46 protein-coding genes (1 of these 46 running past the window's edge) are annotated in these 57,671 nt (G+C 71.9%); 27 read left to right on the forward strand and 19 right to left on the reverse strand.

Annotation, left to right across the window (positions count from 1 at the left end; genetic code table 11):
* Positions 1-170 precede the first annotated feature (170 nt).
* From K8556_RS26415 to K8556_RS26425, 3 genes are all read left to right on the forward strand, one after another.
* Entirely contained in the window at positions 171-947 is a 777-nt protein-coding gene (locus K8556_RS26415; RefSeq protein WP_223742870.1) for an IS5 family transposase, read from the forward strand.
* A gap of 22 nt (positions 948-969) precedes the next feature.
* Complete coding sequence (locus K8556_RS26420; RefSeq protein WP_223742871.1) at positions 970-2,274, forward strand: glycoside hydrolase family 2 TIM barrel-domain containing protein; 1,305 nt, start codon at positions 970-972, stop codon at positions 2,272-2,274.
* 129 nt (positions 2,275-2,403) lie between these two features.
* Positions 2,404-3,423, forward strand: coding sequence for a hypothetical protein (locus K8556_RS26425; protein WP_223742872.1), 1,020 nt, complete (start codon positions 2,404-2,406; stop codon positions 3,421-3,423).
* A 10-nt stretch (positions 3,424-3,433) separates the two neighbouring features.
* Here K8556_RS26425 and K8556_RS26430 read toward each other — a convergent pair whose 3' ends face one another.
* From K8556_RS26430 to K8556_RS26455, 5 genes are all read right to left on the reverse strand, one after another.
* Entirely contained in the window at positions 3,434-5,983 is a 2,550-nt protein-coding gene (locus K8556_RS26430; RefSeq protein WP_223742873.1) for a hypothetical protein, read from the reverse strand.
* Between the two features lie 96 nt (positions 5,984-6,079).
* Positions 6,080-8,596, reverse strand: a complete 2,517-nt coding sequence (locus K8556_RS26435) for a hypothetical protein (RefSeq protein WP_223742874.1) — start codon at positions 8,594-8,596, stop codon at positions 6,080-6,082.
* Positions 8,597-8,961: 365 nt separating this feature from the next.
* A complete protein-coding gene (locus K8556_RS39535; protein ID WP_304504003.1) occupies positions 8,962-11,100 on the reverse strand; it encodes an FUSC family protein in 2,139 nt (712 codons plus the stop codon).
* A gap of 157 nt (positions 11,101-11,257) precedes the next feature.
* Positions 11,258-12,334, reverse strand: coding sequence for a hypothetical protein (locus K8556_RS26450; protein ID WP_223742875.1), 1,077 nt, complete (start codon positions 12,332-12,334; stop codon positions 11,258-11,260).
* A gap of 135 nt (positions 12,335-12,469) precedes the next feature.
* Entirely contained in the window at positions 12,470-13,030 is a 561-nt protein-coding gene (locus K8556_RS26455; RefSeq protein ID WP_223742876.1) for a DUF2378 family protein, read from the reverse strand.
* Between the two features lie 228 nt (positions 13,031-13,258).
* Between K8556_RS26455 and K8556_RS26460 the strand changes: the two genes are divergently transcribed.
* The 3 genes from K8556_RS26460 (at position 13,259) to K8556_RS26470 (ending at position 16,585) form a co-directional block, all read left to right on the forward strand.
* Positions 13,259-14,701 carry a hypothetical protein gene (locus tag K8556_RS26460; protein WP_223742877.1) on the forward strand — a complete coding sequence of 481 codons (1,443 nt, stop codon included), beginning with the start codon at positions 13,259-13,261 and terminating at the stop codon, positions 14,699-14,701.
* Between the two features lie 94 nt (positions 14,702-14,795).
* The gene (locus K8556_RS26465) at positions 14,796-15,659 is read left to right on the forward strand and encodes an ATP adenylyltransferase (RefSeq protein WP_223742878.1); all 864 of its coding nucleotides are present in this window, start codon (positions 14,796-14,798) and stop codon (positions 15,657-15,659) included.
* 113 nt (positions 15,660-15,772) lie between these two features.
* Entirely contained in the window at positions 15,773-16,585 is an 813-nt protein-coding gene (locus tag K8556_RS26470) for an SAM-dependent methyltransferase (RefSeq protein ID WP_223742879.1), read from the forward strand.
* On the opposite strand, the gene K8556_RS26475 is transcribed toward K8556_RS26470, so the two are convergent.
* Positions 16,566-17,783 (reverse strand): MFS transporter, encoded by a 1,218-nt coding sequence (locus K8556_RS26475; protein ID WP_223742880.1) that lies wholly within the window; start codon positions 17,781-17,783, stop codon positions 16,566-16,568. The two genes, K8556_RS26470 and K8556_RS26475, sit on opposite strands and share 20 nt — an antisense overlap.
* Positions 17,784-17,796: 13 nt before the next feature.
* Positions 17,797-18,312, reverse strand: a complete 516-nt coding sequence (locus tag K8556_RS26480; protein WP_223742881.1) for a hypothetical protein — start codon at positions 18,310-18,312, stop codon at positions 17,797-17,799.
* A 145-nt stretch (positions 18,313-18,457) separates the two neighbouring features.
* On the opposite strand from K8556_RS26480, the gene K8556_RS26485 reads away from it, so the two are divergent.
* From K8556_RS26485 to K8556_RS26500, 4 genes are all read left to right on the forward strand, one after another.
* A complete protein-coding gene (locus K8556_RS26485) occupies positions 18,458-18,970 on the forward strand; it encodes a sigma-70 family RNA polymerase sigma factor (protein WP_223742882.1) in 513 nt (170 codons plus the stop codon).
* Complete coding sequence (locus K8556_RS26490) at positions 18,963-19,682, forward strand: hypothetical protein (protein WP_223742883.1); 720 nt, start codon at positions 18,963-18,965, stop codon at positions 19,680-19,682. Before K8556_RS26485 ends, K8556_RS26490 begins: the two co-directional genes overlap by 8 nt.
* Positions 19,679-21,388 (forward strand): caspase family protein, encoded by a 1,710-nt coding sequence (locus K8556_RS26495; RefSeq protein ID WP_223742884.1) that lies wholly within the window; start codon positions 19,679-19,681, stop codon positions 21,386-21,388. Before K8556_RS26490 ends, K8556_RS26495 begins: the two co-directional genes overlap by 4 nt.
* A gap of 85 nt (positions 21,389-21,473) precedes the next feature.
* Positions 21,474-21,971 carry an FmdE family protein gene (locus K8556_RS26500; RefSeq protein ID WP_223742885.1) on the forward strand — a complete coding sequence of 166 codons (498 nt, stop codon included), beginning with the start codon at positions 21,474-21,476 and terminating at the stop codon, positions 21,969-21,971.
* A gap of 12 nt (positions 21,972-21,983) precedes the next feature.
* Here K8556_RS26500 and K8556_RS26505 read toward each other — a convergent pair whose 3' ends face one another.
* Positions 21,984-22,361, reverse strand: a complete 378-nt coding sequence (locus tag K8556_RS26505; protein ID WP_223742886.1) for a DUF1304 domain-containing protein — start codon at positions 22,359-22,361, stop codon at positions 21,984-21,986.
* Between the two features lie 91 nt (positions 22,362-22,452).
* On the opposite strand from K8556_RS26505, the gene K8556_RS26510 reads away from it, so the two are divergent.
* The 4 genes from K8556_RS26510 (at position 22,453) to K8556_RS26525 (ending at position 26,324) form a co-directional block, all read left to right on the forward strand.
* Positions 22,453-23,046 (forward strand): TetR/AcrR family transcriptional regulator, encoded by a 594-nt coding sequence (locus K8556_RS26510; RefSeq protein WP_223742887.1) that lies wholly within the window; start codon positions 22,453-22,455, stop codon positions 23,044-23,046.
* A gap of 87 nt (positions 23,047-23,133) precedes the next feature.
* Positions 23,134-24,519 carry an ATP-dependent RNA helicase DbpA gene (gene dbpA, locus K8556_RS26515; RefSeq protein ID WP_223742888.1) on the forward strand — a complete coding sequence of 462 codons (1,386 nt, stop codon included), beginning with the start codon at positions 23,134-23,136 and terminating at the stop codon, positions 24,517-24,519.
* 44 nt (positions 24,520-24,563) lie between these two features.
* Positions 24,564-25,196: a DUF4433 domain-containing protein gene (locus tag K8556_RS26520; protein WP_223742889.1), complete on the forward strand. Its 633-nt coding sequence runs from the start codon at positions 24,564-24,566 to the stop codon at positions 25,194-25,196.
* Between the two features lie 54 nt (positions 25,197-25,250).
* On the forward strand, positions 25,251-26,324 hold the full coding sequence (locus tag K8556_RS26525) for a macro domain-containing protein (RefSeq protein WP_223742890.1): 1,074 nt from the start codon (positions 25,251-25,253) through the stop codon (positions 26,322-26,324).
* A 47-nt stretch (positions 26,325-26,371) separates the two neighbouring features.
* Here K8556_RS26525 and K8556_RS26530 read toward each other — a convergent pair whose 3' ends face one another.
* From K8556_RS26530 to K8556_RS26540, 3 genes are all read right to left on the reverse strand, one after another.
* The gene (locus tag K8556_RS26530) at positions 26,372-27,058 is read right to left on the reverse strand and encodes an abortive infection system antitoxin AbiGi family protein (protein ID WP_223742891.1); all 687 of its coding nucleotides are present in this window, start codon (positions 27,056-27,058) and stop codon (positions 26,372-26,374) included.
* A gap of 128 nt (positions 27,059-27,186) precedes the next feature.
* On the reverse strand, positions 27,187-28,440 hold the full coding sequence (locus K8556_RS26535; protein WP_370639973.1) for an APC family permease: 1,254 nt from the start codon (positions 28,438-28,440) through the stop codon (positions 27,187-27,189).
* A gap of 84 nt (positions 28,441-28,524) precedes the next feature.
* Positions 28,525-29,058: a hypothetical protein gene (locus tag K8556_RS26540; RefSeq protein WP_223742893.1), complete on the reverse strand. Its 534-nt coding sequence runs from the start codon at positions 29,056-29,058 to the stop codon at positions 28,525-28,527.
* Positions 29,059-29,147: 89 nt separating this feature from the next.
* Between K8556_RS26540 and K8556_RS26545 the strand changes: the two genes are divergently transcribed.
* Positions 29,148-30,272: a hypothetical protein gene (locus K8556_RS26545; protein ID WP_223742894.1), complete on the forward strand. Its 1,125-nt coding sequence runs from the start codon at positions 29,148-29,150 to the stop codon at positions 30,270-30,272.
* On the opposite strand, the gene K8556_RS26550 is transcribed toward K8556_RS26545, so the two are convergent.
* Together K8556_RS26550 and K8556_RS26555 are read right to left on the reverse strand one after the other, a co-directional pair.
* Positions 30,256-31,305, reverse strand: a complete 1,050-nt coding sequence (locus K8556_RS26550; RefSeq protein WP_223742895.1) for a GNAT family N-acetyltransferase — start codon at positions 31,303-31,305, stop codon at positions 30,256-30,258. The genes K8556_RS26545 and K8556_RS26550 overlap by 17 nt on opposite strands.
* Positions 31,306-31,543: 238 nt before the next feature.
* A complete protein-coding gene (locus K8556_RS26555) occupies positions 31,544-32,545 on the reverse strand; it encodes an endonuclease/exonuclease/phosphatase family protein (RefSeq protein WP_223742896.1) in 1,002 nt (333 codons plus the stop codon).
* 369 nt (positions 32,546-32,914) lie between these two features.
* On the opposite strand from K8556_RS26555, the gene K8556_RS26560 reads away from it, so the two are divergent.
* Entirely contained in the window at positions 32,915-34,468 is a 1,554-nt protein-coding gene (locus K8556_RS26560) for a DUF4153 domain-containing protein (RefSeq protein ID WP_223742897.1), read from the forward strand.
* A 25-nt stretch (positions 34,469-34,493) separates the two neighbouring features.
* Entirely contained in the window at positions 34,494-35,378 is an 885-nt protein-coding gene (locus K8556_RS26565) for a DMT family transporter (protein ID WP_223742898.1), read from the forward strand.
* Positions 35,379-35,397: 19 nt separating this feature from the next.
* On the opposite strand, the gene K8556_RS26570 is transcribed toward K8556_RS26565, so the two are convergent.
* The gene (locus tag K8556_RS26570) at positions 35,398-36,588 is read right to left on the reverse strand and encodes a cysteine desulfurase-like protein (RefSeq protein ID WP_223742899.1); all 1,191 of its coding nucleotides are present in this window, start codon (positions 36,586-36,588) and stop codon (positions 35,398-35,400) included.
* A 36-nt stretch (positions 36,589-36,624) separates the two neighbouring features.
* Positions 36,625-37,239, reverse strand: a complete 615-nt coding sequence (locus tag K8556_RS26575; protein WP_223742900.1) for a CAP domain-containing protein — start codon at positions 37,237-37,239, stop codon at positions 36,625-36,627.
* Between the two features lie 182 nt (positions 37,240-37,421).
* Here K8556_RS26575 and K8556_RS26580 point away from each other — a divergent pair, with 182 nt between their 5' ends.
* The 4 genes from K8556_RS26580 to K8556_RS26595 all read left to right on the forward strand — a co-directional run bounded on the left by K8556_RS26580 (position 37,422) and on the right by K8556_RS26595 (position 40,992).
* The gene (locus tag K8556_RS26580) at positions 37,422-37,874 is read left to right on the forward strand and encodes a putative toxin-antitoxin system toxin component, PIN family (protein ID WP_223742901.1); all 453 of its coding nucleotides are present in this window, start codon (positions 37,422-37,424) and stop codon (positions 37,872-37,874) included.
* Between the two features lie 85 nt (positions 37,875-37,959).
* Positions 37,960-39,360 (forward strand): LysM peptidoglycan-binding domain-containing protein, encoded by a 1,401-nt coding sequence (locus K8556_RS26585; RefSeq protein ID WP_223742902.1) that lies wholly within the window; start codon positions 37,960-37,962, stop codon positions 39,358-39,360.
* A gap of 15 nt (positions 39,361-39,375) precedes the next feature.
* Positions 39,376-40,089, forward strand: coding sequence for a purine-nucleoside phosphorylase (gene deoD, locus K8556_RS26590; RefSeq protein WP_223742903.1), 714 nt, complete (start codon positions 39,376-39,378; stop codon positions 40,087-40,089).
* A gap of 12 nt (positions 40,090-40,101) precedes the next feature.
* Positions 40,102-40,992 carry an alpha-ketoglutarate-dependent dioxygenase AlkB gene (locus tag K8556_RS26595; RefSeq protein WP_223742904.1) on the forward strand — a complete coding sequence of 297 codons (891 nt, stop codon included), beginning with the start codon at positions 40,102-40,104 and terminating at the stop codon, positions 40,990-40,992.
* 95 nt (positions 40,993-41,087) lie between these two features.
* Here the strand turns inward: K8556_RS26595 and K8556_RS26600 are convergent, their stop codons facing one another.
* Positions 41,088-43,454, reverse strand: coding sequence for an RIO1 family regulatory kinase/ATPase (locus K8556_RS26600; protein WP_223742905.1), 2,367 nt, complete (start codon positions 43,452-43,454; stop codon positions 41,088-41,090).
* A gap of 296 nt (positions 43,455-43,750) precedes the next feature.
* Between K8556_RS26600 and K8556_RS26605 the strand changes: the two genes are divergently transcribed.
* A complete protein-coding gene (locus K8556_RS26605) occupies positions 43,751-44,488 on the forward strand; it encodes a murein L,D-transpeptidase family protein (protein WP_223742906.1) in 738 nt (245 codons plus the stop codon).
* Positions 44,489-44,557: 69 nt separating this feature from the next.
* Entirely contained in the window at positions 44,558-46,057 is a 1,500-nt protein-coding gene (locus K8556_RS26610; RefSeq protein WP_223742907.1) for an amidase, read from the forward strand.
* Position 46,058: 1 nt separating this feature from the next.
* Here K8556_RS26610 and K8556_RS26615 read toward each other — a convergent pair whose 3' ends face one another.
* Positions 46,059-47,420: a hypothetical protein gene (locus K8556_RS26615; RefSeq protein ID WP_223742908.1), complete on the reverse strand. Its 1,362-nt coding sequence runs from the start codon at positions 47,418-47,420 to the stop codon at positions 46,059-46,061.
* Between the two features lie 216 nt (positions 47,421-47,636).
* On the opposite strand from K8556_RS26615, the gene K8556_RS26620 reads away from it, so the two are divergent.
* The 4 genes from K8556_RS26620 to K8556_RS26635 all read left to right on the forward strand — a co-directional run bounded on the left by K8556_RS26620 (position 47,637) and on the right by K8556_RS26635 (position 55,426).
* The gene (locus tag K8556_RS26620) at positions 47,637-50,765 is read left to right on the forward strand and encodes a tetratricopeptide repeat protein (RefSeq protein ID WP_223742909.1); all 3,129 of its coding nucleotides are present in this window, start codon (positions 47,637-47,639) and stop codon (positions 50,763-50,765) included.
* 67 nt (positions 50,766-50,832) lie between these two features.
* Positions 50,833-51,699 carry an NAD-dependent protein deacetylase gene (locus tag K8556_RS26625; protein WP_223742910.1) on the forward strand — a complete coding sequence of 289 codons (867 nt, stop codon included), beginning with the start codon at positions 50,833-50,835 and terminating at the stop codon, positions 51,697-51,699.
* Between the two features lie 152 nt (positions 51,700-51,851).
* Positions 51,852-53,870 (forward strand): protein kinase, encoded by a 2,019-nt coding sequence (locus K8556_RS26630; protein ID WP_223742911.1) that lies wholly within the window; start codon positions 51,852-51,854, stop codon positions 53,868-53,870.
* A 14-nt stretch (positions 53,871-53,884) separates the two neighbouring features.
* Positions 53,885-55,426, forward strand: a complete 1,542-nt coding sequence (locus K8556_RS26635) for an adenylate/guanylate cyclase domain-containing protein (protein ID WP_223742912.1) — start codon at positions 53,885-53,887, stop codon at positions 55,424-55,426.
* Between the two features lie 3 nt (positions 55,427-55,429).
* Here K8556_RS26635 and K8556_RS26640 read toward each other — a convergent pair whose 3' ends face one another.
* On the reverse strand, positions 55,430-56,110 hold the full coding sequence (locus tag K8556_RS26640) for a Crp/Fnr family transcriptional regulator (RefSeq protein WP_223742913.1): 681 nt from the start codon (positions 56,108-56,110) through the stop codon (positions 55,430-55,432).
* Between the two features lie 418 nt (positions 56,111-56,528).
* On the reverse strand, positions 56,529-57,671 hold the end of the coding sequence (locus tag K8556_RS26645; RefSeq protein ID WP_223742914.1) for a penicillin acylase family protein. Its footprint extends 1,293 nt past the window's final position; only the last 1,143 of its 2,436 coding nucleotides appear in the window; its start codon lies beyond the right edge, outside the window; the stop codon is at positions 56,529-56,531.

Genomic DNA, 57,671 nt, shown 5'->3' on the forward strand with positions numbered 1-57,671 from the left:
GTCTGCCCCCTCTGCCGCAGGCTCGTCGACGACTCGAACCTGCCGCGCGGCCCCTCACGAATCTGATCAGGTGGTACTAGAGCCGATCTCAGAATTGAGCGGGCAGGCTTGAGGGCGCAGGCCGGGCCGCTGATCGACATGGTGGGGATGGCCATGTTCGAAGCTGACGGGTGGACCTGACGAATGAACAGTGGAGCCTGATTGAGCCGCTCCTCCCCGCGCGGAGGTTGAAGCGGGAGGACCGGCCCGGGCGAACGCCTACGCCCTCGCGGGCGCTGTGGGACGGCATCCTGTGGATTCTGCGGACCGGTGCGCAGTGGAGCGAACTGCCGAGGGGGAAGTACCCGCCCTACAAGACGGTCCACCGCTGGCTTCAGGGATGGGGGAAGGACGGCACCTTCCGGGCGGTCCTGCGTGCCTTGGCCCTGGACCTCAAGGATCGCGGAGGCTTTGACCTGGAGGAAGGCTTCGTCGATGCGTTCTTCGCCTCGGCGAAAAAGGGGGGCCCCTGCGTCGGGAAGACGAAGCGGGGCAAGGGGGCGAAGGTCATGGCAGATGCAGACGGCGCTGGTCTTCCTCTCGCCATTGGCGCGGCAAGCGCTTCTCCCCCTGAAACCAAACTCCTCGAGGCCACCCTCGACGAAAGCCTCCTCGACGAGCTTCCCGAGAGGCTCATCGGAGACAAGGCCTACGACGCCGACAAGCTCGACGAGCGACTGTGGCGCGAGCGCGGAGTGAAGCTGATTGCCCCGCACCGCCGCGGGCGCAAGACGAAGACGCAGGACGGGCGTGAGCTCCGCCGGTACCGACCGCGTTGGAAGGTGGAGCGACTCTTCGCCTGGCTCCAGAACTTCCGTCGCCTCGTGACTCGCTACGAGGTGAGGCTGGAGAACTTCCTCGGCTTCCTCCATCTCGGCTGCATCCTCATCCTCTTGAGGCAATTCTGAGATCACTTCTAGACTCCCTGTCATGGCTACTGCCCGCCCCGTCGCCGCTGGTGTGCTGCTGTTGATCGCGCTCCTCCTGCCCACGTGGGACGTGGAGGCTCGCACCGCCATCGTGAAGGCAGGGGAGGGCTGGAAGTTGGAGGTGGATGGACAGCCCTATGTGGCGAAGGGCGTTACCTTCAGTGGCACGGGCGGGCCCGCGAACTTCGACAGGGATTGCGAGCAGCTCAAGGCCCTGGGCGTCAACACGCTGCGCACCTGGGGCACCGGGGATGAGACGGCCGCGCTGCTCGATGCCGCGCAGAAGCATGGCCTGCGCGTGCTCGTCGGGCTTTGGCTGCGGCCGGGCCGTCCGGGTATGGAGAATGACGACGCCTTTGACTACGTGCGCGACGCCAAGGGTCGTGAGGCGCAACTCCAGGCCACGGTCGCGCAGGTGCGCCGCTTCAAGGACCACCCGGCGGTGCTCGCCTGGGGCGTGGGCAACGAGGTCATCCTCAACTCGCCGGATGAGCCGTCGAAGGTCGCCTACGCGCGCTTCCTGGAGAAGGTCGTCCGCGCCGTGAAGAGGGCGGACACCGGGCACCCGGTGCTGTCCGTGGATGCATGGACGCTGGGCATCCCGCTCTGGGAGAAGTACGTCCCCTCGCTGGATGCGTATGGCCTGAATGTCTACGGCCGGGGCATCCACGCGCTGGCGGACGCGGTGAAGCAGGCCGGTGGGCGCAAGCCCTGGTTCATCACCGAGTTCGGTGCCCAGGGCGAATGGGAGGTCCCGAAGGACGCTCGCGGTGTGCCCCAGGAGCCGGGTGATGGGGAGAAGTACGACGTCATCGTGGACGGCTGGCGCAACGCGCTGGCGCCGCATGTCCAGGCAGGGCGGTGTCTGGGATTGTTCGTCTTCAACTACAGCGCGGCGCTGGACCACGGAGGCCTGTGGCTGGGGATGCTGTCCGGTACGTCCAGACGGCCGGCGTGGCACGCGGTGCGAGAGGCATACACGGGCGTGAAGCCGGCGCCCGCGTTGCCTGTTCCGGTGCGCCTGGAGGTCCTGGGCCTGGAGAAAGGCTGGGCGACCGTGGCCTTCGACGTCACGTCCTCCACGCCGCTGGAGGTCTCCTTCGCCTACAACTTCCGGGGCGCGCCAACCCGGGCGGAGCGCGACCGCGTGACGGTGCTGGAGTCCCGGAAGGGGAGCACTCCTGGTGCGTGGCGGGTGCGCCTGCCCGTCGTGACAGGCGCCATCAAGCTGTATGGGCTGGCCAGGGACGGCACGGGGAACCTGGTCGCGGCCACGACGTCCGTGGCGGCTCCCGCGACTCCCTGAGGCATTGCGCTACAGTGCGCCGCCATGTCCTGGCGTCTGCTGGTCCTTTTCCTGCTTTGCCTTTCAACGGGTTGTGGCCATTCCGGTCTTCCCCCACCCACGGCGAGTCATGGTCATTTGTCATTGGCCATGCATGCCTACCTGGACGACCCCAGCTCTTATGAACGCCGTGTCGCCCAGGCCACGAACCTCGGGTACTTCACCCCCAAGGCGTCTTCCTTGGAGGGTGCTTCCCTGGAGCTGGAGCCGGATCAGGCTCCTCGTGTCTTCGAAGAGGTCCTCCAGGTCCTGAAAGGGAATCCCTCCGACGACGTGCTTCGCCGCGCATTGGAGGACCTGCGGGCCGCGTGCGATGCCGACTACGAGAAGGCCTGCGTGTTCTTGAAGGAGGAGGTGCGGGGGCCGGTCAAGGTGGCGGGCGAGGTGGTGCACCCCCTGGAGGGCGGTGTGAGGCGCCGCGGTGCCCAGTTCGCGGTGATCGTCCTCGATTGCCGGCTGGAGGTGGATGGGCGCCTGCATGCCTGTCAGGTCATCGAGGATGGGCCGAACCAATATGCGGCGCGCCTCATCGCGCAGCTCTCCGTGCACCGGTACACGCCGTGGATGCTGGCGGGACATCCGATGAGCAGTCCGTACTCCGTCAACTTCAACCTCCAGTACGGCAGCAGCCGCGCACTGGAGTTGTCCACGGAGCAGAAGCTGCAGTGGGCCCGGCTGCGGGTGGCCTGGTCTCCCCGGAGTCCGTCGGCCTGGACCAACCTGGCCGCGCAGCTCGCCGTCCATGCACCGGCGGATCTGGATTATCCCGGCGCGCTGGAGCGGGCCTACGCGCTGTCGCCTGGATTCTGGTGGACCGCCACGGAGATGGCCTGGCAGCGCATCCAGGCGGGCCAGCACGCCGCCGCGCTGATGGCGCTGCGTCCCGTCATCCGCCGCTCCTCGCTGGGCGAGCACCCCAACCCCTACGTGCTGGAGACCGCCGCCGCCGCGCACTTCGGGCTGAAGCAGTGCACCGAGGCGCTGGCGGAGCAGCGCAAGGCCGTGGAGCTGATGCCCGCGGAGTGGCCCGCGCCCGAGAAGATGCGTTTCCAGGCCAGGCTCCAGGACTACCAGGCCGCCTGCACGCCTTCCGCGCCAGCGGCTCCCTGAACTCCCGCGCTCAAGGCGCCTTGGGCTGGTCCTCCGGGAACTGACGCAGCCATCCAGGCGCGAGGTTGGCATTGGCCTTCAGCGCGGCGTCCCGGTCCGCGCGGGCCTGGGCCGAGCCCGGGTCCTTCGTGCGCAGGAGCGCCGCGCGCAGCAGCAGGGCCTCCGGCCAGTTCGGGCGCTCCTTGAGCAACGCGTCCACCAGCGTGAGGCCCTTTGCCAGCAAGGACTCCGCGTCCTGTCCGGCGGCCTTCCTCGCCACGGCCCGGTACCGGTTCAACTCGCCCAGGGCCAGACGGACCTCCTGACTCCGGGGCGCGTGCTCCAGGGCCTTGGTGAGGTTCGCCTCCGCGGCGTCGAAGTGCTTCTGCGCCTCATGTGGATCCGTCCGGGCCGTCCACCGGGCCATCAAGAGAGAGTCCTCGCCCGCGATTCGCAGGTATTGGGGGCGCCTGAACAAGGCAAGCCGGGCGAGCAGGTCGATGGACTTCGCCGCGCGGTCGAAGGTGGGCTGCGGATCCCGCCCCTGCTCCAGCAGGAAGCGCGCCTGGAGTTGAAGCGCCCGCATGAGGCCCATGATGGCCTCCGCGTTCGTGGGGCCCTCGGGCATGGCTTGGAGATAGAAGGCCTCGGCCCTGTCCACGTGGCTGGAAGGATCCTCCCCTCGCCACAAGGCGTACTCCGCTCGGAGCGCATGGATGTCCGCCTGCGCCCGCTTCCCCGGGCCATGCCCGGAGTCCAGCGTCGTGGCTTCTGCCTGTGCCGCCTCCGCGGCATCGAGCAACCGGGTGGGATCGCCTCCGCGCGCCCATCGCTCCTTCGCCTGCTCCAGGAAGACCTGGCCCAGAACGTGATGCAGGGACGATTCACGCGGATGCGCGGTGAGGCCGTCGCGAAGGCGGGCCTCGGCGGTCTTCCATGCGCTACCGGCGTCCTCGCCCCGGGCGCGGTGGCGCAGCGCCTTCGCCATCTGGACATGGGCTCCCAAGAGCCACACCCCATGCGCCTTCGTTTCGAGGGAACGCGCCTTGGTCCAGGCCTGCTCCGCCAGGTCCAGGTCCGCTGCCCCGTCCACCGTCAACGGGTCCATGCCCCGCTCCACGAGGAGCTCCCCGAACCGGAGCCAGTACGTGGAGACACGGGGTTCGCGCGCGAGGACGGTCCGCCAGACGTCGAGCGCCTGGTCCCGGTGCGCGCCGTGCCGGTCCCCGACCCGGGGGCCTCCCCATCCGTTTTCGACCGCCGCCCAGTGCTCCAGGAGCCGGGCGTGCAGCAGGTGGAACGCGAGGTCCCGTTCGGCCGGGGGAACGGCCTTCAACAGGTCCTCCTCCGCGGGCTCCAATGAGCCGGAACGGGCCTGCCTCGCCTTCTCCTGCTGGAACACCAGGGTCCGGATCCGTTCCATACCGACGCAGCGGTTCGTGGAGTCCCGGGCCAGCATCACGTCCGCGATTTCCTGCGGGTGCTGGGTCAGGTAGCCGCTGAAGGCCTCCTGGAGCAGGGGATGCTCCACCAGGGCATTCAGCAGTCGCAGCCGCTCACAGGCAGGGCCGGAGGCGGCGGGGTTGATCCGGGACGCCGCGTCCAGTGCGCTGAAGGCACGGCCCGCGGGCCCCAGGCCCTCGGGGCCGCTGAAGGACATGATGCCGGGCACCCGCTCCTCGCGGTCGTAGGAGGGCATGGTGCCGGGCGGATCCGTAGGGATGAAGGCGATGACGGCGGATTCGAACCGGACCTGCGCCAGGTGGGCCTGCATCCGGCTCTCCGCCGTGCTCCTGGCGGCATCCAGGGACTTGCGGCCGTGCTCCAGTCGCGCCCGGGCCGCGCCCTCCTGGCCTTCCTCCCACAACTGGGCGGCGCGGAGCAGCAGCACGTCCGCGCGCAGCAGCGGCGCCTCGACGAACCAGGGATGCGAGGCGGCCAGGGGCTCCAGCAGGGCCGCCGCCGCGTCCAGCCTGCCCTCATGAAAGGCGACGAGCGCCGCGAGGAGGTTCGCCGACGGAGCCTCCTTCTCCCGGGCCTGACGAAGCAGGGCGAGCACCGGCTCTCGGTACTGACGTTCCGTGTCCTGCTCGCGCACCCGCCGCTCATCCGGATCCAGCACCGTCAACGCCGTGATGCGCTGCTCGCGGTAGCGCTGGCTGAGCGCCAGGGCCCGGACCCACGCCACGGAGGGCTCACGGAAGCCCGCGCTCCACGCGGTCTCCAGGTGCTTGATGGCCGCGTCCAGGTCGCCCAGGGCCAGTGCCCCCCGCCCGAGCGCGGCGTGTCCGGGCCCCTGGGCCCCGGCACCTCCGAGGGCCATCTCCTTGGACAGCTTCATCATCCAGCCGCGCAGCTCCGCCTGCTCCGCGCGCGCGTCGTGCACCCGGGTCAGGTCCACCGCGCGGGCCCGCGCCTCGATGCGCTCGGCCTCGAAGGTGAAGTGCGAGGCCCAGGCGGTGTCTTGCTGGGAGCGGTGGGTCGACGCGCAGGCCGAGGCCGCGACGAGCAGCAGGACCTGTGAGGCCAACACCGCGCGCCTGGACCAGCCCGAGGTCGCGTCGTTCTGGGAGTCTTTCAAGCGGACGGCTCCAGGTGTTCCGGAACAGGTTTCATTCCAGGGGATGCAGTTTGACGACGACACGGGTTTTGCCCCGGAGCCATTCCAGCCTCGCGCTCACGGCTTGAGTGGCGGGTCCTCCGGGAACAGACGCAGCCACCCGGGCGCGAGGTTGGCATTGGCCTTCAGCGCGGCGTCCCGGTCCGCGCGGGCCTGGACCGAGCCCGGGTCCTTCGTGCGCAGGAGCGCCGCGCGCAGCAAGAGGGCGTCGGGCCAGTTCGGACGCTCCTCGAGCAACGCGTCCGCCAGCGCGAGTCCCTTCGACAGGAGGGGCCCTGGATCCTGCTTCGCCGCCTTGCGCGCGACTGCCCACTCCCGGAACAGGTGGCCCTCCTCCAACCGGATCTCCTGATTCGAGGGCTCCAGCTTGAGGGCCTCCGCGTAGTTCTGCTCCGCGCCGCTGAACTGCTCCTCCGCCTTCCGCGGATTCGTGCGTGCCGAATGGCGGGCCCGTAGACCCAAGGACTCGCCGATGGCCCGATGATGCACGACGCGGTCACGGCCGAGCCACGATATCCCGTCGTTCTCGCCGTGCGGGCGCATGAGGAGGGGCTCCGGATCACGGCCCTGCTCCAGCAGGTGGCGCGCCTGGAGGTGGACCGTCTTCCCGAGGCCCACGAATCGCTCATCTTTCTGCGCCTGGAAGGAGGGACGTGTCTGGAGGTAGAGCGCTTCCGCCCGGGCCGCCTCCCCGGTGGGATCCGCTCCCCGGCGCCAGGCGTACTCCGCTCGCGTCACGATGACCTCCGCCTGCCCGAACCTTCCCAGGTTCAGGTAGGGCGCCAGCGCCGTCGCCTGGGCCTGGACCGCCTCCGCCTTGTCGAGCAGCGCGCTGGGATCGCCTCCGTGCTCCCAGGCCTCCTTCGCCTGTTCCAGCAGGAGCCGTCCCAGCTCATGTTGCAGGGAGGGATTGCGTTTCTGCCGGAAGTACTCGGAGTCGAGGTAGGCCACGGCCTTCTCCAGGTTCGGTCCGGCCTCTTGCCCCCGGGCCCGGTGCCGCTGGGCCTGCGCCACGCGGATGCGCGCCTCCAGGAGCCACACCTCGGGGGCTCGCGTGTTGACCCTGACGGACTTCTCCCAGGCCGCTTCCGCCTGCGCCAGGTCCGCGAGGGCGTCCTTCGTCGCCGGATCCATCCCCCGGGCCAGGAGCAGTTCCCCCAGCCGGACCCAGTACGTGGGGATGCGCGCCTCGAGCGCCAGCGCGCTCCGGTAGGCTTCGATGGCCTGCTCCCTGCGCTCCCAGCCAGGAGATGCGTCGTTGATCCTCCCCACCAGGAGGAGGGTGTCCATCCAGGCACGCAGGAGCCGGGCTCGCAGGAGGTGGTACGCGAAATCCCGTGCGGGAGGCGGCGTGGTCTCCAGCAACTCCAGGGCCTCCTTGAGCTGCTTGCCCCCAGCGGTGTTCTTCCTCAGGGCCTCCTCTGCCTCCTGCACCAACGCCCGGCTCCACTCCGCGCGGCCACACGTGCTCGCCGGCTCCAGCTCCAGGACGTGTTTCGCGGCCTGGATGGCATGCTGGAGCAGGGCTCCTGGGAAGGGCTCGTCGCGGTCCGGGCGCTCCGCCACCGTGTTGAGGAAGCGCGCCTTCTCGCAGGCGAACCCGGCGTTGCCGGGATCCACCCGGGCCGCCAGGTCCAGTGCCTCGACCCCCCACTTCGCCGGGCCGGGGTCTCCACCGGTCAAGAGCAGCACGGTGCCGGAGAAGTCGGGACGGGTGAGGTTCATCGCGGCGGTCTCGAAGCGCGCCCGCGCCAGGTGGGCCGGGGCGAAGCTCTCCGCGGTGGACGCGGCCTCCTGGAGCGTCTGGCGTCCGGCCATCAGGTCCTCGCGGGCATGGACCTTGTCGTCCTTGTGCCAGCGTTGGGCGGAGCGCAGCAGGAACACGTCCGCGCGCAGCAGCCGCGCTTCCACGAACCACGGGTGCCGGGTGCCCACGGACTCCAGGAGCGCGAGCGCCGCGTCCAGGCGGCCCTCGTGCAACGCGATGAGCGCCGCGCCGAAGTCCGCCGACGGAACCTCCGCCCCCGCCGCCTGTCGCAGCAGCGTGAGCACCGGCTCCCGGTACTGGCGATCGGCGTCCTCTTCCCGCACCTTGCGCTCATCCGCGTCCGGCGTGGCAATCGCAGCCAGCCGCAGCACGCGGTAGTGCTCGCTCAGGGCCAGGGCCCGGGCCCACGCCACGTGAGGCTCGCGGAAGCCCGCGTTCCAGGCGGCCTCCAGGTGCGTCCGTGCCTCCGCGTCCCGGCCCAGCGCGCGCGCCCCGCACCCGAGCGCGTAGTGCCCGGGCCCCTGCGCCTCGGGGCCGCCCAGCGCCATCTCCTTCGACAGCGCCTCCATCCAGGCACGCAGCTCCGCCTGCTCCGCGCGCACGTCGTGCAGCCGGGTCAGGCCCACCACGCGGGCCCGCGCCTCGATGCGCTCGGCCGCTTCGGTGAAGTGCGACGCCCAGGAGGTATCCCGCCGGGAGGGAGCACGGGTCGCGCAGGCCGATGCGGCGACGAGCAGCAGGACCCACGACGCCCACGCCGCGAGCCTGGGCCATCCTGGGGTCGAGTTGTTTGGGATGTCTTTCAAGGCGACGGCTCCAGGTGCGTTCCGGATGATGTCTCTTCCCAGATGACGCACCCTCGCGTCATCACGGTTTGCGCATGGAGGCCTCATTCGTCCGGCACAGGGGCGTCCCGACCCTGCCCGCGAGTCATGGCCATCTGCTGTCCGCGATGGAGGACGTCCAATCGAAGGGGGCCTCCCTTCGACGGGGCTCTGGGACCTTGCGCTGGGGGACGAGGTCGCGCCGCGATCTCCGCTCAAAATCGAGCAGAACCTCGCGGCGCTGAAGGCCGTGGAGCTGCTGCCCGGGGAATGGCCCGCGCAGGAACGGGAGCGTTTCCAGCGGAAGCTCCAGGACTACCAGTCCGCCTGCGCCGCGCCCAAGGCCGTCAGCGCAGCGACGGATCCTCGCTGATCCGCGCCACCGCGCCGTGCAGGATGCCCAGTTGCCGGGGCACGCGCTCCAGGAGCGCGCCCAGCACCGGGTCATCGCTCGTGCGCGGCAGCGCCAGGGCCGGCAGGGGCGGGGGCTCGCGCCGCTCCTGCAACGCGCGGGCGAGCAGCTCCAGGCTGTCGCTGGCCCGCTGCGCCAGTTGCTGCGGCAGGACGGACGTCGTCCTTCCCTCGAAGCGCCCCGTGCCCAGCGCCGTCACCGCCAGCGCGAACCTGCGCGCGTAGGTGAGCAGCGCCATGCCCGGCTCCAGGTGGCCGGGCGGGCCCCGGTACTCCGTCATCAACCGCTGGAAGGACGACTCCGCCTCCAGCAGCGCCTGGTCCAGGCGGCGGCGCTCCTCGTTCACCGCGGGCTCCGTGCCGCTGCGGTGCGTGGCCAGTTGTTGCAGGTACTTCCCGTCCGCGCGCAGGGCGGAGGCCGCCGCGTCCGGGAAGCGGCGGCGCTCCGGGCTGGGCCACAGCGTCCAGGCGCCCACCAGCGCCAGCGCCCCCGCGATGAGCACGCCCAGCGAGCGCTGCGACGCCACCGTCCAGTCCCCGGAGCTGAGCGTGGCCATCAAGAGGTAGTCCGGCGTGAGCAGGACCTGGAACGCGCCGAAGTTCAGCGGCAGCAGCGCCACGGAGATGGCCGTCAGCGCGCTGATGACGGCCACCATCATGGGCGGCGTGTGCACCAGGGTCGCGATGAGCGCCGCCAGGCTCGCGCCCATCAGCGTCCCCAGCGTGCGCTGGAGCACGCGCTCCTCCGTGCTGCCCGCGTAGGGCTGGAGGATGGAGATGACCACCAGGCTCACCCAGTGCGCGTCGCCCACCTGCAAGGCCCGCGTCAGCCCCAGCGCCGCCGTGGCCACCATGCCCGTGCGCAGCGCGTGCCGCAGCACCACCGAGTCCGGGTGCAGGTGGTCGCGCACCGGCTGCCAGAGCGAGAAGCCCGGCGCCTGCCTGGGGCCGCCCACCCGGCCCCTGCCTCGCGCCGACACCGGGTCTCCGAAGAGCAGGCCCGACGCCGTCTCGTGCGCCACGCCCGCGTGCTCTCGCAGCCGGTCCAGCAGCGTGGCGACGTGCGTGGACAGCGGCCCCTCCGCGCCCTGACGCACCGGTGGCGCGGCCATCCGCGCGGGCTGCCGGCGCCGGGGCCTCAGCGCCAGCCGGGGCGGCTCTCGCATGCCCTCGTTGCGCTCCTGCCGCAGCGCCCGCGACACCCATTGGTCCATCGCGCCAAAGGCCTCGCACAGCTTGACGACGCGCTCGCGCGTGGCGTGCATGTGCGGGTCGCGCCCCACCACCTGCATCGCCTCCGCCAGCGCGCTGAGCAGCGCCACCATGGGCTCCACCAGCTCCACCAGCACCAGCAGGTGCTCGCCGCGCTCGGACTCGTCCGGCCTCCCGCGCCGCGTGGCCGCGAGCACGTCCCGCGCATGTTCGACGTCCGGGCGCAGCCTCGCGTGGCGCTTCAGCCCCGCCGCCCATTCCTCGGGCGAGGCGCCGTCCCGCGTGGCCCTCCCCAGCTCCTCCGCCGCGAGCGCGAGCCCCGCGTACACCCGCGCCACCGCCCTGCGCGCGGGGCGGTAGGGCCTGAGCGGCCACAGCAGCAGGGAGAGCGTCATCGCCCACAGGCCCCCCAGCAGCAGCGCCGCGCCTCGCAGCAGCGCCTCTCGCGGCGAGGAGGTGGGCGCGCCCAGCGACACGACGAAGATGACGGCGAGCTGCCCTCCCACGGAGCCCGCGGTCTCGCCGTAGCAGCGCGCGAAGTTCGCCGCCGTGACCCCCAGGAAGAGCAGCGTGGCGTCCACCTGGTACGTGTGGCCCGCGGGCGCGGCGAGCAGGCCGACCAGCGCCCCCAGCACCGTCACCACGCCCATCACGCGTGCTCGCACGTGGTAGGAGCCCCCCTTGTCCGCGAGCGTGACGAGCAGCCCCGTCAGGCCCGCCCAGCCGGCCTCGGGCACGGTGAGCAGGAAGGACAGGCACAGGGGCAGGGCGGTGGCGACGGCGGCCCGGATGCCCGCCCACAGGGCCGGTCTTCCGGGCTCCACCCGGAGGAGCGACTGGAGGTGTCTCCACAGTCGGTGCATGGGTCTCGGGGGAGCGGCGGGCCGTCACCCCAGAGGGTGGCCACGGCCGTCCCCATCCACAGCCGGAGGCAGCCTCTTCCCCCGGGACCCGGGCGATGCCCCGGGCCCCGTCCCACCAGCCCCTCCCCCCCGGAAGGCGGAGGCGGGCGGCCCGGCGTCAGCCCGTCCCCCGCGCGGTCTCGCCGCCGGGCGCTGGCTCCGCTTCGAGCGCGGTGCCGTCCCAGGGGATGTAGCGCACGCCCGGCATCGGCTCCGGGGCATGGAACTCCAGCGCGCCCACGGCGGAGGTCAGCTTCGCGGTGGGCTTCCACGCCGCGAAGGGGTGGGGCCGGGAGAAGAGCTGGACTTCACAGCGGGCCACGTCGCTCTGGGCCACCAGCACGTCCCAGCCCTGGGGGTCGCGGTACGCGTAGCCCACCAGCGTGCGCGGGTCGCACCACGCGCGGCCCTCCAGGGCCACGGTGGCGGACGCGGCGCGGAAGGACAGCTCCCCGGACGCGGGCGACGTCACGCGCGACAGCAGCACGTGGGGCATCTCGTGGAACGTGTGCTCGGCGTCTCGCGTGCGCAGGTAGATGGGCGAGAGCTGGGGGTGGCCCCGCTTGCGCCGCGCGCGCACCGCCATGATCTCCAGCCGCGCGTCCGGGTCCTCGGCGAAGCGCGGGCAGTACAGCCACGTCAGCTCCTCCAGCCGCCGGTGGCCCCACAGGTGCTTCTGCAGGCCGGGCGCGCCCTTCACGTCGATGCGCTCGCCGTCCACCGTCACCGTGCCCTCGAAGAGGACGTCGTCGTGCACGTGGGCCACGTGCGTGGGCAGGGGCAGCAGCGCGGTGCCTCGCGGCTCGCGGCGCACCGGCTCCGGGTGTCCGCCCTGGAAGCGCAGGTCCCACGCGATGGCGTGCCCGCCGCTCTTCACCTGACCGTGGACGTGGCCGGGCCTCAGCTCCGAGTCCGCGATGCGCACGCCGCCGTCCGGCAGCGCGGTGAACGCGGAGGCCGGATGGATGGCCTTGAGCGCCACCGCGGGCCGGTCCTGGGACGCGCAGTCGAACGCCGCCGCCCACAGCGTGGCGCGAGGCTCACCGCCGCTGCCCGGCGCGGGCGTGAACAGGGTGTAGCGCAACCACCAGGCGCGGTCTCCGCCCGGGTCGAGCACCACCAGGAACCAGATTTCGAAGAACCCCTGCTGTTGACCGTTCCAGCGCGGCAGGTTGGCGCGCTTGCTCGACGGCATTTGGATGAATCCCCCTCTTCGCGCGGCCGTTCACGGCCCGGACGCCGCGCGCAGGCCCTCACGCTGGCAGAAGGGGCCCGGTGCGGGCAAGGGGCCCCGGGGTCGCGGATCCGCGAGCAGGGGGACGCCGGTGACTCAGGAGCCCGGGGCGCCCCAGGACACGCGGTACGTGACGCTGTCGTCGTCGAACTGGACCACGTCCACCTGCGTGGCCGGGCCGCTGGCGGCGCGCACCGTGGCCAGCATCACGCCCTGCTTGAAGTAGCGCAGCAGGCCGGGCTCGTTGAGCCACAGGTCCGCCTCGCGCTCGCCGCGCTCCGTGATGCGCACCTCGGTGTAGTTGTTGCCGGTGCGGAAGCTGTGCTGCGTGCGCAGCAGCATCCGCTTGGGCCCGATGAGCCGCAGCACGCCCAACAGCGCCCGGCCCACCATCGTGTCGCGGTAGCCGTCGATCATCCGCTCGCCGAGCATCCGCCACGCCACCGCGTCCGGCTGCTCCGGGTGCAGCGTCTTCGCCGTCAGCGCCACGCAGCGCGTCCACGTGTCCAGCGAGTACGCGGGCTGCAGGGGCCGGTCCAGGTCCAACCCCTCCTTGCGCAACTGCTCCTTGAGGGCGAAGGGCACCTTCCCGGAAAGTCCCCGGACGAAGAGTCCTTCGACGATGGTCGGGAATACGAGTTTCTCGGCGGTGGCCATGGGTGCCATTCCGCACGCCACCGCGTGTCCTGGTCAAGACCTACCGCCCGGGTGGCGTCCAACGCCCGAAAGCGAGCTCGGCCTCCAGGGCCATTCCACCCGCCCCGGCGCCCGTGAAACATCGCGTGTAGCTCCGCAATTCACGCAAGGCGCGTAAACACTCCCAGCCTTCGCGGGGCGCGCCCATCTGGTAGCGTCCGGGCGCCCCCCGGCTTCCCCCTGGCCCTGATGACGTCCCGTGTCCTGACGTGCCTGCTCCTGTCCGTGCTGTGCGCGCTCCCGGCGCTGGGCGCCCGCCCGGTGCCCGCGCCCGCCGCGGACGGCATGGCGATGCTCCAGCGGGTGGACACGGCGCGCGTCCAGGGCAGCCCCAGCACGCTGCGCACGGAGCTGGACGCGTTGCAGGCGAAGGCGCCCAAGGACCCCATGCCCCGGGTGTACCGGGCCTTCCTCGCGCTGCCCTCGGACGAGAGCTTCAGCGAGTTCAAGGCGCTGGCGGTGGTGTACCCGGAGAACCCGTGGCCGCACGTGGGGATGGGGCTCGTCTACGTGCGCTGGGGCATGTTGAAGGACGCGGCCGCGCCGCTGGAGACAGCGCGCAAGGCGGTGCCCGGCTTCGCGCCCGCGCTCTGGGTGGACGGCCTGCGGCTCCAGGCGGAGGGCCGGCCCGCGGAGGCGGAGGCCCGGCTGCGCGAGGCGCTGGCGAAGCTGGACATCCCGCGCTTCCGCACGGACCTGGCGCTGCTGCTGGCGGGCCGTCCGGGGGGCGCGGCGGAGGCGCGCGCGCTGCTGGTGCGCTCGGTGAAGGACTGGCCCGAGCAGCCGGAGGCGCTCCAGGTGCTGTCGCGGCTGGCGCGCGAGGCCGGGGACGCGAAGGCGGGCGCGGAGGCCGGGGCGCTGCTCGTCGCGCTCCAGCCGCATGACCGCGAGGCGCACCGGCGTCAGGCGGAGGCGTGGCTCGCCGCGGGCGACAAGGCGCAGGCGGCGAAGATGCTGGAGCGCTACGCGACGCTCGGGGGCGCGGACGCCGCGGTGCTCGCCTCGTGGGTGAAGCTCAACGTGGAGCTCGACCGGCCGGACGACGAGGCGAAGGCCCTGGTGCGCCTGGCCGCGGCGACGCCCAGGGACCCCGAACCGCTCCTGCGGCTGGCGACGCTGGCGGAGGCGAAGCAGGACGCGGCCGGCACCGAGGCGCGGTTGGAGCAAGCGGTGGCGGTGGCCCCGGAGCGCGCGGACATCCAGGTGCGGCGGGCGCGGCTGCTCCTCAAGCAGGAGCGCTACTTCGAGGCCGTGCCCGCGTACCGTGCAGCGCTCGCCGCTCCGGAGCGGCCGGTGCCCGAGGCGGCGGAGGAGGCCGCCCAGTTGAGCCGGAAGCTGCACCTGCCCGCCTCGCCCGCGAAGGGCACGGTGGAGCAGATCTACGACCGGGTGTCGCTGGGGCTGGTGGCGCTGTACCTGGAGCACCTGATGGAGAAGCCGGACCTCAAAGGCAACCTGAAGGTGCGCGTGGACCTGGACCCCACCGGGAAGGCCACGAACGTGGAGGTGCTCTACGACAGCCTCCAGGACGTGCTCATCACCCACAGCGCGCGCGTGGCCTTCATGGACGCCCAGTACCCGCCCGGCAGCGAGCCGCAGGTGTACCAGTACGTCTTCCGCCCTCCGCGCTGAGGCGGACATCCGGAGCGCCCCCCTTCCGGAGGCGGGTTGACGCTCGGGGCGGCGGAGGGCACAGACTGGGAGGCCCCGCGCCAGGAGCCCGCCCGTGAACGCCGCACCGCTGACGCCCGCCGCCCTGTGGCCCCGCACGCTGGACGTCACCCGCCACGCGCTGGAGACCGGAGCGCTCCAGCCCATCGCCACGGAGGCGCGCACGGTGCCGGTCGCGGGCACGGCGTTCCAGGTGCGCGTGCTGGGGCGGGTGGCGCTCAAGGAGCGCAAGCGTCCGCCCGTGACGGGCACGGAGCCGTTCAACCCGTTCGCGGACCCGGAGCCGGACCTGGTGCTGGGGGCCGTGGCGCCCGCGCACGTGTGCCTGCTCAACAAGTTCAACGTCGTGGAGCACCACCTGCTCCTGGTGACGCGGGCCTTCGAGCCGCAGGACGCGCTCCTGACGCTCGCGGACTTCGACGCGCTCGCCACGTGCCTGGAGGGGCTGGACGGGCTGGCCTTCTACAACGCGGGGGAGACGGCCGGCGCCAGCCAGCGCCACAAGCACCTGCAACTGGTGCCGCCGCTGGGGCCGGACCGCCTGCGCGCGCCGGTGGAGGCGCTGTTGCCTCCACTGCCGGGGCCGGGCCGCGTGGTCGCCGCAGACTCGCTGCCGTTCGCGCACCTGCTGGCGGGCCTGGGGCCGTGGGGCGCGCCGGGGCAGGGCGCGCGGATGCTGGCGGCGTACCGGCTGCTGCGGGACGCGCTGGGCCTGGCGGAGACGGCGCCGTACAACCTGCTCGTCACCCGGGACTGGATGCTGCTGGTGCCCCGGAGCCGCGCGGAGGCCCTGGGCGTCAACGTCAACGCGCTGGGCTTCGCCGGGTCGCTGCTGGTGCGCACGCCCGAGCAGTTCGACGCGGTCGCCGCGCTGGGGCCGCTGGAATTGCTGCGCCAGGTCGCGGGCGTCGCTCCGTAGGGAGTGTGCATCCGCGCGAGCGGACCGGCACAATGCCCGGGCAGCAGGCTCACCCGTCGACAGAGGCAGTCGCACGCCGCGGGTGGGGGGCCCGAACCGATGGAGCGACGACCATGGATGTGAACGAGCTGGCCCGCGTGCCGGGCGTGAATCCCCAGGTTCCCGACGCGGCACGCATCTACGACTACACGCTGGGCGGCACCCACAACTTCGAGGCGGACCGGCAGGCGGCGGAGTACATGTTCTCGCTGCTGCCCTCCACGCGGAAGTGGGTGCGGATGCTGCGCGGGTGCCTCCAGGCCGCGGCGAAGCGGCTGTCCACGGAGGGCTTCACGCACTGGGTGGACTTCGCGTCCGGCCTGCCCACCAACGACCACGTGCACGGCGTGCTGCCGCCGGACGTGAAGGTGCTCTATTCGGACATCAACCCGCTGACGATGGCGCAGGCGCGCGTGCTCCTGGGGGACGACCCGCGCGTGCGCTACCTGGAGTGCGACATCCGCCAGGCGAAGGCCTTCCTGGAGCGCCCGGACGTGCGCGACTTCCTGGGCGGCGAGCGCAAGGTGGCCCTGGGCGCCAACGGCATCACCGTGTTCCTCCAGGCGGAGGAGAACCGGAAGTTCTTCCGCGACCTCTACGACTGGGCCGCGCCGGGCTCCCGGCTCTTCACCACGTTCGAGACGAAGGACCCCGCGAAGACGACGCCCCAGTGGGAGCAGTTCGTGGGCATGTTCCAGAAGATGGGGGAGCACTTCGAGCTGTTCTCCCTGCCGGAGTACCTGGAGCTCTGCAAGCCGTGGACGCCGGGCCCCGGGGGCGTGCAGCCCGTGAGCCGGTTCCTGGGGCTGCCGGACGACGCCATCACCGAGGAGGACCGGCAGGGCGTGGGCATCGAGTTCTACGCGGTCATCCTGGAGAAGAAGTAGCCGCCGCCTTCGCGCGGTAGCGCAGGCCGATGAGCGCCGCGACGAAGCCCGCCGCGGCGCCCACGCCCAGCGCCTGGCGGGGACCGAACGTGTCCGCGACCCACCCGACGATGGGGGCCCCCAGCGGCGTGCCGCCCAGCGCGATGGCCAGGAGGATGGCGAGCACGCGCCCGCGCATCGCCGGGTCGGTGGACAACTGCACCAGGCTGTTCGCGGTGGTGGTGAAGGTCTGCGCGGACACGCCGATGATGACGAGCGTCACGCCGAAGAGGGCATACACGGGCATCAGCGCCGCGAGCGTGAGCCCCGCTCCGAAGACCGCGGCCCCCGTCACCAAGAGGCCGATGCGCGGGTGGGCTCGCCGGGCGGAGAGCAGCGCGCCCGTCACCGAGCCGAGGGCCATCACGGACGTGAGCAGCCCGTAGCCGCTGGCGCCCTTTCCGAAGACGCGCACGGACATGGTGGAGATGAAGATGGGGAAGTTGAGGCCGAAGGTGCCGATGAGGAAGAACATGGTCAGCACCGCCACCAGGTCGGGCCGCTTCCAGACGTAGCGGAAGCCCTCCAGCAGGCTCCCGCGCGTGCGCGGCGCGCGGTCCGTCACGTGCAGTTCGTGCCCGCGGAGCAGGCTCAGCGAGAGGAGCACGGCGCCGAACGAGGCCGCGTTGAGGACGAACATCCACCCGGAGCCCACGGCGGAGATGAGCAACCCCGCGATGGCGGGGCCCAGCATGCGCGCGGCGTGGAACGAGGTGGAGTTGAGGGCCACGGCGTTGGCGAGGTCCTCCTCGCCCACGAGCTCCGACACGAACGTCTGGCGCGCGGGGGCGTCGAACGCGGTGACGCACCCCAGGAGGAACGCGAACACGTCCACGTGCCACAGCCGGATGTGCCCGGAGAGCGTGAGCAGCCCCAGGCCCAGCGCCAGGGCGCCGAGCGCCGCCTGCGTGGCGAACAGGAGCTTGCGCCGGTCCAGGTGGTCCGCGGCGAAGCCCGTCAGGGGGAGGAACAGGAGCGGCGGCGCGAACTGGAGCGCCATGACCACGCCCACGGCGGTGGCGTTGTTGTGGGTGAGCTGGGTGAGGACGAGCCAGTCCTGGGCGGTGCGCTGCATCCACGTGCCCACGTTGGACACGAGCGCCCCGGCCGCCCACGTCCGGTAGTTGTAGCCGCGCAGCGAATGGAAGGTGCCCTTCATCCCGCCGGAGACCTTATCCGCATGACTCCCCGTTGGGTGCGCAGCGGCCGGACGCGCAGGGGGAGAAGGCCGCGCCGGAGCAGCCCGTGGGCTCGCAGCGGCAGGTGGTGACACGGTGGGTGAGCGGGTCGCAGCACGGCTCGTAGTTCACCGGCGGGATGCCCGCGTCCGTGCCGCCGTCGGTGGGAGTGCCCGCGTCGGTGGGGCTGCCGCCGTCTTCGGTGCTGGCGCCTCCGTCGGTGGTGGTGCCCGCGTCGGTGGGGCTGCCTGCGTCGGAGCCCGCGCCGGCGTCCTGGGTGCCGTGGATGCTCTCGCAGCTCTCCCGGAGCGACGGCGTGCAGGTGCCGGCCGCGCATGCCTGGAAGGCGACGTCACAGCCGTGGGGGGCCTCGCAGAGGCAGGTGTCCACCTGGTTGCGGACGCAGCAGACGGCCCAGGACCCCTCGCCCAGTGCGTCCGGGTCCTCGTAGAGCGGGTCGAAGCAGGCGCCCAGGAGCGCGACGAGGGTGGCGAGGACGGGTCGTTTCACGGCGGTTGGGACACCCGGTGCGGCGGGCCTGGGACATGCCGCCGGGGGCGACTAATATCCCACAGCCCATCGCGGATGCGATGCGATGTCCCAGGCCGCCGGGGCCGGGTGTCTCAAGGACGAAAAGGAAGGTCGGACCCATCGGATGGCGAGCGGGCTCGGTGCGGAGGAGCTCAGGGAGCTCTACGAGCGCTTCGCGCCCGTGGTGCACCGTCGCGCGCTCGCGCTGTTGGGACGCGATGCGGACGCCTGGGACATCGTCCAGGAGGTCTTCGAGCGCATGTTGACGGCCGGAGCGCGGTTCCGACGGGAGGCCCGTCCGATGACGTACGTGTACCGCGTCACCACCAACCTGTGCCTCAACGCGCTGCGCTCGCGCCAGCTCCGGGAGCCGGCGCTCCTGGAGGCGCCGGAGGCCGCGGCGCTCACGCCTGCCCAGTGGGAGGCCGCGGACTTCATCCGGCACCTCGTGGGGCGGATGGGCGAGCGCGAGCTGGAGGTGGCCACGCTGCACTTCTTCGACGGGCTGACGCAGGAGGAGATCGCCGGGATGCTGGACGTGTCGCGGAAGACCATCGTCCGGGACCTGGACTCCATCCGGAAGAAGGCGGCGGAGCTGGGGCGGCTGCCGGAAGCGGTGGAGGCGGAGCGTGGCTGAGCACCTGACGCGCCTGGAGTTGGATGAGTGGCTGTCGGGGCTGGATGCCTCGGGCCGCGCGGAGCGGCACGTGGCCGCGTGCACGGCCTGCGCGACGCTCGCGGAGCGGATGCGGCAGGCGCGAGCGTCGAGCCTGGCACAGCCCCAAGCGAAGGCGGTGCTGGCGAGACTGGAGGAGAAGCGAGCCCGGTCCGCGAGGCCCTGGTGGAGCTGGGGCGTGCCGCTGGTGACGGCGCTGGCGGTGGGGCTCGCGCTGGTCGTCTACGTGCCGCGAGGCGCGGAGGAGGGCGTGCGGCTGAAGGGGGCGGTGGCGCTGCGGCTCTTGTCCGCCCGGGGCGAGCCGGTGCGGGACGCGAGGCCCGGAGCGCAGGTGATGCTGGCGGTGGGCACGGGGCCGTACCGGAACGTGCTGGTGCTCGCGGTGGATGAAGCGGGCGCGGTGGAGCCACTCTGGCCGAGGGAAGGGCAGACAAGCGGCACGGTGGAGCCAGGGGCGGAGGTCCGGTTGTCCCCCGCGCTGGAGGTGACGCCAGGGTCGGTGGCGTTGCACGCGTTCTTCTCGGATGCGCCGCTGGACATGGAGCAGGCGCGCGAGGCGCTCACGTCGCGTGTCGCGGAGGCGCGCGGGAAGGGGCAGGGTCCGCTGGACGCGGCGACACCGGAGTTCATTGGAAAGGCCCAGGCGCGCACGCTGCTGAGGGTCATGCCGTGAGCCGCGTGTTGGGCCTGGGCGTCTGGGGGCTTGGGAGGCTGAGCCTGCTCCTGAGGGTGGCGGAGGAGGCGCCGCGCCGCTGGAGGGTGGGCGTGTGGAGACGACTGCTCGCGGTGCTGGGACTGAATCCGGGTGCCGCCGTGGATGCCACGCCGCGCGGCTGGGCATGGGGCCTTGGAGCACGGCTGCTCGCGGTGCTGCTCCTGGTGCTGGGGCCGCTTCCGGGCGCCGCCGCGGAGGAGGCTCCGCGCCGTTGGGCGCTGATCGTGGGAGAGAACCAGGGCCTGGCCAGCGAGGAGCGCCTGCGCTTCGCGGAGACGGACGCGCAGCGGATGCGCGAGGTGCTCCAGGAAGTGGGCACCGTGTCGCCGGAGCGAACGATGACGGTGCTGGGAGCGGATGCCGCGAAGCTGCGTGAGGCCCTGACGCGCTTCCGGGCGAGGCTGGCCGTGGAAGCCTCACCGAGGGATTGGCTCCTGCTCTACGTGTCATCGCACGCGGGCGACGGCAGCCTGCACCTGCGCGGCACCGAGCTGCCGATGCGCGAGTTGGTGGACTTCCTCAAGGGCGCGCCGGTGGGCGTGGGGCTGCTCATCCTGGATTCGTGCCGCTCCGGTGTCGCCACGCGCTTGAAGGGCCTGAAGCCGGTGGCTGCGCCGGTCACGATGGAGGCCTCGGAGTTGGAGGGCCGGGTCGTCATCAGCGCGTCTGGCGCGGATGAGTACGCGCAGGAGTCGGATGCGTTGCAGGGCTCCTTCTTCACGCACCACCTGTCCGTAGGGCTGCGCGGAGCGGCCGATGCCTCACGCGATGGCCGCGTCACACTGGAGGAGGCGTACCGCTACGCCTACGCGAGGACGCTGGAGTCCACGCTCGTTTCACCAGGAGGCATGCAGCGTCCCACGTTCCGCATGGACCTGCGTGGCCGTGGAGAGTTGATCCTCTCCGAGCCCCAGCGCGCGAGAGGCCGGCTGACGCTCGACGTGAAGGCCCCGGGCCGCTGGCTCGTCATGGCGTCAGAGAGCGGAGCGCTGGTGGCGGAGCTGGAGAAGGGCGAGGGCCCCACGACGCTGGCCGTGGCGCCCGGCGCGTACCGGCTGCTGCTCCGAGCCGAGGACGGATACCTGGAGCGCTCGGTGAGGGTGCCGCTAGACGGAACCGTGTCGGTGGGAGGCGAGCGCCTGGAACAGGCCGCGAGGATGCGGCTCGCGCGAAAGGGTGGGGCGGAGTCAGCGCTGCTGGTCGCGGTAGGGCCATCGTTGACGTCGGGAATCGTGGGGGGCCTGTCGTCAATCGCGGGCCTGGACGTACGCCTGATGCGTGAAGGGCGGCTGCTGACCGGAGTGGACACCTCAGGCCTGGGGGGCGCCGTGCGGCGGGGGACGGGCAGCAGGGTGTCCTTCCATCAGACGGAGCTGGAGCTGAGGCTGGGTGCGGGGCCGCACTGGAAGCACGGGGCCTGGACGTTCAGCGGCGCGCTGGAGGCCGGGGCACTGGCCGTCTTCCAGTCGCGCATCCCGGACGAAGAAGCACGCTTCGGGCTGGATCCGCTGGCGCTCGTCACCGGGGGCGTGAGGCTGGACCTGCGAAGCCGCCTGTCGATGCTCCTGAGCGCCTCCGCCGGAGGCGTCATGGCGAAGCGGGATTCGGGCACGGCGCTTGTACCCAGGGCCTCCGCGTCCCTGATGGTCGGCTACGCGCTCTGAACCGAAGGCATCGCCGGGATCGTGTGTCGCCATGGCCTGACGCTTCCGGGTAGAACGCTCCGTCTGTCTTTCACCGGAGCCACCCATGCCCCTGCGCCGCCACCACCTGCTCGCCGTCACGCTGGGCTTCACCCTGGGCTGCGCGGGCGCGAAGCCCGCCGCGACCCCGTCCGCGCTGGAGCGGGTGGCGCTGGTACATGGGGGCGCGGGGCCGTGGGCGGTCGCGGGCTACCGGATGGGCGATTACGCGCTCCGGCAACTGGGCCTGCCCCGGGGCAGCTTCAAGCTGGAGATCATCCACCACAGCCCGGCGAAGGTCCAATACACCTGCGTCGCGGACGGCGCGGCGGCGGCCACCGGTGCCAGCCTGGGCAAGCTCAACCTGTCGCTGGTGACCGCCCCCTCTCCCGAGGACGTCGTCACCACCTTCCGCAACCGCGACACCGGCCAGTCCCTCACGCTGCGTCCGTCCGCCAGCTTCGTGCAGCGCTTCCGGGACGTCCCTCGCGAGAAGCTGGGCGAAGCGGGCCGGGCCGTCCTCACCCTCCCGGACGCCGAAGTCTTCGAGACCGTCACGCCCTGAGCGGAACGCCGCTCAGAACACGACCAGCGAGATGGCCAGCGCGGGCAGCGCGCCCTGGACCAGGCTGGCCGTGAAGAACTTCCGGTTGCTGCACACCAGCACCACCGCCGCCAGCAGCATGCACGCGCAGCCGAACACCACCGCCGCCACGCCCGACGCCACCGCGCCCGTGTGCACCAGCGCCACGCCCACCAGCACGCCCACCGCGAGGAACAGGTTGTAGAAGCCCTGGTTCAGCGCCATCGGCTTCACCACGTCCGCGTCCGCCTGCGACTTCAGCCCGAAGCGCCTCCACACCTTCGGCCGCGAGAAGACGATGCTCTCCATCACGAAGAACAACACGTGGATGAGCGCGGCGATGACCGCGAAGACCTGCGCCAGTGGCGACATGATGACTCCCCCTCCGGGGTTGGGTATTCTGAACCAGTCAGTTCCGAATTCATATTGAAACGATCAGTTCAGAATTGTCAAGGAGGGTGACGTGGCGCGGACGCGGGCGTTCGACGAGACAGAGGCGGTGCGGGCGGCGTTGGGGGTGTTCTGGTCGCGCGGCTACGAGGCGACGTCGCTGTCGGACCTGGAGGCCGCGACGGGGCTGAACCGCTCCAGCCTGTACCAGACGTTCGACAGCAAGCGCGGGCTGTTCGCGCGGGCCATCGCGCTGTACCTCCAGGAGGTCATCGGCCCCCGGCTGGGCGTGTTCTCGAAGGACGCGCCGGGACTCGCGCAGGTGACGGAGTACTTCGAGTCGCTCGCGGCGACGATGGCCACCGCGCCGCCAGCGCTGACGCGGCGGGGCTGCCTGCTGGTGAATACGGCCACGGAGCTGGGACCACATGACGCGGAGGCGAAGCAGGCGGTGGAGGACTACCGGGCGCTCCTGCGAGGCCACCTGACGCGGGCCCTGGAGGGCGCGGCCAAGGCGGGCGTGCTGCCTCGCAAGACGGTGGCGCGCCGGGTGGAGCTGCTCCTGGGGGCCGTGATTGGCGTGCTCGTCACGGCGCGCGTGGACCCGGCGGCCGCGGCGAAGCTGGCCCAGGCGGCGGCGAGCGAGGTGGCGGGCTGGGCGGGGTAGGGGGCGCCGGGCTTGTCCGGCGTGGGAAGGCTGCTACAAGGGCGCGTTCTCCCGAGGCGCCCCGTGCCTCCGTCCCCCGAGGCTCCGATGGAATTCTCCGCGCTCGCGCTGTCACCCCCGCTGCTCCAGGTGCTGGAGGAGCTGGAGTTCAAGACCGCCACCCCCATCCAGGCGCAGAGCATCCCCGTGCTGTTGCAGGGGAAGGACCTGGTGGGCCAGGCGCGCACGGGCAGCGGGAAGACGGCGGCGTTCGCGCTGCCCATCCTGCAGAAGGTGAAGCTCACGCAGGACCGGCGGCTCCAGGCGCTGGTGCTCTGCCCCACGCGCGAGCTGTGCGCGCAGGTTGCGGGGGAGATCCGCAGGCTGGCGCGGCGGATGCCGGGCGTGCAGGTGCTGGCGCTCGCGGGAGGGCAGCCCATCCGTCCGCAGGTGGAGGCGCTGGAGAAGGGCGTGCACATCGGCGTGGGGACGCCCGGCCGCATCATGGACCTGCTGGACCGCGAGGTGCTGGACACGCGGCACCTGGCCACGGTGGTGCTGGACGAGGCGGACCGGATGCTGGACATGGGCTTCCGGGAGGACATGGAGCGGGTGCTCGGGGCGACGCCCTCGAAGCGGCAGACGGTGCTCTTCTCCGCGACGTTCCCGGACGACATCGAGAAGCTGAGCCGCGCGTTCCAGAAGGACCCCGTGCGGGTGTCGCTGGCGCAGGAGGAGTCCGCGCCGGACATCCAGCAGGTGGCGTACGCGTGCACACCGGAGGAGAAGCAGGGCCTGCTGCTGCGGCTCCTGCGCCAGCACCAGCCGGCCTCCGCCATCGTGTTCTGCAACTTCAAGGCGGTGGTGGTGGATCTGACGCGAGCGCTGGTGCAGGCGGGCGTGAGCGCGGACGGGTTGCAGGGCGACCTGGAGCAGTTCGACCGGGACCGGGTGATGGCGAAGTTCCGCAACCACAGCACGCGCGTGCTGGTGGCGACGGACGTGGCGGGCCGGGGCATCGACGTGGAGGCGCTGGACGCGGTGGTGAACTACGAGCTGCCGCAGCAGCCGGAAGCGTACGTGCATCGCATCGGCCGCACGGGGCGCGCGGGCCGTCGCGGGCTGGCGCTGTCGCTGGTGACGCGCTCGGACAGCCGCAAGGTGGAGGACATCGAGGCGACGACGGGCGTGAAGCTGGAGAAGGGGGACGTGGACGCGCTGGTGCCGGAGAACGTGCCGGGCGTGTCGCTCATCTCCGGCTGGGAGACGCTGTCCATCTCCGCGGGGCGCAAGGACAAGATGCGCCCCGGAGACATCCTGGGCGCGCTGACGGGCGAGGCGGGCGGGCTGAAGGCGGAGGACGTGGGCAAGATTGAGATCCACGACCATCACGCCTTCGTCGCCGTGTCCAAGCGCGTGGTGAAGGTCGCCTTCCAGCGGCTGACCGAGGGCCGCATCAAGGGCCGCCGGCACCGCATCGAACGGGTGCGGTGAGTGCTCGCTCGCGGGTAGACTGCACCTGTTCACAGGAGCGCGTCGTGACCGACATCTACCACTTCACGCACATCACGAACATTGAAGCCATCATCAGGGACGGAGGGCTGATGTCGGACTCGGAATGTATTCGGATCGGGCGGACCGCAGTCCGATCGGGCAACGCCGAAATCAAGCAGCGGCGATTGGCGAAGGCGATCGAATCCGGTGTTGGTATGGGCGGTGTTGTTGGTGACTACGTTCCCTTCTACTTCGCGCCCCGCTCTCCGATGCTCTACAAGATCATGCGGGGAAACGTCCCCGGCGTTGACCCGGATCAAGATCCTCTCGTGTACTGCGTAGCTTGCGCCGAAGACTTCAGCCCACCTGAGTTCGTCATCACCGACGGCAATGCCGCGCATGACTTCTCAAGTCATTACGGCGACCACGCAGCCCTCTCGACCTGTATCGACTGGCGGCTCATGAGGGATGCCATCTGGAAGAATACGGAAGAAGATGGCGACCGAATGCGTCGCCGCATGGCGGAGTTTTTGGTTAACCGGTTCGTGTCATGGCCGCGCGTCGCCGGGTTGGTGACGCGCATCCCTGCGACCCGCGACGCGATCCGAGCGCTCTACTCCAAGCTGAAGCCCGCCCATCAACCACCGGTGAGTGTCAGACCGGATTGGTACTACTGAAAACCCGTCATGGGCTGAGTACCATGGCCGTGCGTACCGTTTTACGAGGATGCGATGATCGAGGCGGGTACAGGGGATTTGCTCAGGGCGGAAGTGGAGGCGCTCGTCAATACCGTGAACACCGAGGGTGTCATGGGTAAAGGGATTGCTCTGCAGTTCAAGCAGGCGTTTCCTGATAACTTCAAGGCGTACAAGAAGGCGTGCGACCGGGAGGAAGTCCGCCCTGGCACGATGTTCGTGTTCGATCAGGGCGGGCTGGCAGGCGGGCCTCGGTACATCATCAACTTTCCGACCAAGCGGCATTGGAGAGCCAAGTCTCGGATCGAAGATATTGAGTCCGGCCTTCGTGACTTGGTCCGGGTGATCAAGGAACGGAAAATTGCGTCCATCGCAGTCCCTCCCCTGGGTTGTGGGAATGGGGGGCTGCGCTGGTCTGAGGTCGAACCGCTGATCACGAACGCACTCGGCGGCCTGGAAGGGGTTCGGGTGCAGGTCTTTGCTCCTGCGGGTTCTCCACCTGCGAAGAGCATGCGTGTGAGCACTGAACGGCCGAAAATGACACCCGGGCGGGCTGGCCTGCTCGGCCTGATGGCGAAGTATGGCGAGCCGGGAACTACCTTCACCCGAATGGAAATACAGAAGCTCGCGTATTTTCTCCAAGTCGGAGGGGAGCCATTGCGCCTTGAGTTCGTGCGTCATCACTACGGACCCTATGCCGAGCAGTTGAATCATGTCCTTGAGCGCCTCGAAGGACACTTCATCCGGGGCTATGGCGATCGCACAGGGCCATCGGAGATCGTTCCAGAGCCCGGAGGCGTCGAGGAGGCCATGAACTATCTGGACGCCCTGCCCGAGACCTTGGCTAGGCTTGAGCGGGTTGCACGGCTATTCAAAGGCCTTGAGTCCCCTTATGGCGCGGAGCTGTTAGCCACCGTCCATTGGGTTTGTACTCATGAGCCAAGCGTGGCGGGTGAAGTATCAAAGGTCATCGCAGCCGTGCATGCATGGAGTGACTATAAGCGTGCTCGATTTCAACCACGTCATGTAGAGGTCGCCTGGATGCGTCTTCGCTCTGAAGGATGGCTGCCCTTCCCACCTTCTGAACCTGCCGACGTTGCTCCGGCTTGAATGAGCGAAAGAGCCTGTTCAAGTGAAGGCGTGCGCTCGCGTGAATCCTACCCCGGCGTGCTCTTGCGCTGCTCCGTGGCGGCCGGCGCCTCCGTCTGCTTCGCCAGCGCCGCCATGATCTGCTCCGCCTTCCACCCCGGATCCAACACCGGGCAGAAGTAGCCCGGACCCGCGCGCTCGCGCACGGCCCAGGCGAAGAAGTCCCTCGCCAGGGTGTGCACCTCCTCCGGCAGGAAGAGCGCCGCGACGTCGTACTCCGTGAAGCGCAGGAGCCCCGGGACGCGCCACTCGCGCTCCCAGTCGAAGCGGTAGCTGTAGGGCGCGTTGTGCGCGTCGCCCTGGATGTCCACGAAGGGCGTCACCGCCCACACGGGCTCCTTCTGGGGTTCCTTCGCGGACAGGGCCTGGTCCAACTGGTGCTTCATCGCCAGGTGCGCCGGGGAGCCGTACTGCACGTACCAGACAGGGCCTCCGCCCTGCGACAGGATGAAGCTCTTCCGGAAGGCGATGCCGTACAGGCTGCGGCGCTGCACCAGCCGCGTGAGCTGGTCCAACGGAATCTCGCTGAAGCACACCGAGCGGTGCCGGTCCGCCACCAGCGACTCCCGCCGCGCGATGCCAAACCCCTCCGCGCCCGGGATGAGCGTGCGCGCTCCCAGGATGCTCATCATGTTCTGGTAGGCGTCGTGGTACGGGGGCCCCGGCTTCGTGAAGTGCACCACGAAGTCAGACATGTCCCGCCACTGCGCATTCGCCTGATACCCGAGCATCGCCTCGCGAGTCTCCCGGCCCGGTCCCTCCTTCGCAACACAACGTGCCGGGTTGTCCCCAGGCCTGCCCCCTCTCCTGACGTGCGGGTGCCTCAGGGCAGGCGGACGGGCGCTGGCTCCCTCGGCCGTGACAGGCGCATCAGCGCCAGCCCCGCGAGCACCGCCACCGACGCCACCGCTGCCTCCCGCGCGCTCGCGCCGAAGGTCACCAGCGTCAGCCCCAGCACCAGCGTGGGCAACGCGAGCAGCGCGTGCACCGGCCGCAGGTCCCGCTCCCGCCGCAGCGACAGCACCGCGAGCGCCGCCGCCGTGACTCCGAATTGCATCAGCACCGCGATGGCGGAGAGCGCGAAGAGCTCCGACAGGTCCCCCAGGTTCACGAACCCCAGCACCAGCGCCCACGTCACCGCCAGCGCCCGCATGGGCACGCCCGACTCCGACATGCGCTCCAGCCCGAACAGCGAGCGCTCCCCGGAGGCCAGCGCGGACAGGTAGCGCGGCGTCGTCACCATCATCCCCACGCAGATGCCCAGCGCGGACACGCTCGTGCCCGCCCCCACCAGCCGCTCCAGCCCCGCGCCGCCCCACACCCCCGCCGCCTGCGCCAGGGGCGCGCTCGCCCCCGCCAGGTCCGGCAGCGCCGCGACGCATGCCCACACGAGCCCCACGTAGAGCAGCATCGCCAGCAGCAGCGAGCCCACCGTCGCCAGGGGCACCGTGCGCTCGGACGCGCGCACCTGCCCCGCGATGACCGGGACGATCTCGAAGCCCTGGTACGCGAACATCACCGTCAGGCCCGCCGTCAGCCAGGACGCCCCCGTGGCGGGCAGCGGTGGCGGCACCTCCCGGACCGGCAGGAAGAAGAACGCACCCAGGAGCGCCGCCAGCGGCACGAGCTTGAGCACCGTGAGCGCCGTCCAGGTCCGCGCCGACACGCGGATGCCCGACGCCACCAGCGCCGCCAGCCCCGTCACCAGCGCGGAGGCCAGCAGCCGCTCGCCCACGGGGCCGCCCAGGCCCAGCGACGGCGCCACCGCCCGCGCCAGGCCCGCCATCACCGCGGACGTGCTCAGGAAGGCGCTCACGTAGGCCACCCAGCCGACGAGGAACGACACGCGCTCGCCGAACGCCGCCCGCGCGAACACCACGGGGCCGCCATCCGAGTCGAACCGCCGGCCGAGCACCGCGAACGCGAACGCCACCGGCACCAGCGCCAGCCCCGTCAGCGCGAAGGCCCACACCGCGCCCAGGCCGGGGGCCTGCGCCGCGACCTCCGCGGGCGCGAAGAAGATGCCGACGCCCACGATGCCGTTGACGCCCAGGGCCAGCAGTTGGAACGGCCCGATGGTGCGCTCGGGTGCGACGCCGGAGGGAAGGGTGGACACGGCGCGGACTTCACTACACCCGCGCCCCGCGCACCATCGCCCTGCTCACGGATGGGAGAGCAGCACGCTCAGCGCGGCCATGCGCCCGGACGCGGGCTCCCGCTCCAGCGACTTCGGGATGGAGACGAGCACGTCGTTCTCGCGCTGGTCGCCGCAGGCGCGCGTGCCCCGGTAGTGCTTGCGGTCGCGCTCGATGATGAGGTTGTAGCCGCACGGCCCCACCGTCCCCGTCAGCTCGTCCGGGCTGAGCGTCAGCGACGAGGGCTGGCCCGCGAAGGTGCCCATCATCTCCACGACGTCCGGCCGCTCGGTCACGGTGAGCTCCACGGGTTTCTCTCCCACCGTGCCCTCGATGCGCCGCTCCGACAGCTTCAGGTCCACGGGGCGCTGGAAGGCCTGGCCCTTCAACGCGTTGTCCGACAACTGGAGCTTCAGGTCCGGGCCCTGGAGACCCTGCGCGCCGACGTTCGCACGCACGGTCGTCCGGGGCGTCCGCAGCTCCACGGTGTCGGTCTTCTTCGCCACGGCGGATCCGCCCGCGAGCAGGGCGGCAACGGTCAGGATGCGTGCGATTCTCATGCTCCAAAGCTGGTGCATCGGTCCACGCGTCACCAGGGCCATGCCCCGGGCTGCTCGGCGGGCCGCATGTTCGTGATATCCGTGCGCGCGTGTCCCGCACGCGCCTGCTGGCCCTCCTCGTCGCACTCGTCGCCGTCGTGGTCGCCGTCTGGCAACGCTCCCGGGCGGTGGAGCGGCTGGGCCAGGACTTCGACGAGGCGGTCTACCTGCCCATCGCCTTCACCTATGCCGGGATGATGGACGAAGGGCGCTGGGGCGACATCGGCAAGGTCCGGGAGAACTTCGAGCACCCGCCGCTGGTGAAGCTGCTCTTCGCCGAAGCCGTGCGCGTCTCGGGCGCTCCGGAGCCGGACTGGCGGGACGTCCCCATGGGCAGGCCCATCCCGGACGCCGCGCGCCCCGCGTTCAACGTGACGCGAGGCCTGTCCGCGGTGGCCGGCGTGCTCCAGGTGGGGCTCGTCGCCCTCGTGGATCCGCTGGGCGCGCTCCTGCTCGCGTGGGACCCGTACCACACGAAGTACACGTCGCAGGCCTACCTGGAGGCGGTGCCGGGGCTGCTCGCGGTGCTCGCGCTGCTCGCGTTCGAGCGCGCCCGGCGGATGGGCTTCGCGCCGGGATGGACGGCGGTGTCCGGCGCGCTGCTGGGGCTCGCGGCGGCGGGGAAGTATCCGTATGGCCTGGTGGGCGGGCTCACGTTCCTGCCCTTCCTGGTGGCGGGCGCGCGCACGCGGTGGCGTCCGTGGGCCGCCATCGTCGTGTCCACGGCGGCGGTGTTCATCCTGGTGAACCCGGCCCTGTGGGCGTCTCCGTTCGCGTCGCTGTGGGAGTCCGTCACCTTCCACTGGGGCTACTCCCACAACGAGCACGTGCGCCGCGCCGGCCTGCCCTGGTACCAGCCGCTGGTGTTCCTCACGGACCCGTGGCTGTCCGCGTCCGACCCGGGCATCTACCTCACGCACTTCAACGCGTGGGCGCTGCTGGCGCTGGCGGTGCTGGGCCTGCCCCGGACGTGGCGCGAGCGGCCCGTGTGGGCGGTGGCCGCCGTCGTGGGCCTGGTGTTCCTGCTGCTGTGGAACACCAAGTGGCCGCAGTACCTGCTGCTCGTCATTCCCGCGCTGTGCGTCTGCGCGGGCCGGGGCGCGCGGACCCTGGCCCACGGCGCCACTTGGCTGCTGGGCAGGGTCCAGCGCTCGCGCGTCAGCGCAGGTGCGTGAAGACGCACGGGTCCGCGGGCAGGTCCAGGTCGCAGACGGGCATCAGGCACGTCACCTTCGCGCGGCGGGGCAGCGGCACCCAGCCCGAGCGCAACAACAGACAGGCCGTGGTGCCGGGCCCGCGCAGCATGCCCGCGAAGGCCACGCCCCGGCGCTCCATGTCCTGCATGGCCACCTGGAGCAGCCGCTGCCGGTCCTCGGCGGACACGGAAGCGTGGAAGGCCATCAGGTCCACGACCTCCGCGGTGAGCTCGCCCACGCCCGTCATCAACAGGCTGTGTGAGCTCACCAGCCCGCGCACCTCGCCGTCCTGCTCCAGCACGAAGGTCCGGGGCACGTCGCGGTACTGGAGCTGGGCCGCCAGTTGCTCGGTCGTGTACGTGTAGCCCAGCGTCACCGGGCGCAGCATGTCGTGGACCAGCGCCGTGCAGCCGCCCAGGTCCGCCGGCTGGTAGGGGCGGATGCCCTGGCGGTCCGCCTCCCGGAAGCGGTGCCGCAGCAGGGGATGCGCCAGCGTGAACAGCCTCCGCTCGTTGTCCGTGAAGGACCAGCGGGCGAGCGCTCGTGCATCAAAGGCATACATCCACATCCCCAGGCCTCCGAAGAGGCGCGTGTTCCACGCGTGCCGCCAGAAGCCCGGCGGGCGGGGCTCCGTGGTCGTGAAGCCCAGGGTGATGCGCGCGGCCCGGTCCTGATGCCGCCGGAGCAGCTCGCGCGCGAGCTTCGCGCCAATGCCCTGTCCCCGATGGGAGTTCGTGACGGTGGCCCGCACGCCGTAGCTGCCGTCCACCTCCATGCGCCCCAGGCGCAGCCTCGCGGGCTCCGCGAAGAGGGTGCCCACCAGCGTCTTCCCCTCATACGCCGCCAGCAGGTAGTCGCGCGGCGCCTGCCCGTCGCGGAACAGGCGCCAGTCGCAGAAGCGCTTGTCCCAGACGGGGAGCGGGGCCGTCTTGCCGTAGGTGGATTGCCAGACGCGGTTGAGGAACCAGGACGCCTCGGAGGCGTCACCTTCGAAGGTGCGCACCTCAATCATGGCCTGCCCTCCAGGACGGGATGCCGGAGCGCCCGGGGATGGCGTGCCGCATGCGCCATGCGATTGCTGTTCATGGCAAGGAAGGTAGGGAGGGGGGGCGGGCTGGAAACCGGCCGCCGGGCATGGCTCCTCCCTGGCTGTCATTGCCGCGTCAATGCCAGCCCTTCCGCGTGCGGTGGTCCACAGGCACCGCGCTGACAGGGCGGGGGAGTGTGTGGGGTTCGCCGTCCCGCGCGCTTCAGTGCGGGGGGAGGGCGAAGTCCGCGTACACCGCGCCGTGGTCGGAGCCGCCGTAGCCGCCCGTGGGCTCGCGGGCCACACGGAAGGAGCCCGGCACGTACACGCCGCCCCCGTCGGGCGCGAGGTAGAGGTGGTCGATGGCCTGGCCCCTACCGGAGTAGAAGTACGTCCAGGTCTCGCTGTCCGGCCGGTCCCTGGCGACGCGCAGCAGCGCCTGGTCCAGGGCGTTGATGGGCTCCGAGCCGGGGACGTCGTTGAGGTCTCCGCCGAGCACGATCATCGCGCCGGGGAACTCCTTCGCGGATTCGAGGAGGATGTCCCGCGAGGCCGTGGCCTCCGCCAGGCGGCGGCCCGGATCATCGTCCACCTTGGAGCGGAAGTGCGCCGCGAAGGCGATGACCCGCGTGCCGTCCACGTCCAGGTGGACCTCGAGCAGGTCGCGCGAGAAGCGGGTGGCGGAGCCATCGGGCCGGTAGATGTATTGGTTCCGGTGGCTGCGCACTTCGAGGATGGGGTGGACGGAGAGGATGGCCACGTCCACGGACGCCTTGGTGTACGTCTCCCCGAGCTTCGAATAGGGGAATCGCGGGACCTTCCGCAGCAGCCCATCCAGCGAGTTCTGCGTTTCGACCTCTTCCAGCATCACGATGTCCGCGTTGAGCGCGTTGATGGCCTGGCCGAGCCGGGTCACCTGTGCCTCGAACTCCGCGTCGGTGGGCAGCTCCTCGTAGTTGGAGCCGCCGCACGCGCCCGTGTCGCAGACGGTGTCGAAGAGGCGGTGCACGTTGAACGCCGCGATGCGCACGCGGGGGCCGGCCGGGTCCACCGGCGTTCCGCTGTCGGGCTGCGGGCAGTTGCCCTGGACGCAGGCGCCCGCGTCTGGAACCGGCAGGGACTGGGAGGACGCTCCGTCACAGCCCGCGACGGTGAGGACCAGGCCCCAGAGGGCGAGGGTCCAGCGGGGACGGAAGCGGGAGGGGAGCCGCGTCAGGGGTGACATCGGGGCGGCAACCTAACATCGGCCCTCCTCGGGTGCCTCGCGGACCTGCCTGGAGCGTCCGACGACGCGGCGCGGCTCACCCCGCGTCCCGGGCGAGGACTCCCGGTGCCGGTGGGGCGGACACCGGGTGGTGCCCGGGTGTCGCCCGGTGCGTCACACCGGGTGCGCGACCGATGCGGCGGTGCTTTCCGACCGGTCACGGCCGGGGGCGCGCTCCTGGCTCCGGCCGGGGCGACCGGCCACGGGACGGCTCGCGCCGTTCGGCGTGGCTCCGCGACCGCTCGCCTCCGAGGTCCCCGGCCGTGCCCTCGGGCGTGGGCATCCTGTCGCCGTTTCCGGGTGCTGAACCGCCCGCGAGGTGCCGACGCCATGACCCCGTCCGTTCCCCTGTCCCCGCTTCCTCCTTCTCCCGCTCCCTCCGTCACGGCTCCGGCCCGGCCGCTGCTCCCGTGGGTGCGCGCCCCGCGCCGGACGCTGGCGGCGTCGCTGGCGCTGGGGGTGCTCGCGGAGGTCCTGCTCGACCGGTCGCGCTGGGGCCTGGGCTTCCCGCTGCTGGTGGCGTCCCTGGTGGGCGCGCTCGCGTGGCTGGGCGGGCGTGAGGGCTGGCAGCGCGCGCGGCCCAATGCGTGGCTGCTGGCGCCGCTGGGGCTGGTCAGCGTCTTCGTGGCGGTGCGGGACAGCTCCTGGCTCCTGCCGCTCAACGTGATGACGGCGGCCGTGCTCCTGATGATGCTGGCGCACTTCTGGGCCGCGGGCCGCGTGGAGCGGCTGGGGCTCACCGACTACGTCGTCGTCTTCTTCGGCTCCGCCGCGCAGGGCCTGCTCTACCCGCCGGTGCTCGTCCGGGACGGCGTGGACGTGCGCGGGCTCAAGAGCCACTCGCGCCTGCTGTGGGCGCTGACGCGGGGCCTGCTGCTGACGCTGCCGGTGCTGCTGGTGTTCGGGCTGCTGCTGGACTCCGCGGACAGCATCTTCTCCTCCACCTTGCAGCGGCTGCTGTCGTTCGACCTGGGCCTGGAGCTCCTGGTGGGGCGCGGCATGGGCGTGGCGTTCGGCGCGAGCGTCGCCGCGGGCGTGCTGGGGCATGCGCTGCGCCGCCGGGCCACGAAGGAGCTGGGGGACGCGGAGGTGGCGCCGGCCACGCCGCGCCTGGGGCTCATCGAGGCGCTCACGCTCATCTTCGCCGTGAACGCGCTGTTCTTCGTCTTCGCGGCGTTCCAGGTGGCGTACCTGTTCATCGGCGACGCGTCGTCGCCCGCGGCCGGCTACACGTTCGCGGAGTACGCGCGGCGCGGCTTCTTCGAGCTGGTGATCGTCGCCTCGCTGACGCTGGCGCTGGTGATGGCCCTGACGCGCTGGACGCGGCGCGAGACCCGGACGGCGCAGACCGTCTTCCGTGCGAACACGTCGTTGATGGTGGTGCTGACGCTGATCATCCTCGCGTCCGCGATGCGGCGGCTGTCGCTGTACGAGGACGCGTTCGGCTACACGCTGCTGCGCGTGCACACGCACGTCTTCATGGTGGCGCTGGGCGCGGCGCTGGCCTGGCGCGCGGTGACGCTGTGGTGGAAGCCGGAGCGCTTCGCGGTGGGGGCCTTCGCCACGGCGCTGGGCTCGGTGCTGGTGCTCAACTTCCTCAACCCGGAGGCCTTCATCGTCCGCCACAACCTGGAGCGGTACGCGCGCACCGGTTCTTTGGACACCGAAATGTTCTACGACCTGTCCGCGGACGCGGTGCCCGGGCTGGTCCGGGCCGAAGCCACCCTCGCGGAGCAGTACCCGGGGCCGCTGGCGACCGTCCTGAAGGAGCACCTGGAGCGGCTGGAGCAGCGGGACACGGTCCCGGAGTGGAATCTCTCCCGCTTCCTCGCCCGGCGTGCGCTGTTGCGGACGGGGGCGTGGAGTGCGCCCGTGAATCCGTGAGGCACCCTGGCTAGATTCCGGCGCCATGAGTGAAGTCGCCGGACGCCGTGTCCCCGCCTTGCCCCCCATCCCCGCGGTCCTCATCGCCGTGGTGAGCGTGCAGGGGGGCGCCGCGCTCGCGAAGGGGCTCTTCCCGGTCCTGGGCTCGGTGGGGGCCGCGGGCCTGCGGCTGGTGCTGGCGTCGGTGATGTTGCTGGCGTTCTTCCGTCCGCCGCTCCTGCGCTACACGCGGGAGCAGTGGGCGGCCGTCGTGCCGTATGGCGTGGCGCTGGGCGTGATGAACCTCACGTACTACCTGGCCATCGCGCGCATCCCGCTGGGGCTCGCGGTGACGCTGGAGTTCGTGGGGCCCTTCGTGCTGGCGGTGGTGGGCTCGCGCAAGGCGTTGGACTTCGTGTGGGTGCTCTTCGCGGCGACAGGCATCGTGTTGATTACGCCCTGGACGGCGAAGCCCGGCGCGTTGGATCCGCTGGGCGTGGTGCTGGCGCTGACGGCGGGCGCGTGCTGGGCGCTCTACATCCTGGCGGGGGGAAGGCTGTCGCGCCGCGTGCCGGAAGGGCAGGGCGTGGCGGCGGGCATGGTGGTGGCCATGCTGACGGTGCTGCCGTTCATGCTGCGCGAGGGCCACCTGGAGCGGCTGACGCCGGGCCTCTTCGCCGCGGGCGTGGGCGTGGCGCTCCTGTCCAGCGCGCTGCCATACACGCTGGAGATGCTGGCCCTGGGACAGCTCTCCAGCCGCACCTTCGGCATCCTGATGAGCCTGGAGCCCGGGGTGGCCACGCTGGTGGGATGGTTGTTCCTGCGCGAGCAGCTCACGCCCATGCAATGGCTGGCGGTCGCGCTGGTGAGCGTGGCGTCCGCGGGGGCGACGCTGACGGCGAAGCAGCCCCCGCCTCCCGTGGAGGCGTGAGGGTCACGGCCCTCCGGCATCAGGGCAGTGAGTCCAGCGCCGCGAGCAGCCGGCCCACGTCCTCCGCCGTGTTGTAGTGGAGCAACGATGCGCGCACCGCGCCGTCGGGCATGAGCCCCAGCGCCTCCGCCGCCATCGTAGCGTAGTAGTGCCCCGCCGCGACGCCCACGCCCTGCTCCGCCAGGTGCTCCGCCACGGCGCGCGGCGACAGGCCCGTCACGTTGAAGCAGAACGTGGCCACGCGCCCCTCGGACGTCTTCGGCCCATAGAGTTGCACTCGCGGATGCCGGGACAGTTGCTCCAGCGCGGCCTCCAGCAGCGGCTGCTCCAGTTGCGCGATGCGCTGGAAGGCCCGCGTCAATCCCTCTCGCCCCGGCTGGCCACCGCCCAGCACTTCACGCAGGTAGCGCAGCGAACCCAGCCACCCGGCCCAGCCTTCGTGGTTCGCCGTGCCCGGCTCGAACTTCTGCGGGCCGTCATCCGGCATGAACCACAGCTTGTCCGCCGGCAACCCCGCCAGCAGCTCGCGCCGCACGAACAGACAGCCCAGGTGCGGACCGAAGACCTTGTACGGCGAGAACACCGCGAAGTCCGCGCCCCACGCGCGCACGTCCGGCAGGTGATGCGGACTGGAGTGCACCGCGTCCACGAACAGCCACGCGCCCACGCCGTGCGCCACCTCCGCCGCCGCGGCCACGTCCGGCGTCGCGCCCACCGAGTTCGCCGCCGCGGACACCGCCACCAGCCGCGTGCGCGGCGTGACGAGCTTGCGCAGCTCGGAGGCCTCCAGCCGGCCCTCCGGCCAGCTCGCGCGCCAGGTCGTCACCTTCACGCCCTGCGCCTCCAGCGCTCGCCACGGGGCCGCGTTGGATTCGTGCTCCAACTCGGAGAGGACCACCTCGTCGCCCGGCTGGAAGAGGCGTGAGACGGCCCGGCCCACCTGGAAGGTGAGCGCGGTGGCGCTGGGCCCGAGCATGACTTCATCGGGCCGGCAGTTCAGGAACTCCGCCGTCTCCTCGCGCGCCCGGGCCTTGAGCGCCGTGGCCACGCGGGAGGCGGGGTAGGGCTGGCCCACGTTGCAGCTCCCACCCGAGAGGAATTGATGGATGGCGTCGATGCAGTGCGTGGGCACCTGCGCCCCCGCCGCGTTGTCCAGGTAGCTGAAGCCAGACCGCAGGGCGGGGAAGTGCTCGGCGAAGGGGGAGGGCATGGGCCGCGGAGCATAGCCCTCGCCCTTCCCCGGGAACTACGGCGTGCCGAAGTCCTGCGTCCAGTACGCGCGGTACGTGCTGGAGGGCGCGTTGAAGTAGCCGATGCCCGTCTCCTTCAGCGCCCCGTCCATGATGTTGTTGCAGTGCCCGGTGCTGGCCATCCAGCCGTCCACCACCGCCTGCGCGGTGCCGTAGCCCGCGGCGATGTTCTCCGCCGCCCTGCGGTAGCTGTAGCCCGCGGACGTCATCCGCTGCCACGGCGTGGAGCCGTTGGAGCCCGTGTGGCTGAAGAAGTTGTTCGTCCCCATGTCCTTGGAGTGCTTGCGCGCCGCGCAGCGAAGCTTGTCATTGTTCGTGAGCGCGCCCACCGCTGGCTTCGCCACGCCGCCACAGGTGGCACCCGCCGCCCGCCGCTGGTTGATGAGCGTGAGCACGTCGTTCTCCAACTGCACCCAGGCCGGGTCCCACGTCGTCACGTCGTCGCAGTACGCGGCGCTCGCGCTCAGGTCGTTGCCAGCGGCCTCCGTCTGGGCCGGCGGCACGACGACGCCTTCCCCCCGCGGCGTGGGCGACTCCTCGCCTCCACAGCCGCCCAGCAGGGCAGCGGCGCTCAACAACGTCAGACACAGCGAACGGGCGGAGGGCTTCATGGACAGACCTTTCACCGGCAGGGGCCAGTCAGGGGGAGGGGTTCAGTGAGATGCATTCTTGTCGGTGATTCCTGGTTTCCGCCATGGACCCGCCGTGCATTGTGATTGACGCGGGAAGGGGCAGGGTTGTGTCGGCGGTGTTGGTGACGGAAAGTTCCTTCACCGTGAAGACGCCTTCCGCTGTGCCTGCCGTTCGTTCCGTGGTGCTGGACACCAACGTGGTGCTGGACGTGTTCGTCTTTGATGACGTCTTCACGCGGCCGTTGGCGCAGGCGCTGCGTTCGGGCTCGCTGACGGCGTGGGCGGACCGGCACACGCTGAAGGAGCTGGCGCTGGTGCTCGCCTATCCCTGGTTCAAGCTGACGGCGGACGCGCAGCGGGCGGTGCGCGACGCGTACGGCGCGCTCGTGCGCGTGGCGGACGGTGAGGGCTCACCGGTGGAGCTGCCGCCGTGCCGGGACCGGGATGATCAGAAGTTCCTGGAGCTGACGGCCCGCGCGGGCGCCGCGTGGCTGGTGAGCAAGGACCAGCGCGTGCTGTCGATGGGCGGCGGACGGCGCCTGCCCTTCGAGGTGCTCTCGCCTCGCCGTGCCTCGCAGGTGCTCGAGGCGGAAGGCGTGGCACGGAGCGGTTGAAGCAGGCAGGCAGGGGTGCGCACGCGCAGTCAAAATCGCGCTCCGCGCTTGGTGACCCGGGCATCTCGGGCCATCCTGCGGCCCGGTGCGTTCCTCACTCCTGATCCTCCTGTTCTGCGCCGGCTGCGCCGCGCGTGTCGTCACCCCCGTCCCGCCTCCGGCACCGGCCCCGGTCCAGGCCTCGGCCGCGACGCCTCCCGTGGAGACGCCGGCCCAGACGCCGCCCGCGGAAGCTCCGGCCGCGGCCGAGCCCCAGGCCACGCCCGCCGTGAGCGCGTCCGGTGCCCCCGTCGCGATGCCTTCCCCGGCGGAGGTCGCCGCCGTCGTCACCGACGCCGCCGTGCGGGAGAACCCCTGCCCCGTGGACGCGGAGGAAGAGGAGGACGAGGCCTCCGCGGCCACCGACGACGAAGGCGTGAGCGAGGAGGGCGAGATGCAGGCGCCGCTCGCGCCCGCCGCGCCCGCGGGGCCGCTGTACACGGCGGACCTGTCCGACGAGGCGCTCACCGAGGCGTGGAAGAAGGACCCGGCCACGCTGGGCTCCATGTCCATTGGCTTCGTGGAGAGCGGCCGGCAGCTCAACAGCGTGCGCGTGCCGGATGACAAGGATTGGCTGGTGGTGTCGCCGGACATCGCCTACGGCACGCAGGAGACGGTGGACTACGTGGTCGCCGCCATCCGCGCGGTGCGCGCGCAGTACCCGAACGTGCCCCCGCTGCGCGTCAACCGCCTGTCCACCAAGGACGGCGGCTACCTGCGCCCGCACAAGAGCCACCAGAACGGCCGTGACGTGGACTTCGGCTTCTACTACCCGACCGCGGAGCCGGTGCGCGAGCGCGAGCGGGAGCGCTACATCGACGTGGCCATGAACTGGGCGCTGGTCCGCTCGCTGGTGGTGAACACCGACGTGCAGATGATCCTCGTGGACAAGCGCGTGATGAAGGTCCTGTACGACTACGCGCTGTCCATTGGCGAGGACAAGGTCTGGCTGGATTCGCTGTTCAACGCGGGCTTCAACTCACTCATCAAGCACGCGCGCCGGCACCGTGACCACTTCCACGTGCGCTTCTTCAACGGCCGCGCGCAGGAGCTGGGCCGCCGGGTGGCGCCGCTGCTGGCGCTCCAGCCGGACCAGAACCTGATGATGTACAAGGTGCGCAACGGGGACACGCTGGGCGGCATCGCGTTGCGTCACAACTCCAGCGTGGTGGCCATCAAGAAGGCCAACCGGATGCGCAACACGTTCCTGAGCATTGGCCGGCGGCTGGTGATTCCGCTCAAGGGGCCGTGCACGCACTGCCCCATCCCCCCGCCGGTGCAACTGCCCCCGCGCCGGCTGCCCCCCCAGGCGCAGGCCCCCGCTTTGGTGAACACGACGCCCGCGGCTTCGGGCAAGCTGCCCAACCCGTGCACTCCCGCCGCGCCGGCACCGACGCCGGTGGCCGTTCCCACGGGTGTTCCCTCCGGTCTGTCGACCGGGCGCTGAAAGGCTTCTGCTTCCATGGCAACTCCGCACATCTCCGCGTCTCCCGGTGACTTCGCTGAAGTGATCCTCATGCCGGGCGACCCCCTCCGGGCGCGCTACATCTCCGAGCGCTTCCTGGAGAACGCGCGCTCCGTCACGGCGGTGCGCAACATGCTGGGCTTCACCGGCACCTTCCGGGGCAAGCGACTGTCGGTGATGGGGCACGGCATGGGCGTGCCGTCCATCTCCATCTACGCGACGGAGCTGGTGAAGAGCTACGGCGCGAAGGTGCTCATCCGCGTGGGCAGTTGCGGCGCGCTGCGCACGGACGTGAAGCTGCGCGACGTCATCGTGGCGATGGGCGCGGGCACGGACTCCAACGTGAACCGCATGCGCGTGATGGGGCACGACTTCCCGGCGGTGGCGGACTTCACGCTGGCCCGGCGCGCGGTGGAGGCGGCGGAGAAGCGCGGCAAGCCGGTGCGCGTGGGCAACGTCTTCACCTCGGACCTCTTCTACCACCCGCAGGAAGCGCTCAACGCGACGCTGGAGAAGATGGGCATCCTGGCGGTGGAGATGGAGATCGCCGGCCTGTACGGCGTGGCCGCGGAGTTCGGCGCGCGGGCGCTGTCGCTGCTCACCGTGTCGGACCACATCCGCACCGGCGAGCACCTGTCGCCGGAGGACCGTCAGACGACGTTCGACGAGATGATCGAGCTGGCGTTGGACGTGGCCGCCTCCGGGGCGTGAGGACCTGAGCGCATGGCCTTGCCTCCCCGCAGGGGCCCGGGTTCCCCGCTGGCGCGCAAGGCCGCGCAGCGCACGCCGGGCCACCACTACAACGCGAGCTTCCTGAACTCGGCGGACCGCGCGGAGATATTGGCGTGGCTGGGCACGCTGCACCCGCTGTGGGAGGAGCGCTATTCGAAGCACTTCCCACCGCCGGAGGGGCAGCAGCAGCGGCGGTTGCTCAGGCCGGTGTACTGGCTGGGCAACTGGCAGTTCGCGTGCCTGGACTACTACCGGCCGCCGAAGGGCGTGCGGAACCGCTGCGTGAAGGCGGAGCCGTTCCCGGCGGTGCTGCAGCGGCAGATTGAGAAGGTGGAGGCGCTGGCGCGGCGGATGTTCCGGGGGCCGGACATGCCGCAGGGCTGGCACCTCAACACGTGCCTGGTGAACTTCTACGGCAGCCGGTTGGAGGACGGGCGCTGGGTGGACACCGCGCGCGTGGGCGAGCACAAGGACTTCGAGCCGGGGCCGGTGGCGTCGCTGTCACTGGGGGAGCGTGCGCTCATCCAGTTCGTTACGTCCACTCGGCCCGGTGAACGGGACGCGGTGGTGCTGGAGCAGTGGCTGGATGACGGGGCGCTGCAGCTCTTTGGCGGGGCGCAGTGGAAGGAGCAGACGTTCCACCGGGTGCAGCGGGTGGACACGCGCGCGGGGCACGTGATGCCGCCGGAGCTGCCGGACTTCCGCACGCGGCGCATCAACCTGACGTTCCGCTATGTGCCGGACGCGCACGTGACGCCATTCGCGGCGCTGAGTCCGGAGGCCCGCGAGGACGTGCGGCCGTACATGGAGACGCTCGCGAAGGGCAGCCGGTTCTTCCGCGAGGAGCTGGCGCGCGAACCGCAGCCGGTGAAGGCGGAGTAGGGCGGGGTCTTCCAGACCTGTCCGACTGTCGGACAGGTTTTTGTGGTGCGCCTCCGCCGGGGAGACCCGGCGGGTGCTCCTCCTGACGGAAGAGGCTAGGAGGAGCCCGTCTCGGGGTTCGAGGACGAGGCCGCGGGCGGACGGGCCACGTAGCTCACCTGGGGCGCCGAGGAGCCCCGGGACGCACGTCCCGCGCTGCGCTCCGGGCCCTGACGGGGCATCCGAGGGCCATTGTTGGGTAGGGTGCCGCGCGCCTCGCGAGGACCCCGGCCGTTCTGGCGCGGCTCGCTGTTCTGCTGCGGGACGCTGTCCTGGAAGGAGCCATTGTTGCGCGGCGGCCGGCCGTTCATGCGCGACTGTGACCCCGGACCTTCCTGGCGTGGCTCGCTGTTCTGCTGCGGACGCCCATTCGCGCGCCACTCGTTGCGCGGCGGCCGGCCGTTGCCGTTCTGCGCTTGCGACGGGCCATTCAAATCCGACTCGCCGCCGTGAGGATGGCCGTTCATGCGCGCATCGCCGCCAGAGAACTGACCATTCTGGCGCGGCTGTTCATTCAGCCCTGACTCACCGCCACGGGACTGACCATTCATGCGCGGCGGCCGGCTGTTCTGCTGCGGCGCCTGACCGTTCTCTCCGTAGCCCTGCCCGCTCGGGCGTGCAGGCCGGCCGTTCTGCTGCGGTGCCTGCACGTTCTCGGCGTAGGCCTGTCCGTTCATGCGAGGCGGCCGACCGTTCTGCTGCGGCGCCTGACCGTTCTCGGCGTAGGCCTGTCCGTTCATGCGAGGCGGCCGACCGTTCTGCTGCGGCGCCTGCCCGTTCTCGGCGTAGGCCTGTCCATTCATGCGAGGCGGCCGACCGTTCTGCTGTGGCGCCTGACCGCTCTCGGCGCGGGCCTGCCCGTTCAGGCGAGGAGGCCGACCGTTCTGCTGCGGCGCCTGACTATTGTCGGCGTAGGCCTGCCCGTTCGTGCGCGGCGGCCGGCCGTTCTGTTGCGGTGCCTGACCGTTCTCGCCATGCGGCTGGCCGTTCTCGCCATGCGGCTGGCCGTTCATGCGCGGCGGCCGGCCGTTGTGCTGCGACGCCTGACCGTTCTCTGCGTAGACCTGCCCGTTCGTGCGCGGCGGCCGGCCGTTGTGCTGCGGCGCCTGACCGTTGTCGCCGTTGGCCTGTCCGTTCATGCGGGCCTCGCCGTTGGGCGAGCGCGGCGGACGTCCATCCCGGCGCGGTTCGTTGCGCGGCCCGCCCTGCTGCGGCCGGCCGTTCATGCGCGCATCACCCTGCGCCACCGGCGCATTCGCGCCCTGTGCCGGAGCTCCGTTGCGCGGCCCGCCCTGCTGCGGACGGCCGTTGTTGCCGTTGGGCCGGTTGTTGCCCCCTGCCTGCGGCGGACGCGCTCCCGCGTTCTGCTGGGGCCCGCCGTTGCCGGGCCTCGGCGCATTGCCGGTGCGCGGCGGCGGCTTGCCTCCAAACCCACCCCGCCGACGCCCATCCCTGGGGCTCTGCGTCACGATGGGCCGCCCGCGCTCGCCGCCACCCTGGCGCAGCACCAGCGCCTCCAGCGCGCGCAGCTCCGCCTCCTCCGCGCTCAGCCCCTCCTCCACCTCCACCACGGGCGCCGGAGCCGGACGGAGCTCGTTGCGCCGGGCGTCCTCCTGCTGCAGGAATCGCTCCTGCCGGGACTGACGGCCCGCGCCTCCCTGCCGGCGCGGCGCCTCGCGGAACGCGCCCGACGGCACGAACTCCGGCGTCAGCTCGCGCCGCACGTACGCGTTCCAGATTTCGCCCGTGTCACCCGCGCGGCCCGCCAGCCGGGTCGAAAAACCCTCCAGGTACTGCCGCACGTTGTCCAGGTCGCGGCGGAAATAGAACTCCGCCTGGCTGTTGCGCGCCGCCGCCACCGTCTGCGGAAAGTCGATGATGGTCGGCCCGGACCCGCTCATCAGGATGTTGTAGGGCGACAGGTCCCCGTGAATCAGGTCCGCGCACAGGGTGCGAACCACCTGGGCCCGCAGGTCCAGGTAGAGCGCCTCGGCCTCCTCGGGCGTCTGGGGCGGGGCCTCCACGAGCCGGGGCGCGGGCTGGCCTTCCGCGTCCAGCACCAGCTCCATCAGGAGGATGCCCTCGTAGAACATCACCGGGGTGGGCACGCGCACGCCCTGTGCGTGCAGCTTGTAGAGCGAGTCCGCTTCCGCGTTCTTCCACGCCTCTTCCGCGGCGGCCTGCCCGAAGCGGCTGCCCTTCTCCATGGCGCGGCGCGTGCGCGAGTTGCGCACCTCGCGGCCTTCCTTGTAGCCGGAGTTGTTGCGGAAGTTGCGCTCGTGGCGCTCCTTGTACAGCTTCGCTGCGACGACCTGGCCGGCGTGCTGGACGAGCCACACCTCCGCCTCCTTCCCCGTCTTCAGCTGGCCGATGACGGCGTCGATGATGCCGTCGGCGAGGAGGGTCTCGAGGGAGTCATTCATTCTTAGGCAAAAGGCCGGAACGGCACGGGGCGGGGAGCTTCAGTCGATGCGCACACCGGCGGCCCCTGCTCGCCATGATGCGCGTTGGAGATGAGAACACCGGGCCACCCCTGGTTTCCATCGCCGTTACGCTGAACGTCATCCAGAAAGCCCACGAACCGCTTGCTAGCAGCTTGGGAAGCAGGGAGCCAGGGGTGCCCCCGTGCCAGGAGCCTGTTCTCCGCCCACCCCTGCCCAGGGACCGGATTGACGTCCGCCAGCGTCCAACCGGCTTTGACCCGAGGTGCATTCCGCCCATGAAGAACCTGCTCGCCTGGGGTGTCCTGCTGGCCTCGCTGTGCGCTCACGCGGAGGACCGGGTCGCGGGGGCCCGCCAGCGCCAGACGGCCGGCCTGGTCCGGACGTTCCAGGCGGCGGGGCTGGCCTGGCCCCCGGAGGAGCTCTACCTGCGGGCCTTCAAGGTGGAGCGCGAGCTGGAGGTCTGGGCGGGCAGGCCGGGCCGGCCGCTGGTGAAGGTGCGCACCTACCCCATCTGCGCGGCCTCGGGCGACGTGGGCCCCAAGCGCGCCCAGGGCGACCTCCAGGTCCCGGAGGGCTTCTACACGGTGGACCTCTTCAACCCGAAGAGCGCGTACCACCTGTCCCTGCGGGTGAGCTACCCGAACGCCCTGGACCGCGAGCTGGGCGCCGCGAAGCCCGGGGGCGACATCTACATCCACGGCGACTGCGTGAGCATCGGCTGCCTGGCCATCGAGGACGGCCCCATCGAGGAGCTGTACGTGATGGTGTCCGAGGCCCGCGCGCGCATGGGCCGCGACGTGCCGGTGCACCTCTTCCCGCGCCGGCTGGACGCGGCGGGGCTCGCGGCGCTGGAGGCCCTCTCCGGCGTCACCGACGCGCGCAAGGCCTTCTGGCGCGGCCTGGAGCCGGGCTACCGCCTCTTCGAGGAGTCCCGGCGTCCGCCCCGGGTGAAGGTGGACGCCTCCCGGTCCGCCTACGTGGTGACGCCCGCCCCCCAGGCCCGGGCGCGCTGAGGAGCTGGTAGAACCGGGGGCCTGGGAGGGCCGCGCCGCCGGGGCCGCCCTCTGGGGGAGTGCAGGCCCATGGGTTCATCCGTCCCGCTTCAGGAGTCCGGAACCGCCGGGGGCGCGCGAGCGCTCGTGTCCCTCACGACGACGGAGCTGGCCGCCGCCCTGCGCGAGCGCCATGTCACCGCCGTGGAGGTGCTGGACGCCTTCCTCGCCCGCGCGCGAGCGCACAACCCCGCGCTCAACGCCGTCGTGACGTGGGACGAGGCCCGGGCCCGGAGCCGGGCGGAGGCGGCGGACGCGGCGCTCGCCCGGGGGGAGCTGTGGGGGCCGCTGCACGGCGTGCCCTTCACGGTGAAGGACGCGTTCAGCACCGAGGGCCTGCTCACGACGTCCGCCCACCCGGACTTCGCGCGGTACGTGCCCGCGCGGGACGCGACCGTGGTGGCCCGGCTCAAGGCGGCGGGGGCCATCCTCTTCGGCAAGACGAACCTGCCGCCGTTCGCGGCGGACTTCCAGACGCACGGGCCGCTCTGGGGCCGCACGAACAACCCGCACGACCTGGACCGCACGCCGGGCGGCTCCAGCGGTGGGGCCGCGGCGGCGGTGGCGGCGGGGCTCACCCCGTTCGAGGTGGGCAGCGACATTGGCGGCTCCATCCGCCAGCCGGCGCACTACTGCGGCATCGTGGGCATCAAGCCCACGGAGCACCGCGTCTCCTCCATGGGCCACATCCCGGACCCGCCGGACGGGCCCCGCCACGTGCGCCACATGGCGTGCGCGGGGCCGCTGGCGCGCTCGGTGGCGGACGTGCGGCTCATCCTGTCGCTCATCGAAGGCGCGGATCCGCGCGCCCCGGAGGTGCCGCCCGTCCCGCCGCTGGGGGCCGCGAAGCCCCGGACGCTCCAGGGCCTGCGGCTGGCGTGGGCGGACACGCTGGGGCCCTTCCAGGCGGACCGCGAGACGCGGGAGCTGTTCCAGCGCTTCACCGCCGCCGCCCGCGCGCAAGGCGTCGTGGTGGAGCAGGCCGTGCCCGAGGGGCAGGACTTCACGGACCTGGTGGAGGTGTGGGGGCTGATGGAGGGCGGCGAGGTGGGCGCGCCCCTGCCGCCGCCCGTGCGCGAGGCCTTCCAGCGGCAGTTCCTCCCCTTCGAGCGAGACCTCCTGGCGCAGGCCATCATGCAGGGCACGCGCATGGACATGGCGGGCTACGGCGCGGCGCTCAGCCGGCGGGACGCGCACATCACCCGGCTGGAGGACTTCCTGTCCGGCTGGGACGCGTGGCTCGTCCCGGTGGCGATGACGGCCGCGCCGCCGCACACGCCGTTCGGGGCGCCGGTGGAGGTGGACAGGGCGCCTCGCGACTACCTGGAGGCCTTCGGCGGGTTCACCTGCCTGTTCAACGCGACGGGGAGCCCCGTGGTGGTGTTCCCGCTGGGGCGCACGGCGGCGGGCCTGCCGGTGGGGGCGCAGTTGGTGGGGCGGCGGTGGGCGGACGGGGCGCTGCTCGACGTGGCGGAGGCGCTCCTGCCCCTGGGCGGAGGCGTTCGGTGGCCCGCGGCGTTCACGCCCTGAGTCAGTAGACGCGCAGCAGGCGCGAGCGGCATTCGAAGTGCGGGTTGCGCACGTCGATGACGTAGACCTCGCCGGTGGTCTCGTCGAAGTTGCCGGCGAGGAGCCCCGCGGCGGCCAGGGCGGCGAGGTAGACGTTGTCCGTGCCCTTCTTCATCTCGCTGACCTTGCGCACGTAGACGACGCGGCCCTCCACGGCCCACACGCTGCGGATGCCGTCCGTGTGCACGCCCATCGCGTCCGACGGCGGCGCCGCGGCCTTCCCCAGCGCGGGCGGGACGGACTGGAGCACGTAGTCGTCGTAGGCGCGGTTGCCGCTGCGGCTGATGAGCTTCACCTCGCGCAGCAGGCCGTCCGGGCCCTGGAGCAGCTCCAGCGTGACGGTGAGCTTCATCGTGCTGACGCCGTGGGCGAAGTCCTGGAGCTCCTCGCCCGCCTGGGAGAGGCCGCGCAGGCGGTCGTAGCCGGGCTCGTCCCGGGCGCGCTTCGCGAGGAACTCGCCCGGCTTGGGGGGCTTGCGGGGCCCGGGCATGCTCCCGGGGGAGCCGCTGGCGCCGAACTGCCGGGCCTTCTCCGCGTACGCGTACAGCATCTGCTTGGGGAAGCTGGGCATGTCGAAGAGGGGCGGGGCGTCCATCTGCTTCTCCAACTGCGCGCGCAGTTGCCCGAAGTAGGGATGGACGCGGCCGGTGTCCACGCGGTCGCGGGCGCGGCGTTCATCGACGATGCCCTGCACGCGCTCCGACACGCGCGCGTGCTCCTCGGCGGTGAGGGCTTCGCGCGACAGGCTGGGGTCACCGGGGCGCAGTGTGCGGCCTCCGCCCCGGGAGTTCTCCGGCGTCGTGATGATGATCCCCGTGCTCGAGCCGGGGGAGGGGAGCAGGTTCTGGGGGAGGGGGCCCTGGGGCCGGTCCCCGCCCGGAGCGGGCACGCGGGTCGCGATGTCCAGGCGTGGGATGTCGTCCGCCTGGGCGCGCGGAGCGTCCTCGGAATGAGCGGGCTCGCGCGTCGCGACGGGAGGTGGCTCCGGGGGCTCGCGGATCGCGGTCGGAGGCGGTGCCCCGGTGGACGCGTCCTCCGCCGGGGCGCGCGGTGGGACGGCAGCCGGCGCGGACTCCGGCGGCTCGCGTGTCGCCACGGGGGGCGGTGCCGGAGGGGGGCCGCGCTTCGGCGGCTCACGCGTCGCGACGGCGGAGGGGGGCGGGGCGGGCTCCCGGACCGGAGGCGGTGAAACCGCCGGCGTGACGGAAGGGGCGGAGAGGATCTCCACCTCGACGGCCCGCTCGCGCGGCCGGGCCGTGCGTCCGGCGGCCGACGGATGCGGGTCCAGCGTCCACAACAGCCCGAAGACGAGGGCGTGCAGCACCAGCGATATCAGCCCGGCCCATCCGAGACGTCGCAACCGCCGCATGCCGGGACACTGCCCGCAAAGCACCCCCTGTCTCAACACATTGAGACGCGTGCGTTCGCGAACCGACGTCCCACCCGCCGAGCAGGCGACCCGTCAACGCATGAAACGTCCCGGGGGTGACTCGACGCCCGCCGTGACTCCTGCTGTGCTGCCGCCCTCCACGTGCCTCCCATGCCCCTCGCCTGCCTGGACGAACCCACGTTCATGGACCTCCTGCTCGGGACGCTGCCTCCCGACAGGGCCGCGCTCGTCGACGAGCACCTGGACACGTGTCCCTCCTGCCGGCGCATGGTGTCCGAGGCGCTGAAGGTGCAACCGACCGACGACTCCGGGCCCGCCGCGCCGGAGGAGACCGTCCTGGACAGCCAACTGGCGACGCTGGCGGTGGACCCGTGGCGCGGGAGGAAGCCGCGCCTGAGGCTGCCCACGCCGCCGCTCGCGCGCGGCACGGCGGTGGGGCGCTACCTCATCCTGGAGATGCTGGGCGTGGGCGGGATGAGCGTCGTGTACGCCGCCTATGACCCGGAGCTGGACCGCCGCGTCGCGCTCAAGCTCCTGCAGGTGGAGGCGCTGGGGTTGGGCGCGGAGGCCGGACGCACGCAGGTGCTGCGCGAGGCGCAGGCCATGGCCCGCGTCTCCCACCCGCACGTCGTCTCCGTCTTCGACGTGGGCACCTTCGGCCGGCAGGTCTTCCTGGCCATGGAGCTGGTGGACGCGCACACGCTGCGCAAGTGGGAGCACGACGGCCCGCACCCGTGGCGCCAGGTGGTGGAGCTCTTCCTCGCCGTGGCCCGGGGGCTCGCCGCCGCGCACGCGGTGGGCGTCGTGCACGGCGACGTGAAGCCGGAGAACATCCTCGTGGGCCAGGACGGCCGCGTGCGCGTCACCGACTTCGGCCTGTCGCGCATCATGTCCGGCGCCGTGGCCCCGCCCATGATGCCGGGGAGCCCCACGCACCCGCGCGCCATGGAGGGCGGCACGCCCGCGTACATGGCCCCGGAGCAGTTCCCTCCGGAGGAGCGCACCGACGCGCGCAGCGACCAGTTCGGCTTCTGCGCCGCGCTCTATGAAGGCCTCTACGGCGAGCGCCCCTTCGCGGGCAACACGGTGGAGGAGCTGTCCCAGGCGGTGCACGCGGGGCGCGTGAAGAGCGTGCCCCGGCACTCGGGCGTGCCGCAGTGGCTGCGCAAGGTGGTGGTGAAGGGCCTGTCGGTGAAGCCCGAGGACCGCCACGTGTCCATGGAGGCGCTCATCGCCGCGCTGGAGGCGGACCCCGCGGCGCGCAGGACGCGGCGGCTGCGCGTGGCGGGCGCGTCGCTGCTGCTCCTGTCCGCGGTGGGCCTCACGCACATCCTCCACGGCCGCGATGTCACGGGCTGCGAGGGCGCCGCGCGCGCCATGGACGGCGTGTGGGACGCGCCCCGGCAGCAGGCGGTGGAGGCGGCCTTCGTCGGGACCGGGCGCCGCTTCGCGCACGACGCCTTCCGGCACGTGCGCCGGGGCCTGGACGCGTACACCGCCGCGTGGGTGACGACGCGCACGGCGGCCTGCGAGGCCACCCGCGTGCGCCACGAGCAGAGCGAGGCGGTGATGGCGCTGCGCATGCGCTGCCTGGACGCGCGGCTCGCGGACGTGGCCGCGCTCACGCAGTTGTTCACGCAGGCGGACCCGGACCTGGTGGAGCGGGCGCCCCGCGCGGTGGAGGGGCTGGCGCCGCTGGCGGGCTGCTCGGACGTGGAGGCGCTGACGTCGCGGGGCCACTCCGCTCCGGACGACCCCGCCGCCCGGGACCGCACGGTCGCGCTGCTCCAGGCGCTCGTGGACGCCAGGGCGCTGCGCGCCGCCGGCCGCTATTCGCAGGGCGTGGCGCGGGTGGAGCCGGTGGCCCAGGCCGCGCGCGCCGCGGGGGACTGGTCCGGCGCCGCGGACGCGCTGCTGCTGCTCGCGGAGTTGAAGGACGGGGCCGGGGACTACCGGGGCGCGGAGGCCACGGTGCTCCAGGCCGCGTGGAGCGCGGAGGCCGGCCGCAACGACGACGCCGCCGCCCGCGCGTGGACGCTGGCGGTGCGCGTGACGGGGGAGCGGCTGGACCACTACGCCCAGGGGCAGCAGGCCGCGGAGCGCGCCAGCGCCGCGGTGGAGCGGCTGGGCGGCAGCAGGGAGCTGGCCGGCGCGCTCGCCATGAACCTGGGCCGGCTGTTGTCGCGCCAGGGCCGCTACCCGGAGGCCCACGAGCAGCTCACCCGCGCGCTGTCCTTCCTGGAGAAGCGCTTCGGCCCGGAGGCCCTGGAGGTCGCGGACGTGCGCGTGGAGCTGGGCACCGTGCGCCGCTCCCAGGGGCGCGCGGAGGAGGCCCTGGGCCTGTACGAGCGCGCCCTGGGCACCGTGCGCGGGGCGCTGGGGCCCGAGCACCCGGACGTGGCGCGCATCCGCCTGGAGCAGGCCAGCGTGCGCTGGCAGCAGGGTGACTTCGTGCAGTCGGAGCGGCTGGCCCGGGGCGCGCTGGCGCTGCTGGAGCGCTCGCTGGGGCAGGACCACCCGCAGGTGGCGGACGCGCTCAACAGCCTGGCGCTGGCGCTCCAGTACCAGGGCAAGCGCGAGGAGGCGCTGCCCCTGTACGAACGCGCGCTGCGCATCGCGGAGACAACGGAGGGGCGCGACAGCTCCACGGTGGCCATCATCGTCAACAACATCGGCACGCTGCTGGTGCACATGGGCCGGCTGGAGGAGGCCACCCAGCGCTTCGCCACGGCGCTCGGGCAGGTGGAGAAGAGCCTGGGCCCGGACCACCCCACGCTGGCGCTGGTGCTCCGGGGCATGGGCCAGACGCTCAGCTACCGCAACCAGCCGGACCAGGCCCTGCCGTACTTCGAGCGCGCCGCCGCGCTCCAGACGTCCCTGCCGGACGACGTGAACGGCGGCTGGACGGGGGCCCTGGTGGACCTGGGGCGCACGTACATGGTGCTCGGCCGTCCGCGCGAGGCGCTGGCCCCGCTGGAGAAGGCCGTCGCCGGGTGGGAGCGCGCCCGGCCCCGTCCCGCGGAGCGCCCCGCCGCGCGCTACATGCTGGCCCGCGCGCTGTGGGACGCGAAGCAGGACCCGGACCGCGCCGTCCGGCTCGCCGCCGAGGCCCGCCTGGAGGCCGGAGCGCTCCCGGACGACGAGTCCTCCGTGCCGGAGCTGCGCCAGGCGATGGACCGCTGGATTGCCCGGCTGCCCCCCGCCGCGCGCCGGGACATCAAGGCCGCCATGGCCACGCCGAAGCCCGCGGACCCCGCCAGGGACGCGCTCGTCCGGTAGGCGCCCACACCCACGGCGCGAACGCCCGGGAGCGAGCGTGAGCGGGCCGCGTTATACGGAGGGTGGAATGACGCTCCTCACGGACTCCCCTGTCGCCGCCCTCCCGCCCGAGCCGGGCCTGGACGCCCTGGTCCGGCTGCTGCGCGGACGCCGCGTCGTGGTGCTCACCGGCGCTGGATGCAGCACCGAGTCCGGCATCCCCGACTATCGCGGCCCGGAGACGCGCCACAAGGTGCGCAACCCCATCCAGCACCGCGAGTTCCTGCACCAGCCGGCGGTGCGTCAGCGCTACTGGGCGCGCAGCCTGCTGGGCTGGCCGCGCTTCACTACCGCCCGGCCCAACGACGCGCACCTCGCGTTGGCCGCGCTGGAGAAGGCGGGCGTGGTGCCCGGGCTCATCACCCAGAACGTGGACGGGCTGCACCACGCCGCGGGCAGTGAGCGCGTGCTGGAGCTGCACGGCGCGCTGTCCCGGGTGCGCTGCCTGGCGTGTGGCGCGCAGGAGCCGCGCGCGTCGCTCCAGGCGCGGATGCTGGGCCTCAACCCGGACTTCGCGCACACCGTGGTGGAGCTGCGCCCGGACGGCGACGCGGAACTGTCCCAGGAGGCACTGGAGGGCTTCCGCGTCCCCGCGTGCACGCGCTGTGGCGGGACGCTGAAGCCGGACGTGGTGTTCTTTGGCGACAACGTCGCGGCGCCGCTGGTGCAGGACGCGTTCGCGCTGGTGGAGGAGGGGGACGCGCTGTTGGTGGTGGGCTCGTCGCTGACGGTCTACTCCGGCTACCGCTTCGTCACCCGCGCGGCGGAGCGGCACCTGCCCATCGGCATCCTCAACATCGGGGAGAGCCGGGGCGACGGGCTCGCGGATGTGCGCGTGGAGGCGCGGGCGGGGGACGTCCTGCCCCGGCTCGCCCAGGCGCTGACCCGTCCCTGACGCTCCTCCCCCCACACCGGGCGTGCTGCCGGGCCCCGGGCTCCGGGCGCGGCACCGAATGGGCACGCCAGGGGAGGCGCCAAGTGTGCCATCATTCCCGGCCTCGCGAGGCACGCGCGGCAGGCCGTGCCCGGGACGGAGACACAGGGCCGATGGACACCGGGCGCCCCATGGGCGGCAGGTACGCGCTGGAGCGCAGGATTGGCGGCGGTGGCATTGGCGCCATCTGGCGGGCCGTCGACCTGCAACTCCAGCGGCACGTGGCCCTCAAGCTCATCGCCTCGGACGTGGTGGCGCGCACGCCGGAGGCCCACCGCCACTTCGAGCAGGAGGCCCAGGCCGTGGCCCGGCTGCGCCACCCGCACGTGGTGCAGGTGCACGACTCCGGCGTGGACGGCGGCGTGCCGTACATCGTCATGGAGCTGCTGGAGGGCGAGGACCTGGAGACGCGCCTCACCCAGCAGGGGCGCCTGTCCCCGGCCCGCGTGGCCGCGCTCGTCACGCCGGTGGCCCGCGCGCTGGCGGCGGCGCACGCGGCGGGGCTCGTCCACCGCGACCTGAAGCCCGCCAACCTCTTCCTCGCCCACGTGGACGGCGAGGAGGTGGTGAAGGTGCTCGACTTCGGGCTCGCGCGCTCGCTCATCCCCACCGGGGCGCCCGCGCAGGCGGAGGGGCTCACCGGCACGCTGCGCTACATGAGCCCGGAGCAACTGCGCGCGGATCCGGACCTGGACGCCAGGGCGGACCTCTGGTCGCTCGCGGTGGTGCTCTACCGCGCCCTCACCGGCCAGTTCCCCTACGGCCCCGAGTCCGTGGGCGCGCTCCTGCGCGGCGCCTTCCACCCGCCCGCGGTGCCCGTGTCGCAGTTGGTGCCGGAGCTGGGCGCGGGCGGCGACGCCTTCTTCCAGCGCGCCCTGCACCCGACGCTCGCGCAGCGCTTCGGCTCCGCGCGCGAATTGGCCGCGGCCTTCGTCGCGCTGGTGGAGGCGGGCCGCGCTGGACAGGCCGCCACGGTGCTGGTGGTGGACGACGAGCCGGACGTGGAGCTGCTCATGCGCCAGCGCTTCCGCCGGCACGTGCGCGACGGCGTCTACCGCTTCGTCTTCGCGCGCGACGGCGAGGAGGCGCTGGAGGCCCTGCGCCAGCACCCGGACACGCACGCCGTCCTGTGCGACCTGAACATGCCGCGCATGGACGGGCTCACCTTCCTGTCGCGCGTGGGCGAGGTGGACCCGCTGGTGAAGGTCGTCATGGTCTCCGCGTACGGCGACCTGCCCAACCTGCGCACGGCGATGAACCGGGGCGCGTTCGACTTCCTCGTGAAGCCGGTGGACCTGGATGATTTGGAGTCCACGCTGGCCAAGACGGTGCGGCATGTCGCCGAGCTGCGCCGCGCGGTGCGCTCCACGGAGGAGAACGCGCTCTTGCGCATGTTCGTGCACGGCGGCATCGTGGACCGGGTGCTGCCGCTGGTGCGCGGCCCGGGGGCTCTCGCGGGCGAGCAGGTGGACGCCACGGTGGCCTTCCTGGACGTCGCGGACTTCACCGCCGTCACGCGCCAGCACCCGCCGGAGTCCGCGCTGCGCCGGCTCAACGCCAACTTCGAGGTCATCCTCCCGGAGCTGGAGTCGCGCGGCGGCGTGGTGGACAAGTTCCTGGGCGACGCCGTGATGGCCGTCTTCCAGGGCGAGGGCCACGTGTCGCGCGCGCTGGACGCCTGCCTCGCGGTGAAGCAGCGGCTGCAGGGCCTGTCGTGGAGCGGCGGTGACGCGTCCCCGTACGCCCACGGCGTCTGCATGGGCGTGGACACCGGGCCGGTGCTGTCCGGCAACGTGGGCGCGGCCGGGCGCGGGCGCCTGGACCACACGGTGCTGGGCGACGTGGTGAACACCGCGGCCCGGCTCGCCACCGTGGCCGCGCGCGACCAGGTGCTGGTGAGCGAGACGCTGGCCGCGCGGCTCCAGGACGCCTTCGACTGCCGGCTCGCCGGGGACCGCCGCCTGCCGGGGCCCGCGGGCCAGTCGCTGGCGGTGCGCGAGGTGGTGGCCCGCCACGGCAGCCAGTCCGAGTCCTCCGCGGACCGCACCTCCGAGCAGGTGGCCCCCGCCGTCCTGGAGGCGCCCGCGTCCGCGCCCCGGCCCGGCGTCTTCACGGCCAAGGGGCCCACTTGAAGCCCCGCTAGCGCATGCGCCTCATCCTCAACCCAGGCCAGGTGGATGAACGGGTGGTGATGCTGCCGGAGGGCACCACCACCATCGGCCGCACGGAGGAGAATGGCATCCGCGTGCCGCACCCCAGCCTGTCGCGGCGCCACGCGCGGCTGGAGCGCGCGGGCGGGCGCGTGGTGCTGGTGGACCTGGACAGCAAGAACGGCAGCTTCGTGGGGCCGCACCGCGTCTCCCGCCAGGAGCTGGGCCACGGCCAGTCCTTCCGCTGCGGCGAGGTGTGGTTCCGGCTGGTGTCCCCGGACACGCCGCTGCCGGACGGCTGGGGCCCGCTGCGCACGCAGCCCCTGGAGACGCGCTTCTCCGGCGGGTCCTCCATGGAGGCGCTGCTCGACACGCGCTCGCCGGACCGCACCCGCGACAAGCTCCAGGTGCTGCTCAAGGTGGGGCAGATCCTCGCGTCCCCGGGCCCGGTGGACGGGCTGCTGGAGCGCGTGCTCCAGCTCGTCTTCCAGATCTGGGCGGTGGACCGGGCGGCGGTGCTGCTGGTGGACCGGGACACGGGGGCGCTGGCGCCGCGCGTGGCCCGGGGCGCGCGGGGCGGGGCGCTGCCGGAGCGCTTCTACAGCCAGCACATCGTGGACTACGTGCACTCGCGCGGCGTGGCGGCCCTCTTCACGGACGCGCGGGACGACGCGCGGCTGGTGGGCGCGGACTCCGTCTTCCGCCAGTCCATCCGCGCCTCGCTGTGCGTGCCCCTGCGCACGCGGGACTCCGTGCTGGGCGTGCTGTACCTGGACAGCCTCACGCAGGGAGGCCTCTTCACCGACGAGGACCTGGAGTTCCTCACCGCCTTCGCCAACCAGGCCGCCGTCGCGTTGGACCACGCGCACCTGGCGCGGCGGCTGGAGGAGGAGGCGGTGCTCAGGAACGCCTACCAGCGCTTCTTCCCGCCGGACGTCGTGCGCCAGTTGAAGGCGCTGCGGGGCGTGCCGCTGGAGGTGCGCGAGGCGAACGTCACCATCCTCTTCTCCGACATCACCGGCTTCACCGCCATGTCCTCGCGCCTCAAGCCCCGGCAGGTGGTGGACATGCTCAACGCGTACTTCCCGGTGATGGCGGACGTCGTCTTCCGCCACGAGGGCACGCTGGAGAAGTACATCGGCGACGCGCTGATGGCCGTGTGGGGCGCCCCCTTCGCCCGGCCGGATGACGCGGAGCGGGCCGTGCGCGCGGCCGTGGAGATGCAGCAGGCCCTGGCGGCCCTCAACGACCGCTGGCGGGCGGACGGCGCGCCGGAGCTTCAAGTCCACATCGGGCTCAACTCCGGCCCCGTGGCCGCGGGCAACATCGGCTCGGAGCGCTACCTCCAGTACGCCACCGTGGGGGACGCCACCAACGTCGCGGCCCGCGTCTGCGGCGTCGCGCGGCCGGGCGAGGTGCTCATCACCGAAGCCACGCGGGCCCTGCTGGACGCGAGCGCCTTCGCGCTGGAGCCGCTGGCGCCGGTGAAGGTGAAGGGCCGTGACGAGCCCCTGTCCCTCTTCCGCGTGCGCGGCTGACGGCTACTCCGCGTCCTGCCCCAGCCGCTCCGGCTGGAGGAGGACGATCTGCCCGCCCTCGAAGCTGAGCATCCCCTCGCGCACGTAGTAGCGCAGCCACTTGTTGACGCTCTCGCGGGTGACGCCGCACAGGTTGGCCAGCTCCGACTGCGTGAGCTTCGGGGTGATGACCAGCCCCTCCGGGGCCTGCCTTCCCTGCGTCTTCGCCAGCTCCAGCAGCACCCGCACCAGCCGGCTCCGCGCGTCCAAGAAGGCCGAGTCGTAAACGAGCTGCGTCGTGCGCCGCACCAGCCGGCTCATGTTCGCCAGGAGCGCCAGGCTCACCTGCGGCCGCGTCTCCAGGTAGCGCCGGAAGTCGTCGCGCTGGAGCGTGAGCAGGTGCGCCTCCTCGCGCGCCATCGCGTCCGTGGAGCGCACCTCGCCGTCCAGCAGGGACAGCTCCCCGAAGGCGTCCCCCCGGTCCAGCAGCGCCAGGGTGATTTCGCGCCCCTCGCTGGAGGAGAGCCGGATGGCCACCTGCCCGCGCCGGATGATGAACAGCGCGGTGCCCACGTCCCCCCGGTGGAAGATGACCTCTCCCCTCGCGAAGCGCCGGGGCTGGAGGAGCGACGACATGTTCTCCAGGTCCTCCCGGCCGAGGCTCTCGAACATGGGGATTTCGGCCAGAAGCTGCGCGTAGGACATGAGGGGACCGCCATTCTGCCCGGAATCCCTGGATGCAGGTAGGGAAGCCTCCCATCCAGGGCGGGCGGACAAGTCCGGCGGGTGTGAACGCCTTCACACCGGGCTTGTGGGCCGCTTCACAGATCGAAACAGGGGGGCCCGGTACTGTTCCTTCATCGCAGCACGGGAAGCAGGGGGGCCCGCGCAGCAGCGACACGGTGAGTCAGGGAGTCGGGGGACTTCTTAGCTCACCGCGGCATGCGCGGGAAATGAGGGGGACCGCAGGGGCTGGCACATAGAAGGGGGAAGCGTCGAGTTTCTGAGGGGGAACTCGACGCGAATACGAGTGCCGGCTCCCGCTGGAGCCTGAAACGCAATGGACCCGGGCCTGGAGGCCCGTCGCTCCGGGGGGAGTGACGGCCTTCAAGTCCGGGTTGTTTTATTTGGCCAGGGCCACCGCGGGCGTGAGCGTCAGCGTGGCCTCGCGGTGCTGCTCCACGGCCTGGCGCGTGTGGAGCATGGGGTGGAACTCCACCTTGCGGTTGAGCTCCATCAGGTCATCGCGGTGCTTGTGGTACAGGTGCTCGGACTGCCCCGGCGAGTGGATGGACACGGAGCGGGACAGGTCCGCCAGGTCGACGATCATCCGCAGCGCGGTGCCGTGGACCACCTTGAAGGGGTGGCTCCAGAGGAACGAGGCGCCGTCCACGGAGTAGTTGTCGCCCCGCGCGGGCACCGGGCGGCTGTTGAAGACGCGGCGGATGCGCGCGGGGATGGCGGGCCCGCCCAGCATCTGGTGCGCGTACGTGAGCTGGTGCACCTGGCCCCAGGCCCACGCCTCCGGCTTCGGGCCGTACGTCTTCGAAAGCCACGCGACGGCCACGCCCAGGGCCGCGCGGAGGATGTCGTCGCGCGTCTCCTTCTCCGGCGTCTTCGGGTCATCCCACCAGGGGCTGTCCGGCTGGGACATCAGGCCGATGACGAAGGGCATGTGCAGGCTGCCGTGCCGTTCGTACTGGCCCATCAGGTATTCCTTCACCAGCGACGGCTCCAGCTTGTGCTGGAGCAGCTTGCGCAGCACCTCGATGTACCAGGCCTGGAACACCGTGGCGCCCACGGCCTCCGGCTCGCAGCGCAGGTCCCACGCCTTCAGCGCCTCCACCGCCTGCCGCTGGAGGTCGTCCGCCGGGAGCGCCGCCGCCAGGAGGTAGGGGCGCAGCGCCTCCGCGGGCAGCGAGTACGTCTGCGCCTGGATGTCCCGCATGGACTCCACGGTGTGCTGCGTGCCCGCTTCAATCAGGTCGGTGATGCGCTTGGCGCGGTAGCCGGGGAACCAGTTGTGCGCGATGAGGTGCGGGTAGTCGTCGGACGTAATCTTGTTGTTCGCCGTGGCCGCGTAGCCCGCGGGCGGGTTGAAGGACGCGGGCAGCTCCTCGAACGGGATGAAGCCCGTCCACTCGGACTCCCCCGTCCAGCCCGGCATGGGGATGAGGCCCTGGTGGCCCTGGCGGATGGGGATCTTCCCCGTGGCCTGGTAGCCGACGTTGCCGGCCGTGTCCGCGTACACGAAGTTCTGGCCCGG

This window comes from Corallococcus sp. AS-1-12 (assembly GCF_020036995.1).
GTDB lineage: Bacteria > Myxococcota > Myxococcia > Myxococcales > Myxococcaceae > Corallococcus.

Excerpts from the sequence above, each read along its gene's own strand:
- K8556_RS26550 (WP_223742895.1), bottom strand. The coding sequence starts at position 31,305 with ATGATTGAGGTGCGCACCTTCGAAGGTGACGCCTCCGAGGCGTCCTGG.
- K8556_RS26640 (WP_223742913.1), bottom strand. The coding sequence starts at position 56,110 with ATGTCCTACGCGCAGCTTCTGGCCGAAATCCCCATGTTCGAGAGCCTC.
- K8556_RS26540 (WP_223742893.1), bottom strand. The coding sequence starts at position 29,058 with ATGAGAATCGCACGCATCCTGACCGTTGCCGCCCTGCTCGCGGGCGGA.
- K8556_RS26565 (WP_223742898.1), top strand. The coding sequence starts at position 34,494 with ATGAGTGAAGTCGCCGGACGCCGTGTCCCCGCCTTGCCCCCCATCCCC.
- K8556_RS26530 (WP_223742891.1), bottom strand. The coding sequence starts at position 27,058 with ATGTCTGACTTCGTGGTGCACTTCACGAAGCCGGGGCCCCCGTACCAC.
- dbpA (WP_223742888.1), top strand. The coding sequence starts at position 23,134 with ATGGAATTCTCCGCGCTCGCGCTGTCACCCCCGCTGCTCCAGGTGCTG.
- K8556_RS26635 (WP_223742912.1), top strand. The coding sequence starts at position 53,885 with ATGCGCCTCATCCTCAACCCAGGCCAGGTGGATGAACGGGTGGTGATG.
- K8556_RS26570 (WP_223742899.1), bottom strand. The coding sequence starts at position 36,588 with ATGCCCTCCCCCTTCGCCGAGCACTTCCCCGCCCTGCGGTCTGGCTTC.
- K8556_RS26455 (WP_223742876.1), bottom strand. The coding sequence starts at position 13,030 with ATGGCCACCGCCGAGAAACTCGTATTCCCGACCATCGTCGAAGGACTC.
- deoD (WP_223742903.1), top strand. The coding sequence starts at position 39,376 with ATGGCAACTCCGCACATCTCCGCGTCTCCCGGTGACTTCGCTGAAGTG.
- K8556_RS26460 (WP_223742877.1), top strand. The coding sequence starts at position 13,259 with ATGACGTCCCGTGTCCTGACGTGCCTGCTCCTGTCCGTGCTGTGCGCG.
- K8556_RS26620 (WP_223742909.1), top strand. The coding sequence starts at position 47,637 with ATGCCCCTCGCCTGCCTGGACGAACCCACGTTCATGGACCTCCTGCTC.
- K8556_RS26500 (WP_223742885.1), top strand. The coding sequence starts at position 21,474 with ATGCCCCTGCGCCGCCACCACCTGCTCGCCGTCACGCTGGGCTTCACC.
- K8556_RS26525 (WP_223742890.1), top strand. The coding sequence starts at position 25,251 with ATGATCGAGGCGGGTACAGGGGATTTGCTCAGGGCGGAAGTGGAGGCG.
- K8556_RS26630 (WP_223742911.1), top strand. The coding sequence starts at position 51,852 with ATGGACACCGGGCGCCCCATGGGCGGCAGGTACGCGCTGGAGCGCAGG.
- K8556_RS26470 (WP_223742879.1), top strand. The coding sequence starts at position 15,773 with ATGGATGTGAACGAGCTGGCCCGCGTGCCGGGCGTGAATCCCCAGGTT.
- K8556_RS26555 (WP_223742896.1), bottom strand. The coding sequence starts at position 32,545 with ATGTCACCCCTGACGCGGCTCCCCTCCCGCTTCCGTCCCCGCTGGACC.
- K8556_RS26600 (WP_223742905.1), bottom strand. The coding sequence starts at position 43,454 with ATGAATGACTCCCTCGAGACCCTCCTCGCCGACGGCATCATCGACGCC.
- K8556_RS26610 (WP_223742907.1), top strand. The coding sequence starts at position 44,558 with ATGGGTTCATCCGTCCCGCTTCAGGAGTCCGGAACCGCCGGGGGCGCG.
- K8556_RS26560 (WP_223742897.1), top strand. The coding sequence starts at position 32,915 with ATGACCCCGTCCGTTCCCCTGTCCCCGCTTCCTCCTTCTCCCGCTCCC.
- K8556_RS26485 (WP_223742882.1), top strand. The coding sequence starts at position 18,458 with ATGGCGAGCGGGCTCGGTGCGGAGGAGCTCAGGGAGCTCTACGAGCGC.
- K8556_RS26595 (WP_223742904.1), top strand. The coding sequence starts at position 40,102 with ATGGCCTTGCCTCCCCGCAGGGGCCCGGGTTCCCCGCTGGCGCGCAAG.
- K8556_RS26450 (WP_223742875.1), bottom strand. The coding sequence starts at position 12,334 with ATGCCGTCGAGCAAGCGCGCCAACCTGCCGCGCTGGAACGGTCAACAG.
- K8556_RS26625 (WP_223742910.1), top strand. The coding sequence starts at position 50,833 with ATGACGCTCCTCACGGACTCCCCTGTCGCCGCCCTCCCGCCCGAGCCG.
- K8556_RS26505 (WP_223742886.1), bottom strand. The coding sequence starts at position 22,361 with ATGTCGCCACTGGCGCAGGTCTTCGCGGTCATCGCCGCGCTCATCCAC.
- K8556_RS26575 (WP_223742900.1), bottom strand. The coding sequence starts at position 37,239 with ATGAAGCCCTCCGCCCGTTCGCTGTGTCTGACGTTGTTGAGCGCCGCT.
- K8556_RS26475 (WP_223742880.1), bottom strand. The coding sequence starts at position 17,783 with ATGAAGGGCACCTTCCATTCGCTGCGCGGCTACAACTACCGGACGTGG.
- K8556_RS39535 (WP_304504003.1), bottom strand. The coding sequence starts at position 11,100 with ATGCACCGACTGTGGAGACACCTCCAGTCGCTCCTCCGGGTGGAGCCC.
- K8556_RS26420 (WP_223742871.1), top strand. The coding sequence starts at position 970 with ATGGCTACTGCCCGCCCCGTCGCCGCTGGTGTGCTGCTGTTGATCGCG.
- K8556_RS26605 (WP_223742906.1), top strand. The coding sequence starts at position 43,751 with ATGAAGAACCTGCTCGCCTGGGGTGTCCTGCTGGCCTCGCTGTGCGCT.
- K8556_RS26425 (WP_223742872.1), top strand. The coding sequence starts at position 2,404 with ATGCATGCCTACCTGGACGACCCCAGCTCTTATGAACGCCGTGTCGCC.